The 57,671-nt window shown below is 67.9% G+C and carries 37 protein-coding genes and 3 pseudogenes (1 of these 40 running past the window's edge); 11 read left to right on the top strand and 29 right to left on the bottom strand.

Going from position 1 to position 57,671, the window contains the following annotated elements; genetic code table 11:
- Together ACFXHE_RS28590 and ACFXHE_RS28585 are read right to left on the bottom strand one after the other, a co-directional pair.
- Positions 1 to 308, bottom strand: partial view of a helix-turn-helix domain-containing protein gene (locus ACFXHE_RS28590; protein WP_379387543.1) — the 5' portion only. 565 nt of this gene lie to the left of the window's left edge; 308 of the gene's 873 nt are visible here — the first part of the coding sequence; the start codon lies at positions 306 to 308; its stop codon lies beyond the left edge, outside the window.
- Between the two features lie 129 nt (positions 309 to 437).
- Positions 438 to 1,025 carry a DUF4282 domain-containing protein gene (locus tag ACFXHE_RS28585; RefSeq protein WP_354838582.1) on the bottom strand — a complete coding sequence of 196 codons (588 nt, stop codon included), beginning with the start codon at positions 1,023 to 1,025 and terminating at the stop codon, positions 438 to 440.
- 350 nt (positions 1,026 to 1,375) lie between these two features.
- Between ACFXHE_RS28585 and ACFXHE_RS28580 the strand changes: the two genes are divergently transcribed.
- The 3 genes from ACFXHE_RS28580 (at position 1,376) to ACFXHE_RS28570 (ending at position 5,317) form a co-directional block, all read left to right on the top strand.
- Entirely contained in the window at positions 1,376 to 1,840 is a 465-nt protein-coding gene (locus ACFXHE_RS28580; protein ID WP_354838579.1) for a hypothetical protein, read from the top strand.
- A gap of 205 nt (positions 1,841 to 2,045) precedes the next feature.
- Entirely contained in the window at positions 2,046 to 4,259 is a 2,214-nt protein-coding gene (locus ACFXHE_RS28575; RefSeq protein WP_379387542.1) for a molybdopterin-dependent oxidoreductase, read from the top strand.
- A 440-nt stretch (positions 4,260 to 4,699) separates the two neighbouring features.
- Entirely contained in the window at positions 4,700 to 5,317 is a 618-nt protein-coding gene (locus tag ACFXHE_RS28570; RefSeq protein ID WP_364608660.1) for a pyridoxamine 5'-phosphate oxidase family protein, read from the top strand.
- Positions 5,318 to 5,329: 12 nt separating this feature from the next.
- On the opposite strand, the gene ACFXHE_RS28565 is transcribed toward ACFXHE_RS28570, so the two are convergent.
- The gene (locus tag ACFXHE_RS28565) at positions 5,330 to 5,785 is read right to left on the bottom strand and encodes a GtrA family protein (RefSeq protein WP_379387541.1); all 456 of its coding nucleotides are present in this window, start codon (positions 5,783 to 5,785) and stop codon (positions 5,330 to 5,332) included.
- A gap of 71 nt (positions 5,786 to 5,856) precedes the next feature.
- Between ACFXHE_RS28565 and ACFXHE_RS28560 the strand changes: the two genes are divergently transcribed.
- The 4 genes from ACFXHE_RS28560 (at position 5,857) to ACFXHE_RS28545 (ending at position 12,288) form a co-directional block, all read left to right on the top strand.
- Positions 5,857 to 7,356, top strand: coding sequence for an FAD-binding protein (locus ACFXHE_RS28560; RefSeq protein WP_379387540.1), 1,500 nt, complete (start codon positions 5,857 to 5,859; stop codon positions 7,354 to 7,356).
- On the top strand, positions 7,353 to 8,114 hold the full coding sequence (locus ACFXHE_RS28555; RefSeq protein WP_354838564.1) for a decaprenylphospho-beta-D-erythro-pentofuranosid-2-ulose 2-reductase: 762 nt from the start codon (positions 7,353 to 7,355) through the stop codon (positions 8,112 to 8,114). Before ACFXHE_RS28560 ends, ACFXHE_RS28555 begins: the two co-directional genes overlap by 4 nt.
- Positions 8,115 to 8,289: 175 nt before the next feature.
- Positions 8,290 to 10,224, top strand: a complete 1,935-nt coding sequence (locus ACFXHE_RS28550) for a galactan 5-O-arabinofuranosyltransferase (RefSeq protein WP_379387539.1) — start codon at positions 8,290 to 8,292, stop codon at positions 10,222 to 10,224.
- Positions 10,225 to 10,404: 180 nt separating this feature from the next.
- On the top strand, positions 10,405 to 12,288 hold the full coding sequence (locus tag ACFXHE_RS28545; protein ID WP_379387538.1) for a DUF6541 family protein: 1,884 nt from the start codon (positions 10,405 to 10,407) through the stop codon (positions 12,286 to 12,288).
- On the opposite strand, the gene ACFXHE_RS28540 is transcribed toward ACFXHE_RS28545, so the two are convergent.
- From ACFXHE_RS28540 to ACFXHE_RS28530, 3 genes and pseudogenes are all read right to left on the bottom strand, one after another.
- Positions 12,289 to 13,959: a protein kinase gene (locus ACFXHE_RS28540; RefSeq protein ID WP_379387537.1), complete on the bottom strand. Its 1,671-nt coding sequence runs from the start codon at positions 13,957 to 13,959 to the stop codon at positions 12,289 to 12,291.
- A gap of 14 nt (positions 13,960 to 13,973) precedes the next feature.
- Positions 13,974 to 15,002, bottom strand: coding sequence for a hypothetical protein (locus ACFXHE_RS28535; RefSeq protein ID WP_379387536.1), 1,029 nt, complete (start codon positions 15,000 to 15,002; stop codon positions 13,974 to 13,976).
- Between the two features lie 166 nt (positions 15,003 to 15,168).
- Positions 15,169 to 15,852: pseudogene (locus tag ACFXHE_RS28530) on the bottom strand (serine/threonine-protein kinase); the annotation flags it as partial.
- Between the two features lie 158 nt (positions 15,853 to 16,010).
- Here ACFXHE_RS28530 and ACFXHE_RS28525 point away from each other — a divergent pair.
- Entirely contained in the window at positions 16,011 to 19,262 is a 3,252-nt protein-coding gene (locus tag ACFXHE_RS28525) for an arabinosyltransferase domain-containing protein (RefSeq protein WP_379387535.1), read from the top strand.
- A 127-nt stretch (positions 19,263 to 19,389) separates the two neighbouring features.
- Positions 19,390 to 22,749, top strand: coding sequence for an arabinosyltransferase domain-containing protein (locus ACFXHE_RS28520; RefSeq protein ID WP_379387534.1), 3,360 nt, complete (start codon positions 19,390 to 19,392; stop codon positions 22,747 to 22,749).
- 81 nt (positions 22,750 to 22,830) lie between these two features.
- Here ACFXHE_RS28520 and ACFXHE_RS28515 read toward each other — a convergent pair whose 3' ends face one another.
- The 21 genes and pseudogenes from ACFXHE_RS28515 to glf all read right to left on the bottom strand — a co-directional run bounded on the left by ACFXHE_RS28515 (position 22,831) and on the right by glf (position 53,473).
- On the bottom strand, positions 22,831 to 23,037 hold the full coding sequence (locus ACFXHE_RS28515) for a DUF5988 family protein (RefSeq protein ID WP_379387533.1): 207 nt from the start codon (positions 23,035 to 23,037) through the stop codon (positions 22,831 to 22,833).
- Between the two features lie 117 nt (positions 23,038 to 23,154).
- On the bottom strand, positions 23,155 to 23,628 hold the full coding sequence (locus tag ACFXHE_RS28510) for a hypothetical protein (RefSeq protein WP_379387532.1): 474 nt from the start codon (positions 23,626 to 23,628) through the stop codon (positions 23,155 to 23,157).
- Positions 23,629 to 23,755: 127 nt separating this feature from the next.
- A complete protein-coding gene (locus ACFXHE_RS28505) occupies positions 23,756 to 25,300 on the bottom strand; it encodes an acyl-CoA carboxylase subunit beta (protein WP_379387531.1) in 1,545 nt (514 codons plus the stop codon).
- Between the two features lie 54 nt (positions 25,301 to 25,354).
- Positions 25,355 to 30,487 carry a polyketide synthase Pks13 gene (gene pks13, locus ACFXHE_RS28500; protein ID WP_379387530.1) on the bottom strand — a complete coding sequence of 1,711 codons (5,133 nt, stop codon included), beginning with the start codon at positions 30,485 to 30,487 and terminating at the stop codon, positions 25,355 to 25,357.
- A 167-nt stretch (positions 30,488 to 30,654) separates the two neighbouring features.
- Positions 30,655 to 32,577: a long-chain-fatty-acid--AMP ligase FadD32 gene (fadD32, locus tag ACFXHE_RS28495; protein WP_379387529.1), complete on the bottom strand. Its 1,923-nt coding sequence runs from the start codon at positions 32,575 to 32,577 to the stop codon at positions 30,655 to 30,657.
- A gap of 472 nt (positions 32,578 to 33,049) precedes the next feature.
- Positions 33,050 to 34,033 (bottom strand): cutinase family protein, encoded by a 984-nt coding sequence (locus ACFXHE_RS28490; protein ID WP_379387528.1) that lies wholly within the window; start codon positions 34,031 to 34,033, stop codon positions 33,050 to 33,052.
- Complete coding sequence (locus tag ACFXHE_RS28485) at positions 34,030 to 34,566, bottom strand: DUF732 domain-containing protein (protein WP_364608698.1); 537 nt, start codon at positions 34,564 to 34,566, stop codon at positions 34,030 to 34,032. Before ACFXHE_RS28485 ends, ACFXHE_RS28490 begins: the two co-directional genes overlap by 4 nt.
- Before the next feature lie 522 nt (positions 34,567 to 35,088).
- A pseudogene (locus ACFXHE_RS28480) lies at positions 35,089 to 36,876 on the bottom strand (alpha/beta hydrolase-fold protein); the annotation flags it as partial.
- 278 nt (positions 36,877 to 37,154) lie between these two features.
- Positions 37,155 to 38,132, bottom strand: coding sequence for an alpha/beta hydrolase (locus ACFXHE_RS28475; protein WP_379387527.1), 978 nt, complete (start codon positions 38,130 to 38,132; stop codon positions 37,155 to 37,157).
- 154 nt (positions 38,133 to 38,286) lie between these two features.
- Positions 38,287 to 39,492: an alpha/beta hydrolase-fold protein gene (locus ACFXHE_RS28470; protein WP_379387526.1), complete on the bottom strand. Its 1,206-nt coding sequence runs from the start codon at positions 39,490 to 39,492 to the stop codon at positions 38,287 to 38,289.
- A 304-nt stretch (positions 39,493 to 39,796) separates the two neighbouring features.
- Positions 39,797 to 40,840, bottom strand: a complete 1,044-nt coding sequence (locus tag ACFXHE_RS28465) for an alpha/beta hydrolase family protein (RefSeq protein ID WP_354851060.1) — start codon at positions 40,838 to 40,840, stop codon at positions 39,797 to 39,799.
- A gap of 354 nt (positions 40,841 to 41,194) precedes the next feature.
- Complete coding sequence (locus tag ACFXHE_RS28460; RefSeq protein ID WP_379387525.1) at positions 41,195 to 42,199, bottom strand: alpha/beta hydrolase; 1,005 nt, start codon at positions 42,197 to 42,199, stop codon at positions 41,195 to 41,197.
- Positions 42,200 to 42,402: 203 nt separating this feature from the next.
- The gene (locus ACFXHE_RS28455; protein WP_379387524.1) at positions 42,403 to 43,449 is read right to left on the bottom strand and encodes an alpha/beta hydrolase; all 1,047 of its coding nucleotides are present in this window, start codon (positions 43,447 to 43,449) and stop codon (positions 42,403 to 42,405) included.
- A gap of 149 nt (positions 43,450 to 43,598) precedes the next feature.
- Positions 43,599 to 43,973: pseudogene (locus ACFXHE_RS28450) on the bottom strand (alpha/beta hydrolase fold domain-containing protein); the annotation flags it as partial.
- 79 nt (positions 43,974 to 44,052) lie between these two features.
- Complete coding sequence (locus ACFXHE_RS28445; protein ID WP_379387523.1) at positions 44,053 to 45,141, bottom strand: alpha/beta hydrolase; 1,089 nt, start codon at positions 45,139 to 45,141, stop codon at positions 44,053 to 44,055.
- A 334-nt stretch (positions 45,142 to 45,475) separates the two neighbouring features.
- A complete protein-coding gene (locus ACFXHE_RS28440; protein ID WP_379387522.1) occupies positions 45,476 to 46,519 on the bottom strand; it encodes an alpha/beta hydrolase in 1,044 nt (347 codons plus the stop codon).
- Between the two features lie 272 nt (positions 46,520 to 46,791).
- A complete protein-coding gene (gene zomB, locus ACFXHE_RS28435; RefSeq protein ID WP_379387521.1) occupies positions 46,792 to 48,801 on the bottom strand; it encodes a flagellar motor control protein ZomB in 2,010 nt (669 codons plus the stop codon).
- Positions 48,779 to 49,726: a decaprenyl-phosphate phosphoribosyltransferase gene (locus ACFXHE_RS28430; protein WP_379387520.1), complete on the bottom strand. Its 948-nt coding sequence runs from the start codon at positions 49,724 to 49,726 to the stop codon at positions 48,779 to 48,781. The genes zomB and ACFXHE_RS28430 overlap by 23 nt, the downstream gene beginning before the upstream one ends.
- 26 nt (positions 49,727 to 49,752) lie before the next feature.
- Entirely contained in the window at positions 49,753 to 50,337 is a 585-nt protein-coding gene (locus ACFXHE_RS28425; protein ID WP_356996231.1) for a phosphatase PAP2 family protein, read from the bottom strand.
- The gene (locus ACFXHE_RS28420; protein WP_379387519.1) at positions 50,334 to 52,280 is read right to left on the bottom strand and encodes a glycosyltransferase; all 1,947 of its coding nucleotides are present in this window, start codon (positions 52,278 to 52,280) and stop codon (positions 50,334 to 50,336) included. Before ACFXHE_RS28420 ends, ACFXHE_RS28425 begins: the two co-directional genes overlap by 4 nt.
- On the bottom strand, positions 52,277 to 53,473 hold the full coding sequence (glf, locus tag ACFXHE_RS28415; RefSeq protein ID WP_379387518.1) for a UDP-galactopyranose mutase: 1,197 nt from the start codon (positions 53,471 to 53,473) through the stop codon (positions 52,277 to 52,279). The genes ACFXHE_RS28420 and glf overlap by 4 nt, the downstream gene beginning before the upstream one ends.
- A 313-nt stretch (positions 53,474 to 53,786) precedes the next feature.
- On the opposite strand from glf, the gene ACFXHE_RS28410 reads away from it, so the two are divergent.
- Complete coding sequence (locus tag ACFXHE_RS28410) at positions 53,787 to 55,019, top strand: hypothetical protein (RefSeq protein ID WP_379387517.1); 1,233 nt, start codon at positions 53,787 to 53,789, stop codon at positions 55,017 to 55,019.
- 219 nt (positions 55,020 to 55,238) lie between these two features.
- Here ACFXHE_RS28410 and ACFXHE_RS28405 read toward each other — a convergent pair whose 3' ends face one another.
- Together ACFXHE_RS28405 and ACFXHE_RS28400 are read right to left on the bottom strand one after the other, a co-directional pair.
- Positions 55,239 to 55,994: a MerR family transcriptional regulator gene (locus ACFXHE_RS28405; RefSeq protein WP_379387516.1), complete on the bottom strand. Its 756-nt coding sequence runs from the start codon at positions 55,992 to 55,994 to the stop codon at positions 55,239 to 55,241.
- Between the two features lie 74 nt (positions 55,995 to 56,068).
- Positions 56,069 to 56,521: a DUF4189 domain-containing protein gene (locus ACFXHE_RS28400; RefSeq protein WP_379387515.1), complete on the bottom strand. Its 453-nt coding sequence runs from the start codon at positions 56,519 to 56,521 to the stop codon at positions 56,069 to 56,071.
- Between the two features lie 285 nt (positions 56,522 to 56,806).
- Between ACFXHE_RS28400 and ACFXHE_RS28395 the strand changes: the two genes are divergently transcribed.
- Positions 56,807 to 57,538 carry a S1 family peptidase gene (locus ACFXHE_RS28395; protein ID WP_379387514.1) on the top strand — a complete coding sequence of 244 codons (732 nt, stop codon included), beginning with the start codon at positions 56,807 to 56,809 and terminating at the stop codon, positions 57,536 to 57,538.
- Positions 57,539 to 57,671: the final 133 nt, after the last annotated feature.

Below are 57,671 nucleotides of genomic sequence, written 5' to 3'. Positions count from 1 at the left end.
TCGTAGCCTTCGTCGATCACGTCACTGAACTCGGTCCACCAGCCGCGGGCCTTGGTCTCCCGGGCCAGCGTGGTGAGCGGTTCGATGGCGTCTTCCGGAGCCCCGTAGATGCGGCACATGGCCTCGACATCCAGACTGCGTAAAGACGTCTGTCCAGTTTCGATTCGCCAGATCTTGGCCTCGGACCATTCCAAGCGCTGCGCGGCCACCCGGGTCGTCATGCGCGCGCGATTGCGCAGGTCGCGCAGGTGCCGGCCGAGCTGGCGGCGCGGCACGGTCGATCCGGTAATCCCCTGCGGTAGAGCCATTCGTCCCCCTAAACCAGTGTTGCGATCGCATTGTTGCACAGGAAAACTCAGCGATCCATGGACGCGGGACGCGGCCTGGGGCGCAGATTTCGCACCGCCCCGTTGCAAGGATAGCGGCCGCTGGCCGGCCTACTTCCGGGACGAGCGCCGGCGGAAGCGCCAGAACTGAACTGCCTGAACATCTTTGGACAGCTGATTGACCGGTTCGGCCACATCCGAGAGGGCCTGGAACAGATCGTCGGCCATATCGGAGATGTGCGCGACCCGGGCCGCCAGCCGGGAGGCATTGAGCACGAACTCCAGCAGCAGGCGCACCACCGCGGCGATCACCAGGCCCAGCGGGACCGCGAACACCACCGCGAACACGATGCCCAGCCAGGCCGAGATTCGCCACAGCCCTATGGTTCCCACGATCGGGATGGCGACGGCGCTCGCCAGGCCGAGCAGATACGCCAGGGGCAGCAGCGTGCGGGTGGCGGCGCGCTGGAACTGCAGGTCCAGCAGGGCGCGGGCGGCGTCCACGCTCCAGGAGCCGAAAGCGCCTGGGCTGGCGAAGGGTTCGACCGGCTCCTCGGCCTCCTCGTCCGCGGCCAGCCGCCGGGACATGCGCCGGGTGGCGGACTCCTTGAAGGCGGCCCAGCGCCCCTCGGTGATGATCTCGTCGAACTCGTCGTATTCCTCGAGTTCGGCCGTGTTCCCGCCCGATTGATCGGTCATGCCGACGATCTCCTCTCCCGCAGACCTTTTCGGCCGACTCAGTGTCTCCGGTAACGCCGGGGTGCCGCAGGACGAGCCAGTGTGGTGTAGAACACGTCACGCTCGCGGGCGGGCGCTGGGCTCCGGATCCGACGACAGCCACCTTGACGGTGTTGTCGCAGGCAGGGCCGCTACCTCGAGGTCGTGTCGCAGCTGGGCCATGGTCACCATCCGGTCGGAACAAACCGGACGAATGCCCCTGCGGGACACAACCGGACCCGAGTTGAAAAAGAAGGTGTAACACCACGAACCCCCCGCTCCGATACGAGGCACAGAGCAGGAATCAGAACTACCGGGGAATGGAGAAACCAGTGCGTACGACGTTTTCGTCAGCCGTTGCGGAATCCGCGCAGGACTACATCCGGCGCGGCTGGACGGTCGCCGAAACCGCCAATGGCGTGTGCCTGGTCACCGACGAGAACATCGCGGGCATCGAGGTCACCGGCGACACCGCCGCCTTCGTGCGCCGCTACCTGCGGGCCAATGACCTGACCGGCCCGGTCATCGAGATCCCGGGCGCCGAGCGCCGCGAGATCCATCTCGTCACCGGCCTGCGCAAGGCCGAACGCGCCATCGAGGCCCTGCGCGAGTCCGGCGTGGTCGTCTACGCCGACGGCGCGGGCATCCCGTTGCCGCCGACCAAGCTGTCCGCCGGTGCGGCCTGCTGGGGCGTCGCCCCGCACGAGGCCCGCTGGATCCCGCCGGTGGTCGCCATCGCCGCCGGTGTCCGTGCCGCCGCCAAGGGAGCGCCGCAGGCGGCTCGTATCGCCTCCTGACGCCACCGGCTCTCACAACTACACAAAACCCGCGAGTGCACCCCGGCGCTCGCGGGTTTTGCCGTATCCGCATCCGAACGTTGCAAATTAAGCGATAACGGACATAATCCGAGGCTCCGGCATTGGCGGCCGCCGGGAGCCCGCGTCCGGCATTCCCGGCGGCCAGAGGTGTTCCGCCCGGTACGTTTCCGGGCGATCATGAGGTATGACCCACGTCACGGACAGCCCCCGGACATTGCTACGCACCTGCCCGCTCTGTGAAGCGGTGTGCGGCCTCGAGCTCACCCTGGACAGCACCGATCACATCGTCTCGGTGCGCGGTGACCACGCCGATCCCTTCAGCCGCGGCTTCATCTGCCCCAAGGGCGCCACCCTCGGACATCTCGACGCCGATCCGGATCGGCTGACCGCGCCCATGATTCGCGACCGCGCCACCGACACCTGGCGAGAGGCGAGCTGGGACGAGGCATTCGGGGTGATCCGGGAGCGCCTGCCGCAGGTGACGGCCGCGCACGGCAATCAGGCGGTGGGGCTGTACCTGGGCAATCCCAATGCCCACACCGTGGCCGGGGCGCTGTACGTGCCGCTGCTGATCCGGGCGCTGGGCACTCGGAACCTGTTCTCCGCCAGCACCGCCGACCAGATGCCCAAGCAGGTGTCGAGCGGGCTCATGTTCGGTGATCCGCTCACCGTGGCGGTGCCGGACCTGGACCGCACCGGCTATCTGCTGATGCTGGGCGCGAATCCGCTGGAGTCCAATGGATCGCTGTGCACCGCACCGGATTTCCCGGGCCGGCTGAAGGCGCTGCGGCAGCGCGGCGGGCGGCTGGTGGTGGTGGATCCGCGGCGCACGCGCACCGCCAAGCTGGCCGACGAGCACGTGTTCGTGCGGCCGGGCAGTGATGCCTACCTGCTGTTCGGGATCGTCCACACGTTGTTCGCGGAGGGTCTTACCGACGTCCGGGTCGAGGTGAACGGACTGGACGAGGTGCGGGCCGCGGCAGCCGAATTCACGCCGGAGCTGGTGTCCGGGCGCACCGGGGTGCCCGCCGAGACCATCGTGCGGATCGCGCGCGAGCTGGCCGCCGCGCCGACGGCCGCCGTTTACGCCCGGATCGGCACCTGCACGGCCGAATTCGGCACGCTCACGCAGTGGCTGGTGGATGTCGTCAATGTGCTCACCGGCAATTTCGACTCGCCCGGCGGGGCCATGTTCGCGACGGGGGCGGCGCTGGGCATCGTGCGGTCGCGGCCGTTCCGCCTCGCGCGCTGGGCCAGCCGGGTACGCGAGTTGCCGGAGGCCATGGGCGAACTGCCGGTGGCCACGCTGGCGGACGAGATCCGCACGCCCGGCGACGGGCAGATCCGGGCCATGGTGACGGTGGCGGGCAATCCGGTGCTGTCCGCACCCAGCGGCGCGCGCCTCGACACCGCCTTCGCCGGACTGGAATTCATGGTGAGTGTGGACCGCTACCTCAACGAGACCACCCGCCACGCGGATGTCATCCTGCCGCCCCCGCGCATCCTGCAATCGCCGCACTACGATTTCGCGCTGCTCAATTTCGCGGTCCACAACTACGCCCGCTACTCGCGGCCGCTGGTGCCGCTCGGCGCGAACGAGCTGTCCGAGGCCGAGGTGCTGGCCCGGCTGGCCCTGGCCGTTTCGGGTCAGGAAGCCCAACCCGGGCTGGATCCGCTCGGTGCGGTCGACGAGATCGTCATCGCCGGGACCCTGCACAAGGCCGGCCTGGCCGACCGCGGCAGCGAACTGCTCGGCACCGACACCACCGAACAGCGGCTGGACCTGATGCTGCGCCTGGGCCCCTTCGGCGAATGGTCCACCACGCCGGACGACGAGCACGAATGGCGCGGCAAGCTGAATCTGCAAGTGCTGCTGGACAATCCGCACGGCATCGATCTGGGGCCGCTGGAGCCCCGGCTGCCGGGTGTGCTGCGGACGGCCTCTCGCCGGGTCGAGCTGGCGCCCGCCGAACTGCTGGCCGACCTGGACCGGCTGCGGGCCCGGCTGGGGGTCGAGCGGCCGGAGATGGTGCTGGTGGGGCGGCGGCAGCTGCGATCCAACAACAGCTGGCTGCACAATGTGCCGCCACTGGTGGGCGGGTCGAATCGGTGCACGCTGCACATTCATCCGGAGGACGCGGCGCGGCTGGGGTTGAACGGGCAGGCCGTGGTGAAATCGGCGGCGGGCACGCTGACCGTGGACGTCGAGCCGACCGAGGACATCATGCCCGGTGTGGTCAGCCTGCCACACGGCTGGGGACACGGGGACAGCACGCAGACCGTCGCGCGGGAGCACGCCGGGGTGAATGCCAATGTGCTGACCGATGATTCGCTGGTGGACGCCCCGTCCGGGAACGCCGTGTTCAATGGCGTGCCGGTGACGCTGACCCGGGTGTGAGGCGGAGCCGGACCACACCGTGCGTTGCGACCGGAGCCGGTGCGCCCTGAAAGACCTCTCGGTATTTATGTTTCGAGCACCGAAGATCGACACCACCCAGGGGGATGACGGCCGCACGACACCACGGAAGCTCTGCGAAATGGACAAATCAGGAATGCGAAATCCCCGTGCCCCCTGGGGATCTCGCATTCCTGCGGTCCGAAACCACGAGCAGCATCCCCGCAGCTAAGGGCCGAAGGTCCCTTGTGGGTCCTTTCATCCGGGAGGATCCTCCCTCGGGAAGGTTTGTCCGGCAACAGTCGAGGAAGCCCCACCAGGGCAGATACGCCGGTTCACGCATTTGCCACACGAAAATAGTTAAACCGTATAGGATTTCGGATGGCCGAAGTTCGTGGCCGAGCCTCTTCCATCCGGTATTCAGCTACCAAAGGGGGCGCACGATGCCCGGTATCAGAAACGGCAGCGACGGCGAACGGGAACTGCAGGAGCGATACGGTACCGAGGAACGGGCACAACGCTTCTACTCCGATCAGGTGCGAGATCGGCTCAATACCCACATGATCGATTTCATCCGGCGCATGGACATGGCCTTCATCGCCACCTCCGACAAGCACGGTGAATGCGATGCCAGCTTCCGCGCCGGCAAAGCGGGCTTCCTGCACGTGATCGACGAGCGCACCGTCGCCTATCCCGAATACCGCGGCAACGGCGTCATGGCCAGCCTCGGCAATATTCTCGAGAACCCCCACGTCGGCATTCTCATGATCGATTTCGTGCACGACCTGATCGGCCTGCACCTCAATGGCACCGCGCGCATCGTGGACGACGCGCTCATGCGCCGCTGCGTCCCCGACCTGCCGGCCGATACCCGGGGGCGCATTCCGGAGCGCTGGGTGGTGGTGGATGTGGAGGAGGCCTACATCCACTGCCGCAAGCACATTCCGCACCTGGTCCCGGCCCAGCGCGAGCAGCGCCAGTGGGGTACCGACAATGTGCGCGCCAAGGGCGGCGACTACTTCCGGGCGAAGGAAGAAACCAACGCCCTGGTCGAGTCTTGACTTCAGCGCCGCCTAGTCGATCTTGAAGATCACCGCGCGCTGGACAATGAAGTTGATCACGGTGGCGGTGCCCTGCGCGACGCAGAAGGCGAGCCAGATCCGCCACCACGCATCGGGCAGCGCGTAGTAGCAGAGCTGGTTGATGCCGACCTGCAGCGCGAAGGTCACCGCGTACAGCAGCACCACCGCGATGAAGCGCCTGCGGCTCGGCTCGGCCTGGAAGGTCCAGCGCCGGTTGATCAGGTAGGCCGTGGTCGTGCCCGCGATGAAGCTGATGGACTTGGCCACCGGCAGCGGCAGTCCGACGAGCTTGAACAGCAGCGTGTACAGGCCGAAGTCGACGATGGCGGACAGGCCACCGGTGACCGCGAATCGGATGATCTGCGTCTTGAGATCAACGTCCGTACCACCCGGTTCATCGACGAGGGGCAGCTCGGGCGGCAGGGGCAGATGGGGTTCCGCGGTCACAACGCAGAAGAGTAATGCCCGGGACAAAGGACACAAGCCTCGAGACGGTTATGCCTGTAGCCTCTATGCCGATGTCCACGAAAGCTCAGACCACCACCGCGGCCGCCACCGAGCCCAGCTCGGCAGGCGAGGGCCCCGTCGTAGGCAAAGACACAGCGTTCACGGCGTCATCGGGTTCGTTCGACCTGCCGACGCAGACCCGGCGCCTGACCGGGTGGGGTCGCACCGCAGCCACCACCTCGGAAGTGCTCTCCACCGATGACCCGGAACTGATCGCCAAGGCGGTCGCCATGGTCGCGGAGGACAACGACTCCAAGCCCGCACACCTGCGTCGCGGCGTCATCGCCCGCGGCCTCGGCCGTTCGTACGGCGATCACGCCCAGAACGCGGGTGGCCTGGTCGTCGACATGACCGCACTCAACCGCATCCACCGCATCGACCGGGACTCCCGGCTGGTGGACGTGGACGCGGGCGTCAGCCTCGACCAGCTGATGAAGGCGGCGCTGCCGTTCGGCCTGTGGGTTCCGGTGCTGCCGGGCACCCGCCAGGTGACCGTGGGCGGGGCCATCGGCTCGGACATCCACGGCAAGAACCACCACAGCGCGGGCAGCTTCGGCAATCACGTGCGGTCCATCGATCTGCTCACCGCCGACGGCAAGGTGCAGACCATCGGGCCGAAGAAGAACGCCAAGCTGTTCTGGGCCACCGTCGGCGGCAATGGCCTGACCGGTATCGTGCTGCGCGCCACCATCGAGATGACGCCGACCGAGACCGCCTATTTCATCTCCGACGGCATCAAGACCGTCGACTTGGACGAGACGATCGCGGTCCACAAGGACGGGTCCGAGGCCAACTACACCTACTCCTCCACCTGGTTCGATGTGATCTCCGGGCCGCCGAAACTGGGACGCGCCAATGTGTCTCGCGGACGGCTGGCGAAGCTCGATGAGCTGCCGAAGAAGCTGCGCAAGAATCCGCTGAAGTTCGATGCGCCGAATCTGCTGACGGTGCCGGATATCTTCCCGAGTTTCGCGGTCAACAAGTTCACGCTGGGCATGGTCGGCGAGGCGTATTACGCTCTCGGCGGCAACTACACCGGCAAACTGATGAACTTGACGCAGTTCTACCACATGCTGGACGTGGTGTCGGAGTGGAATCGGGCCTACGGGTCCAAGGGATTCATCCAGTACCAGTTCGTGCTGCCGCCCGAGGCGCTCGATGAATTCACCAAGATCATCGTGGATATCCAGCGCTCGGGTCACCATTCGGCGCTCAATGTGCTGAAGTTCTTCGGCCCGGGCAACCCGGCGCCGCTGAGCTTCCCCATGGAGGGCTGGAACATCTGCGTCGACTTCCCGGTCCGCCCCGGTCTCAATGACTTCGTGCGCGAACTGGACCGGCGCGTCCTGGAATTCGGCGGTCGCCTCTACACTGCCAAGGATTCGCGGACCGACGCGGAGACCTTCCACAAGATGTACCCGCGGATCGACGAGTGGATCAAGATCCGCCGAAGTGTGGATCCCACAGGCGTTTTCATGTCCGATATGGCGAGAAGGCTGGAGCTTCAGTGATCAATGCGGTAGGGAACCCGCAATCCATTCTGCTGCTGGGCGGCACCTCGGAGATCGGCTTGGCGATCTGCGCCGAGTACCTGAAGAAGGGTCCCGCGCGCATCATCCTGGCCGCCCTGCCCGGTGACCCGCTGCGCGAGGACGCCGTGTCGCAGATGAAGGCCGCCGGCGCCTCCGAGGTGCAGGTCATCGACTTCGACGCGCTCGACACCGACAGCCACCCGGCCGTGATCGACGCGGCATGGGCGGACGGTGACGTCGACGTGGCCATCGTCGCGTTCGGCATCGACGGTGACGGCGAGATCTTCTGGCAGGACCAGCGCAAGGCCGTCATGATGGCCGAGATCAACTACACCGCGGCGGTTTCCGTCGGCGTGCTGCTCGGCGAGAAGATGAAGGCGCAGGGCTTCGGCCGCATCCTGGCCATGTCCTCGGTCGCCGGTGAGCGCGTGCGCCGGTTCAACTTCGTCTACGGCTCCACCAAGGCCGGCCTGGACGGCTTCTACCTGGGTCTCGGCGAGGCGGTCGCGAAGTTCGGTCCGCGCGTCACGGTCATCCGCCCCGGCATGGTGCGCACCCGGCTCTCCGCGCACGCCAAGGAGAACGGGCTCACCGTGAACAAGGAGGACGTCGCCCTCCTCGCGGTCGCCGCCTCCGAGAAGGGCAAGGAAATCGTCTGGGCCCCCGGCGTTTTCCGCTACGTCATGATGATCCTGCGCCACGTGCCGCGCCCGATCTTCCGCCGCCTCCCCATCTAGGCGACACGTTCTCGCACCGATACGCATGCCGCGTCCGGCACCCGGGCGCGGCATGCGCCGTTCCGGCCCGAAGACCCCGGACATCGGTGGTTGGGCCCGGCGGTCGGGTTCGCGTGCACCGCACTGGCTAGGCTGGCGCGCGGTCCATGGACACGAATGCGGAGGCAGGGTGCGGATGAGCGAGCGGGCGAGCGGACGGATGGGGGTGCTGGCGCGGCAGGCCGGTGGGGCTGTCGGGGAGGCGGTGCTCGCCGCGGTGCTGGCGGGCGTGGTGGCGGCGGTCGGGCTCGAGGCGTTCGCGACCGTGCACTGGCCGGCCTTCAACTCCTCCAATGTGACTCGCGCGCTCACCACCGTGGGGCAGGTGGCCGCCCTGGCCGTACTGGTGGTCGCAGTGGTGCTGCTCCGGTTGCACAGGTGGCCCCGGCTGGCGAAAGTGCTGTCCTGGGGCGGGCTTTCGGCCTTCGTGACCGTGACGCTGGGCATGCCGCTGGCCGCGACGAAGCTGTACCTCTTCGGGATGTCCGTGGACCAGGAGTTCCGGACGCAGTATCTGACGCGGCTGACCGACAGTGCGGCACTGCACGACATGAACTACATCGACCTGCCGCCGTTCTACCCCGCGGGCTGGTTCTGGATCGGGGGCCGGTTCGCCAGTCTGACCGGGATGGCCGGGTGGGAGGCGTTCAAGCCCTTCGCGATCATCGGCCTGGCAGTGGCGGCGGTTATCGCTCTTGTGCTGTGGTCCAACCTGATCCGGGCGGACTGGGCGGTGGCTGTCGCCGCCGCGACCACGGCGGTGACCCTCGCCTACGGCTCGCCCGAGGCGTACAGCGCGGTGCTCACCTTGCTGCTCGGACCCGCGCTGGTGCTGGCCTGGGGTGCGCTGCACCGGCCCGCCGAGGTCGGCGGCGATGCGGCGGAACCGACCGCGGGCGGGTGGGGAGCGGTGCTGGGTACCGGCCTGTTCCTCGGGCTCGCCGCCAGCTTCTACAGCCTGTACTTCGGTGTCGCGGTATTCGCGGTGTGCCTCATGGCGGTGATCGCCGCGGGACTCTCGATCCGGGCACGGCACACCTGGCGGGCGATCGGGCCGATCCTGGTGCGGCTCATCGGAATCGGTGCGGTCGCGGGTCTGCTGGCGCTCACCGTGTGGACGCCGTTCCTGCTGAAGTTCCTGTCCGGCAAAGCATCTCTCGGCTCGGGCTCCGCCTTCCACTACTTGCCCGAGACGGGCTCACGGCTGCCGCTACCGATGACCGAATTCAATCTGCTCGGCGTCTTCTGTCTCGCCGGGACCATCTGGCTGGTGCTGCGCGCGGCGAGTTCGCGTCGTGCGCAGGCGCTCGGCATCGGCGTCGTCGCCATCTATCTGTGGTGTCTGCTGTCCATGGCCGCCACTGCGGCCGGGACCACGCTGCTGTCGTTCCGGCTCGAATCCCCGCTCATGGCACTGCTGTCGGCCGCCGGCGTGTTCGCCTTCGCCGAGGGCGCGCGGGCGATCTACCAGGCGCTGAACGAGCCCGGGCGGTTCCGGATCGCCGCGGCGGCGGTCGCGGTGGCCGGTGCGATCGGGTTCAGCCAGGGCATTCCGACGGTGCTGGCAGCGGAGATCACCACCGCCTACACCGATACCGACGGCAATGGTTTCCGCGCCGACACGCGGCCGCCGTCGGCGGTGTCGAACTACCGCGAGGTCGATGCGACGCTGCTGGAGCAGACCGGCCGGCCACGTGACGCCAGCGTGGTGCTCACCGCGGACACCAGCTTCCTGGCCATCTACCCGTACTACGGATTCCAGGCTCTCACTTCGCATTACGCGAACCCGCTGGCCGACTTCGCGGCGCGCACCGCCGAAATCCAGCGCTGGAGCACGCTGAAGACGCCGCAGGAGCTGACCGACGCGCTGAACCACTGCCGCTGGCGTGCGCCGGACGCCTTCCTGTTCCGGCGTTCGGGCGACGACTACACGCTGCGGCTCTCGCAGGACGTGTACCCGAACGACCCGAATGTGAAGCGTTTCACAGTGTCCTTCCCCAAGGCGCTGTTCGATGACGCGCACTATCGGATCACCAATATCGGACCGTTCACCCTGGTTGTGCGTGTCTGAACACCTGTGCGAGACCAGGATCACTTATCCCCAGAAATCCTCCGGTTTCTGTGGATAAACACCGGTTTCTGTGGATAACTGCATGACTTGCCCGTGCGATCTCAGTCGAACCCGGTAGCGTGGGCCGCTGATTGCAAGGCACCCAAGAGTTTGCGTTGCAAGGCACCGAGGAGTTTGCGCGTGACACAGGGGTGGGCATCCAGCCCGGGGGACGACGGCGGTTCGGCGGTAGCGGTTCTCGACCACGCCGCCCCGGAAACGGCTCTCCCCAGGCTTTCTCGGCCACAGCGCGTCGCCCGCCGCATCCGGCTGGCCCGCGCCGATCTGATCGTCGCCGCGGCCTATCTCTCGCTGGCGGTGCTGGTGCTGTCGGGTCAGTGGCTGCACACCGATCGCGGCTACCTGATCAAGAGCGGCCAGGATCAGACCATGTGGGAGTGGTTCTTCGCGGTCACCGCCCACAATGTCGCGCATCTGGAGAACCCGCTGGGCTCCCTGCTGCAGAACTATCCCGACGGCGTGAACATGATGGCCAATACCGCCATGTTCGGCGTCGGCGTGCCGCTCACCCCGGTCACCCTGATGTTCGGGCCGACCGTCACCTTCGTGCTGGTGCTCACCGTGGGCCTGTTCGGGACCGCGTTCGCCTGGTACTGGCTGTTCTCACGGGAACTGGTGGCGTCGAAATTCGCGGCGGCCGTGGGCGGTCTGTTCTGCGGCTTCGCCCCGGCCATGATCTCGCATGCCAACGCACACCCGAATTTCGTGGTGCTGGCGCTGCTTCCGCTGATCGTGCTGCAGCTGATCCGGATGGCCCGGCGCGCGGAGCTCACGCGCGAGGTGCGCAAGGCGCGGCGCAACCGTGACGCCTTCGTGCTGGGGCTGCTGGTGGCCCTGCAGATCGCGCTCGGCGAGGAGCCGCTGCTCATCTTCGCGCTGTCCTTCGGCGTTTTCGCGCTCGTCTACCACCTGCACATTCCGCGCACCGGGTGGCGCGCGCTGCGTGCCATCACCCCGACGGTGCTGCTGGCCGCGCTGATCACGGTGGCGCTCACCGAGATTCCGCTGTGGTGGCAGTTCTTCGGCCCGCAGTCCTACCGGTCCATCGAGCACGGGCCGATGAACAACGACCTCGAGGCGCTGTTCCAGTTCCCGTCCGAGTCGCTGGGCGGGATGTTCTCGCACGGGCAGAACGTGGCCATCAATCCCACCGAGGAGAATTCGTACTTCGGCTGGCCGCTGTGGATCGTGGTCACGGTGGCCGTGGCGCTCATGTGGCGGGAGCGGGCGGTGCGCGCGGCCGCCGCGGTGATCGTGGCGTTCACCGTGCTGTCGCTGGGCGCGACCCTGATGATCGGCCACCACAACACCGGCATCACCCTGCCGTGGCAGCGGCTCGAGGATGTGCCGCTGCTGAATTCGGTGCTGGAGTCGCGCTTCACCATGGCCGCGATTCCGGCCATCGGCCTGATCCTGGCGCTGGCCACCCAGCGTGCCCTGGACTACTGGAAGGTCTCGGCGACCGACTGGCGACCGCTGGCCCTGTTCGGCGCACTGGCCTTCGCCCTGCTGCCGCTCACCCCGACCATCCTGCCCGCGGTGCAGCGCCCGCCCACCCCGGACTTCTTCGCGGACGGCACGGTGCGCCAATACGTTTCGCACGGTTCGGTGGTGGTCGCGCCGCCGCCGACCCCGCCGGATGCCCGCGCGCTGCACTGGCAGGCCGACTCCGGCTTCGAATTCCCGCTCGCGGGAGGCTATTTCGTCGGCCCGACCGGCACCTCCAAGAAGGGCCGGTACGGCCCGGACGACCGGCCCACCGCGAGCCTGCTGATGAAGGCGCAGCGGTCCAACACGATTCCGGTGGTGGACGACGCCACCCGGGCGCAGGCGCTGGCCGATCTGCGCTACTGGCGGGCCGACGTGGTGGTGCTGCCGCCCACCGACAACAGCGACACGCTGCGCCTGACCGTCGACCAGCTGATCGGCTTCCCCGCCCGATACGTCGACGGCGTCTGGCTCTGGGACGTGCGCGACCTGGTGGGCGCGAGCGCTCCGGCGTAGTCAGCCGACGCGGGTGTAGGTGACGTAGCCGCTGGTCGAGAGCGCGCGCGTGATCCTGCCATTGCTCAGCAGCAATTCGTGGGTGCTCTGCGGGTTGCAGCCGGAGCCGCCGGAGACGAGGGTGCCGGCGCCGACCGTGATGTCGCCGGCGCCGGGAACGCCCAGCAGGCGATAGTCGAAGACGCAGATCGGCCGGTTGTCGCGCAGCACCGTGGAGGTCACCACATCGTCGTTCAGGTTGCCCTGCCGGATGACCAGGCGGTAGTCGTCGGCATTGGCGTCGCTGGTGCCCGCCCATTGACCGATGAAGTCGCCCGGCACCCGGCCCGCGAGAGTCGAGGGCGGCACGGCGGCGATCGGGGTCTGCCCGCCGGTGGACACCGCGGTCGCCACGGTCGGCACCGACGCGGACACCGGTGCGCCACTTGTTCTTCCGTGGCTTTCCAGATCCGCCGTCACCAGGATCGCGCCGCCCGCGATCACAGTCGCGGCCAGCACCGCCAGCAGCCCGGTGAGCACGCCGCGGCCCACTCCGGACCCGGCCCGCGCCGGTTCCGGGACCCGATGCCGGTGCGGCGCAGCGTCTTCGAACGATCCGCTGCTCGAACCATAGGCCACGCCGTACGCGGGCGCGCCGGGCTCGGTGTAGTAGCGCCCGGGACCGAGCACGGTCGGATCGGTGCGGGGTGAGCGCAGCAGGGCCGGATCGGTGTGCGGGGAACGCAGCACCGTGGGATCCGTGCGGGGCGAACGCAGCGCGGCCGGATCGGTGACGAAGCCGATCGGCGGCGTGGTGTGCACGGTCGGGGGTGCGCTCAGCACGGTTGGGGTGGTCGCCACTCGCCACGCCGCCCAGGCGGCCTCGGCGAAATCCGTACAGCTGGGGAACCTTTCGTCCGGATGCTTGGCCAGCGCACGGTCGAAGACAGCGTCGAAGCCCGCGGACAGATCGGGGCGCACCTGTGTGACGTGCAGGGGCGGCGTGCTGGTGTGCGCGTAGATCAGCCCCGCCAGATCGGTGGCCAGGAAGGGCCGGGATCCGGTGAGCAGCACGAAAAGCGTGCAGGCCAGCGAGTATTGATCGGTGCGCGGATCCAGGAAGCGGCCGGACACCTGCTCCGGCGAGGCGAAGGCGAAGGTCGCGGAGATGTCCCCGGTCTTGGTGACGTGGGTGGTCTCGTCACGCAGCCGGGCAATGCCGAAGTCGGTCAGCAGGGCCCGTTCCGGACGGCCGTCCTCGGCCGGGGAGAGCATGATGTTCGACGGCTTCACATCCCGGTGCAGCACGCCCTTGCCGTGCGCGTAGTCGAGGGCGGAGGCGATGCCGCCGCCGACGCGCAGCGCCCGTTCGGGGGCCAGGCCCGAAGGACTGTCCGCGTCAGGGCCTTCCACGAACTGCATGGCGATCCACAGGCGTCCGTCGTCGAGGCCGCGGTCGTACACCGACACGATGTTCGGATGGTCGAAGCGGGCGGTGATGTCGGCCTCCCGCTCGAAGCGCCGCCAGCCCTCGGCGTCGGCGGTCACCTCGTCCCGGTTGAAGACCTTGAGGGCGGCCAGGCGCGGTAGCCGGGGATGCCGCGCGGCATAGACGGTGCCCGAACCCCCGGCCCCGATCCAGCGTTCGATGACGTATCCGGCGATCTCCTCGCCCGGCTTCAGATCGGCCATGGTCGCGCACCTACCTACTTCAGGGGAGCCCTTTCGAGCCAGTCGGTCAGGAGGCTGTTCACCGTGTGCCCGGGCCAGCGCAGCACCATGACGAAGCGCGATCGCGGATCACCGTCGGGGAAGGAGACGGCGGCGAGCGCCCGATGGGCCTCGGTGTCCTGGGTGGCGGCCGGGTCCACGCCGGCAGCCGTGGTGACGGTCAAGGCGCCCGCCACGTCCTCGTGGGTGCGGGTGGTGACCCGGGCGTTGTTGCCGAAGAAGACCGCGGCGACGGAACTGCCCGGGCGGGTGTCGAAGTCGAAGACGTCGAAGTGCACCTGGCCGGTGCCGTCGTCGCCATTGCACAGCACGCGATGCGCGCCCTGGGCCACCTCGCCCGGACCCGGATCCCGGGGCCGGCAGGACCCGCCCTGCCAGCCCACCGCGGTGCCGGTGGAGGCGAGCTGCCCGACCAGGCTGGGGAAGGCGCGGGCGATGGCGACGTCGTCGCGCCCCCAGGACGAGACCAGCGCATCCGCGCTGCTGTACGTGATCAGTCCGCTCACATCGGTTTTGCGGCTGATCCGCCCGTCGGGCAGCAGGGTGAGGGTGGTGGGACCGTTGGCGCGGCAGGCATTGGCCGGCTCCCGGACCACGATCTCGGAGGTGCCGATGATGAGGCGGTCGCCCTCGTGGGGCACCCGGTCCAGTGGCGCGGAGAATTCGCAGTGGAACGGAGAGCCGTCGGGCAGCACACCGTCCACGCGATTGGACAGCACCGGATCGCCGATCTTGGCCTGCTGCACGGTCAGCCGGTAGTTGGTCTGCCCCTCGGTGGCCAGCCAGGTGCCCACGAACGTGTCCGGCACCAGGCCGGGCCCGGATCGGGCCGGTGGCGAATCGCCCTGGTGCAGTGCGAAACCCACGCCCGCGGCCGTCACCGCGGCCACCGCCACCGGGACCAGGACGCGCCGGTGTAAGACGCGCTGCCACAGCGGTTTCCGGCCCCAGCCCCGGAGCTGCCGCGACGGCTGCTGCGGCAGCAGACCGGCCGCGGCGGTCACCGCCAGGGCCGGATCGGAGTAGTACGCCTGGGTGGCGGCATAAGCGAAATCCGTACAGCTGTCGAAGCGGTCCCCCCGGATCCTTGGCCAGGGCCCGGTCGAAGACCTCGTCCAGGGCCGCCGGGAGCTCCGGATTCACCTCGCTCGGGCGCTGCGGCCGCTCCCGGGTGTGGGCGTGCACCCAGCCCAGCGGATTGTCGGCGCTGAAGGGCCGGCGGTCGGTGAGCAGCACGAAAAGCGTGCAGGCCAGCGAGTATTGGTCCGAGCGCGGGCCCACCGGCCGACCGCTCACCTGCTCCGGTGATGCGAAAGCGAAAGTGGCGGAGATATTTCCGGTATGGGTGTGTTTGGTGGTCTCGTCGCGCAGCCGGGCGATGCCGAAGTCGGTGAGCAGGGCGCGCTCGGGGCGGCCGCTGTCGGGATCGGCGATGAGGATGTTGGAGGGCTTCACATCCCGGTGCAGGACGCCCTTGCCGTGCGCGTAATCCAGTGCGGCCGCGATCTCGGTGCCGATGCGCAGGCCCCGGTCGGGCGAAACACGGTGCAGTTCAGCGGCATCCACGCCGTCGATGTACTGCATGGAGATCCAGAACTGGTTCTCGGCGACGCCGCGGTCGTAGACCTGCACGATATTGGGGTGGTCGAAGTGGGCGGCGATATCGGCCTCGCGCTCGAAACGCCGCCAGACCTCGTCGGCCTCGGCGACGTCGTCGCGTTTCAAGATCTTGAGGGCCGTGAGCCGGGGTAGCCGCGGATGCCGCGCGGCGTAGACGACGCCCGAACCCCCGGCCCCGATTCGCCGCGCGATCACATACCCGGCGATGATTTCGCCAGGTCGCAGCTCGGTCATGCTTCCTCTTCGTCTTCCGGCCCGGCCCCACGCCCAGTTCGGATAACAACCATCCTGACGGACATCCGCCGATTCGGCTACAGGTCAGCCGGTTCGAGGCGGCCGGAACGCCGGGAGATGTGCAGCCGCCGCGGGCGCGATGGTTAGAGTCGGTGCTCGTGCGCGCAGACTCCCGAGCGTTCCACCGCATCCGCTTCCTCGCCCTGGTGTCCGGGTTACTCGGATTCCTGCTGGCGGTGATCACGCCGATCCTGCCGGTGAACCAGGACCGGCCGACACTGCGTTGGCCGCAAGGGGATACGGCCGACGTCGCGGCGCCGCTGGTGTCGTACGTGCCATTGAGCCTGGACGTGAGCCTGCCGTGCCAGGTGCTGCGGGAACTGCCGACCGGCACGCTGTTCTCGACCGTGCCCGCGGCCTCGGGGCAGGCCGAGTCGAAGGGCCTGGTCGTCAAGGTCACCGACGAGCCCGGCAAGGGACGCACGATATCGGTGCTGGTGCGGCTGATTCCGCTGCTCAGTGCGCCGGCGGCGGAGATCCAGGACTGCACGGCGATCACCGTGCACTCGGACGCCGCCGAAACCCGGGTCGAATTCGCCGGCGTGCACCGCCAGGACGGCACGCCCTTCGCCGGCCGGGTCGGCGGGGACACCCGGCCGCAGGTGGTGGGCCTGTTCACCGATCTGAAGCGGGATCAGCTCGGGAACGCCTCCGCCACCGTGGATATCGACGCGCGCTTCACCTCCAGCCCGACCTGGCTCAAGCGCAGCGCGACGCTCGGGGCGGTGCTGTTCACCCTGCTCGCCCTCTACGCGCTGCACCTGCTGGACACCTCCGACGGCCGTAAGCCACGCCGATTCCTGCCCGCGCACTGGTGGCGGGTGCGGCTCGCCGACGTCGCGGTGCTGGGCACGCTGGTGGTGTGGCACCTCATCGGCGCCAACACCTCCGATGACGGCTACATCCTGAATATGGCTCGGGCCTCGAAGGTTTCGGGCTACATGGCCAACTACTACCGCTGGTTCGGGGTGGCCGAGGCGCCCTTCGGCTGGCCGTACGAGGTGCTGGCCTGGATGACCCGGATCAGCGATTCCAGCCCGTGGATGCGCCTGCCCGCACTGCTGGCCGGCATCGTGTGCTGGCTGGTCATCAGCCGGGAAGTACTGCCGCGCCTGGGATCGCGGGTACGACGCGACACCATCGCCATCTGGACCGCGGGACTGGTGTTCCTGGCCGCCTGGATGCCCTACGACAACGGCCTGCGCCCGGAGCCGCTCATCGCCGCGGGCGCGCTGCTGACCTGGTGCTCCATCGAAAGGGCCGTTGCCACCGGGCGTTTGCTGCCCGCCGCCGTGGGCGTGCTGATCGCGGCCTTCTCGCTGGCCGCCGGGCCGACCGGGCTCATCTGCATCGCGGCGCTCATCGCGGGCGCGCGGCCGGTGCTCATGGTCGTCATCAAGCGCGCCAAGGGCCCGGGATCGTGGCTGCTGCGTTACGGCGGGCTGCTGGCGCCCGGCGTGGCCGCCGGAACCCTGGTGCTGGTGGTGGTTTTCGGCGATCAGACCCTCGCCTCGGTCATGGAGGCGACCCGGGTGCGCAAGCTCATCGGCCCCAATGTGGCCTGGTTCGACGAGCGCACGCGCTGGGACGCGCTGCTCATGCTCTCCCCCGACGGCTCGCTGGCCCGCCGCTTCGGCATCCTGGCCATGCTGCTGTGCCTGGGCGTGTGCGTGATGGTGATGCTGCGCAAGAACGGCCGCATCCCCGGGACCTCGCGCGGGCCGTCGGCGCGGATCCTGGGCATCATCTTCATGTCGCTGTTCCTGATGATGTTCACGCCCACCAAGTGGACCCACCACTTCGGCGTGTATGCCGGACTGGCCGGATCGGTGGCGGCGCTGGCCGCGGTCGCGGTGGGGCTCAACGGGATTCGCTCGCCGCGCAACCGGACGCTGTTCAGCGCCGCGGTGTTCTTCCTGCTGGCCATGACCTTCACCGGGCCCAACGGCTGGTGGTACGTGTCCAGCTACGGCGTGCCGTGGTTCGACAAGGCGCCGCTCATCGCCGGCAAGGGCTTCTCCACGCTGTTCCTGGGCCTGGCGGTGCTGTGCCTGCTCATCGCCGCATACCAGCACTTCCGCGAGCCGTACACGCAGCCGAAACCGGTGCGCGGCTTCGACAAGTTCGCCAGCATGCCGCTCACCATCGCGGCGGCCGTACTGGTGCTGTTCGAGGTGCTGTCGCTGGCCAAGGCGGCCGTCGGCCAGTACCCGGCCTACTCCATCGCGGAGTCGAATCTGCGTTCGCTGCACGGTGATTCGTGCGCGCTGGCCAACGAGGTGCTGGTGGAGACCGATACCGCCGATTCGCTGCTGCACCCGTGGACCGGATCCGACGCCGACGGCCTGTCCGCCGAGAGCACCGGATTCACGCCCAATGGCGTCGCCTCCGACCTCACCGCGGACGCGGAGGAGACCGTCACCGGCGGGGCCAACTCGGTGAACGAGAAGTCCGGCAACAAGACGTCCAAGACCACCGGCGCGGGCACCGGCGGCGGCAAGAGCGAAGAGGCCGGCATCAACGGCAGCTCCGTCGCCCTGCCCTTCGGCCTGGACCCGGCCAAGACTCCGGTCGAGGGCAGTTACACCGATGGCGAGCAGCAGGTTTCGAAGCTCACCACCCAGTGGTACAACGCGGAGAAGCTGACCACTCTCCGCGCCGATCCCGCCTACCAGGTGCTGGTCGTGACGGCCGCGGGCCGCATCCGCTCCTTCAACAAGGACGGTGTGGAGACCTACGGGCAGGACCTGTTCGTCGAGTACGGCACCCGCGACGCCCAGGGCACTGTCACGAACACCGGGCGGATCCGGCCGATCGATATCGGCCCGAGCCCGTCCTGGCGCAACCTGCGCGTGCCGCTGGACCAGATTCCCGCGGGCGCCAATGCGATTCGCCTGGCGCTCGATGACGCCGACATCACCCCGCGCCAGTGGCTGGCCGTCACCCCGCCCCGGCTGCCCCGGCTGCAGACCCTGAATTCCCTTGTCGGCGACAGCGCTCCGGTGCTGGAGGACTGGCACGTCGGCCTCGCCTTCCCGTGCCAGCGCCCCTTCGATCACCACGACGGCGTGGCCGAGGTGCCCGAATGGCGCATTCTGCCGGACCGCGTCGGCCAGGACGCCTCCAATGCCTGGCAGGACGATATAGGTGGCGGCCCACTGGGCTGGACGGGATTGCTGCTCAAGTCCGAGACCCGGCCGTCGTACCTGAATCACGACTGGAGCCGGGACTGGGGCTCGCTCGAGAAGTTCACCCCCTATGTCCCGAATGCGAACGTCGAGCCGACCCTGGACGTCACCGTCCAGTCCCGCTCCGGCCTGGCCAAGGATTCGCCGATCAAGGTCAAGTAAGCGACCACCGGAAATGCCCGCTCGAAGCACTGCTTCGGGCGGGCATTTCCGATGATCTCGAGTATGCGTGCGGCACTGCCGCAGTGAACAGCGCCACTCTCAGCGGGGACAGATACCATCAGCAACCGTGCCAGACGCCTCCGCTGTACTGACAAAGCCGAATCCCCCGGCGACCGCCCCCGCGACACCGCGCGACTATCGCTTCGCGAAGCTCATAGCGATCGTCGCGGGCGTGCTCGGGGCGCTGTTCGCGCTGGCGACACCGTTCCTGCCGGTACAGCAGACCCAGGCGGAGGTGAGCTGGCCACAGGGCGGCTCGCTCGATCCGGTGCAGGCGGCACTGATGTCGCAGGTGCCCATCGACGCGAACGCCACCATCCCATGTTCCGCGGTCCAGCAACTGGATCCGCGCGGCGGCATCCTGCTGGCAACGGCACCACCGCAGGGCAAGGGCGCGGACCTGGAGGCCCTGTTCGTCCGCGTCTCCGGCGAGAGCGTGGACGTACTGGACCGGAATGCCGTGGTGGCCAGCGCCACCCGCGCCGAGATGAGCCAGTGCTCGCAGCTGGTCATCACCTCCGACAGCACCCAGACCTACGCGAGTTTCGAGGGCGTCACCCGCACCGTCGAGAAGCCCACCGCCGACGGCGGACGGGAACTGGTCACCGTGCCCGTGGACGGCCGCCTGCTCGGCGATCTGCGCCCCCAGGTGGTGGGCGTGTTCACCGATATGAAAGGCGGCGTGCCGGCGGGCCTTTCGTTCCACATGACCGTGGACTCCCGGTTCTCCTCCTCGCCGACGGTCATCAAGCTGGTGGCCATCATCGCCGCGGTCCTGCTCACCCTGCTGGCCATGGGCGCGCTCGCGGTACTGGACACCAGTGACGGCCGCGGGCACCGGCGCATCCTGCCGGCGCACTGGCTGAAGCCGACCTGGGCGGACGGCGGCATCATCGGCACCCTGCTGCTGTGGCACTTCGTGGGCGCCAACACCTCCGACGACGGCTACATCCTGACCATGGTGCGGGCGGCCCCGCACGCGGGCTACCTGGCCAACTACTTCCGCTGGTTCGGCGTGCCCGAAGCGCCGTTCGGCTGGTACTACTACGTCATCCAGGCCTTCGCCGAGGTCTCCACCGCCAGCCCGTGGGTGCGAATTCCCGCGCTGCTCTGCGGAATCCTGTGCTGGCTGGTGATCAGCCGCGAGGTCGTGCCGCGACTGGGCAACGCCGTGGCGAAGTCCCAGGTCGCGCTGTGGACCGGCGGCCTGGTGTTCCTGGCCTTCTGGCTGCCCTACGACAACGGCCTGCGCTCGGAGCCGATCGTGGCCCTCGGCGCGCTGCTGACCTGGGTGTCCATCGAGCGGGCCATCGCCACCTCGCGCCTGCTGCCCGCCGCGGTCGCGGTGCTGGTGGCGGCGTTCACGCTGGCGGCGGCGCCGACCGGTCTGATGTGTGTGGCGGCGCTGCTCGCGGGCATCCGGCCGCTGGTGCGGATCGTGGTGCGGCGGCGCAAGCAGTTCGGCGATCTGGCCCTGCTCGCCCCCATCGCGGCGGCCGGATTCCTGGTGCTGGTGGCGGTTTTCGCCGATCAGACCTTCGCCGGAATCATGGAGGCGAACCGGGTGCGGCAGGTGACCGGGCCGAATCTGGCCTGGTACGAGGACTATCTGCGCTACTACTACCTGTTCGTCGAGACCGTGGACGGCTCGCTGGCGCGGCGCTTCGCGTTCCTGCTCATGATCCTGTGCCTGATCACCACCATGCTGGTGCTGCTGCGCCGGCGGCAGGTGACGGGCATCGCGAGCGCGCCGACCTGGCGGCTCATGGGCGTGGTCTTCGGAACCATCTTCTTCATGATGTTCAACCCGACCAAGTGGACCCACCACTTCGGTTCGTACGCGGGCATCGCGGGTTCGCTGGCGGCGGTGACGGCGGTCGCCGTGTCCGCCACCGCGCTTCGCTCCCGGAAGAACCGGTCGGTGTTCCTGGCCGGGCTGCTCTTCACCCTCGCCGTCGCCTTCTCCGGTATCAACGGCTACTGGTACGTCTCCAGCTACGGCGTGCCGTGGTTCGACAAGACCGTCTCCCTGCACGGCTTCCAGTCCAACACCCTGATGCTGGTGCTGTTCGGGCTGGCGCTGGCCGTGGTGGCCTGGCAGTCGCTGCGCGAGGGCTACGCCAAGCCGATGGCGAACGGGAAGACCAAGCGCGGCCGGCGGATCCGCAAGTTCGCCGCCATCCCGCTCACCGTGGTCGCCGCGCTCATGGTGCTCTTCGAGGTGGTGTCGCTCCTCAAGGGCGCGGTGCAGCAGTACCCCGCGTACTCGCTGGCGCGCTCGAACATCGACGCGGTCACCGGCAACACCTGCGGGCTCGCCAATGACGTGCTGGTCGAGGGAAATGTCAACAGCGGCAACCTGACCCCCATCATCGATCCGGCCCACCCGCCGCAGAACGGCGACCCGCTGGCCGGTGAGAGCCCGGTCGGCTTCTCCCCCAACGGCGTCGCCGACAAGCTGGACGCCGACGGCGTCGAGGTGAAGCCGGGCACCGGCAACACCTCCACCCAGACCGTCGGCCCGGCCTTCGAGAAGGGCCAGAACGCGGGCACCGGCGGCGGCAAGGGCGCGCAGGGCGTGAACGGGTCCACCGTGGCCCTGCCCTTCGGCCTGGACCCGGCCACCACCCCGGTCATGGGCAGCTACCAGGACGGAGTGCAGCAGCCCGCCGAGCTCACCTCCAGCTGGTACCAGCTGCCGCCGCGCTCGGACGACTCACCGCTGATCGTGATTTCGGCGGCCGGGCGCGTGATGTCGTTCGACGACACCGGCAATATGACCTATGGCCAGGACATCTTCCTGGAGTACGGCCACCACAACCCGGACGGCACCGTCACCTTCCTCGACAAGTACCGCCCGCTCGACGTCGGCCCGGCCCCGTCCTGGCGCAACCTGCGCATTCCGCGCTCGGCGCTGCCCGACAATGCCGACGCGGTCCGCATCTATGCCCGCGACCCGATCCTGATCGGCGATCAGTGGCTGGCCTTCACCCCGCCGCGGGTGCCGAAGCTGGTGTCGCTCAACAGCTATCTGGGCTCCACCCAGCCCATCCTGCTGGACTGGGCCGTGGGCCTGCAGTTCCCGTGCCAGCACCAGTTCGATCACCGCAACGGCGTGGTGGACGCGGCGCCCAAGTACCGCATCCTGCCCGACCGGCCGCTGGCCATCAGCTCCACCAATACCTGGCAGGCCGAGGAATTCGGCGGTCCGCTGGGCTGGGCGGAGATGCTGTCGGCCTCCAAGACGGTGCCGACCTATCTGAAGGACAACTACGCCCGCGACTGGGGCTCCCTGGAGCAGTACGAGCCGTTCTATCCGGATCCGTCCGACCCGGCCAAGGCCAAGTTCCCCAAGCCCGCGCAGGTCGACACCCACGTGGTGACCCGCTCCGGGTTCTGGTCGCCGGGGAAGATGCGCGTCTTCTGACCCGGGACACGTGACAATCGGTGGCCGCCCGCGACGTCGCGGGCGGCCACTGCTGTTTCGGGTCCTATCGAATTCCAGCCGCTATTTCTTGACGTCCACGTGGGCTACCCACTCGTAGACGGGCAAACTCCCCTCCGGAGTGTCCTGCCAGCGTGACGTCACTCTGTAGCGCTCGTACCCGCCCCCGAACGCGACTCGCAGTTCGACGCCCGGTGGCGTGATCGGGACGATCCGCGTTTCGAGGCCATCCGGCCCGCCTTCGAGTAGCGCCAAAGGTGAGGTACTCATAGCTGAAGGCTCTCACATCTGTACGGGTCACCCGATAGATTCAGCGCAATCGGCGAGCCGCCTGAACAAGCCGCCCGTGAGCGGGGCGAGGCGGGTTTCAGACGGAGCGAATCGGTGTCAGACGAGGCCGAACTGGCTCAGCAGGCCGCTCAGCAGGCCGCCGATGATCGGAATCTTCGAGGCGCTGCCGGTGCCCATGCCGCCCACCGGAACCGCGGTGACGCTGACGCCGATGGTCTGGGCGTTGTTGCTGGTGCTGCTGCCGTCGTCACTCGCGATGAGCGTGTACGTACCCGCCGTCGTCGGGGTCCACTGGTAGGTCGCGTGACCGGTGGAATCCACCGGAGAGGCGCCCATGTACGTGGCCGCGCCGCCGGACGGGCTTCCGATCCAGAAGCCCACCTGGCTGCCCGCGTTCGAGCCGCCGACCGACGCCGTCAGGGTGTAGGTGGTATTGACATGCGCCAGCCCGGTCCCGGCCGACAGCCCGGTGACCTGTGCGGAGGCGGCCGGTGCGGCGGACAGGACGGCCAGGGCGGTCGCGGCGGTGGCCGCGCCGATGATCGTGTGCCGAATTCGAAGGGTAGCCATTACTGCTTCGCTCCCAAGCTCTCATTTTCAAAATTGAAATGAGATGTTTTCACACACGAGGTCGGGTCGCAATGGCCGGCGCCGAATTCCGCAATGGCGCGCGCCGAACCCGCCGAAACAGGCGCGGCTACAACGGCAGCAGATGGTGTTTGCGGGGATTGCCCGGAGCCTTCTTGTCGCGCAACAGGTGCAGGGCGCGCCGAATTTCCAGGCGGGTGGTGGCGGGCTCGATGACCGCGTCGATATAGCCGCGTTCGGCCGCCACCCACGGCGTCGCGACGGTGGCGTTGTAGAACTCGATCATCTGCTTGCGCATGGCCGCGCGCTCCGGCTCCGGGGCCGCCGCCAGGGTCTTGGCGCCGATGAGCGACACCGCGCTCTCCGCGCCCATGACCGCGATCCGGGCGGTGGGCCAGGCCAGATTCACGTCCGCGCCCAGCTGTTTGGACCCCATGACGGCATAGCCGCCGCCGTAGGACTTGCGGATGACCACGGTGACCTTCGGGACCGTGGCCTCCACGAAGGAGAAGATGAACCGGCCGCCACGCTTGATGACGCCGATCTTCTCCTGCTCCACCCCGGGCAGGAAGCCCGGGGTGTCGACGACGAAGACCAGCGGGATTTCGAAGGCGTCGCAGAGCCGCACGAAATGGGCGGCCTTGTCCGAGGCGCGGGCATCCAGCGCACCGGCGTAGACCAGGGGCTGATTGGCCACCACGCCGACCGTGCGGCCGTCCACGCGACTGAAGCCGCAGATGACGTTCTTGCCCGCGGCCTCACCGAATTCGTGGAACGCGCCGTCGTCGAAGATCCGGAGCAGGATCTCGTGCATGTCGTAGCCGGCATTGTCGGCATCGGGCACGATGCCGTTGAGTTCCAGGTCGGTGTCGGTGATCTCCGGTTCCAGCCCGGGATTCACCACCGGCGGCAGCTCCGTGCAGCTCGACGGCAGATAGCCGAGGTACTCGCGCACCCACTCGAAGGCGGCGGCCTCGTCCGGGGCCACGTGGTGGATATTGCCGTACTGGGCTTGGGATTTCGCGCCGCCGAGCTCCTCGAGGCTGACGTCCTCACCGGTGACCTCGCGAATCACCTTGGGCCCGGTGACGAACATGTAGGCCGCTTCGGTGGCCACCACCACGTCGGTATTGATGGGCGCGTAGACCGCGCCGCCCGCGCAGCTGCCCAGGATCATGGAGATCTGAGGCACCAAGCCGGACAACGGTTCCTGACGCCGGCCCAGCTCGGCGTACCAGGCCAGCGAGGTCACCGCCTCCTGCACGCGGGCGCCGCCGGAGTCGTTGATGCCGACCACCGGGCAGCCCATCTTGGCCGCGAATTCCAGGATGCCCGCGACCTTGCGGCCGAACATCTCGCCGACCGAACCGCCGTAGACGGTCTGGTCGTGCGAGAAGACGGCCACCGGGCGGCCCTCCACCAGGCCGTGGCCGGTGACCACGCCATCCCCGAAGAGAGCGGCCTTGTCGCCCGGATTGCGCACCAGCGCACCGACTTCCACGAAAGTACCGGGATCCAGCAGCATCTCGATGCGGTCGCGGGCCGAGGGAATTCCCTTCCTGGCCCGCTTGGCGATTCCCGCATCTCCCGCCGGTTCCCTCGCGATGTCGAGCTTGTGTCGAAGGTCGGCGAGTTTGTCGGCGGTGGTGCTCACTGGACACTCCTCTCGGCAAAAATCTACTTTCGCAGAACTCGTGCCGCGGTGGTGCTATTTCGTTGTGGTGTCGATCTCCGACAGTTTTTTGGTGAGATCGGCGCCGATGGTGGCGATCCGCGGCTCGTCGATGATCTGGATGTGATCGCCCGGAATGTGGATGATCTCCAGATTCGGAATGTGTTCCTGCCAGCCGCCGTTCGGCCGCCGGTCCGCGAAACGCGGTTCCAGCTCGATCATTCCGTCGTGGTAGCGATCGGCGAGGTAGAGGGCGACGGCGCCGTCGTACTTCGACGGCTCGATCTTCTGCAGCTCCTTGCTGTCGATCCACGATGTGCGCTGATGCTCGACCACGCCGCCCGGGATGTCGACCCCGGCGAACTTCAGCAGCTCCATGATGATGTCGATCTGCTCCGCGTCGGACGCCGCGGCCAGCTCCTCGAGCTGCTCCTGATCGAGTTCGCCATTGAAGCCGTAGGTCTTCTGCGCGAACGCCTGGTAGCGGCGGATCCGCTCCACCCGCTCCTCGGGGGCGTCACTGAAGGGCTCGACCGGAATGGCCAGGTCGATCAGGCCGACGTGCCGGACGTCCGCACCCTCGGCGCGCATGATCTCGCCGACCTTCAACGCGAACACCGCGCCCAGCGACCAGCCGTAGAAAATGTACGGGCCCTCCGGCTGCCGCTTGCGGATCTCCGAAATGTACTGGTGCGCACGCTCTTCGATGGTGCCCTCGACCCGCTCCAGGCCGTACATCGGAGTCCCGGCCGGGAGCCGGTTCAGCAGCGGCTCGTACACCAGGGTGTTGCCGCCCGAAGCGTGGAACACGAAGACCGGCACCGCATTCGAACCGGCCTCCTTCGCGCGCAGCGTGCGCACGAAGCCCTCCAGATCGGAGCTCTTGCCCTGATAGCGGACAACGACCTCGGACAGCTGCTCGATGGTCTTGCAGGCACGCACCTCGGCCGGATCGACCTCGGCCTTGACCCTCTCGGACAGCCGGGCCACCAGCTTCTCCAGCGTGGTGTCGTCGATCTCGGGCAGCGGGTTGAAGATGCCGCCCGCCGTCTTGCCGGTCACCAATGCCCAGGTGGCGAAGGCGAGTCGCTCCTCGCCATTGCGCGGGGGCACATTGTCGGCGTCGGTCTCGGCGATCGGCGCGGCGGACTCGTGCTCCGCGACGATCTCCTCGGCCTCGGCCACCACATCGGTGGTCTCGGTCTTGGGCAGCAGCGCGGCCGGATCCTCGCCGGCGGCCATGGCGGCCCGCGCGGCGGAGATGAAGTCGGCGTCGACGGCAATGTCCTCACCGGCGGCCTGGCGCGCGGCGATGTCGGCGAGCTGATCGCGGTGCTCGATGGCGTAGCGCAGCACCTTGCCGACCTCGAGCAGGCTGGCGTCGCGCACGGCCTGGATCTGCAGCTGCGGAATGTCGAACTCGTATTCCACCCGGTTCTTGATCCGCATGGCCATCAGCGAATCCAGGCCCAGCTCCATCAGCGGGATCTCCATCGGGAGGTCCTCGACCGCGTAGCCCATGGACTCGGCCACGATGATGGCCAGGCGCTGCTCGATGGTCTGCGTGCCCTTGGGATCCCAGCGCTCGCCGGGGGCCGCCTCGACCGCCGGAGCCGCCTGGACGGCCGCGACCGGCTGTGCCACAGCCGATTCCGGCAGCGGCGCGGCCAGGGGTGCGTAGGTGGGGAGAGACGCAGTGACGACGGCGTCGAAGAGCGGGCGGAAGGCATTGCCCTCCTTGGCGTGCACCGACACCGACGCGCCGCCCGGGTGGGGGGTGAGCGTGGTGGTCAGCGTGCCCGTGGCAGGGACCGCGCCGTGCGCGATGGAGGCGCCGACGGTGACATCCGAGAGCACCTGCGCGGCAGCGGCATTCACCAGTGCGGCCAGGTCGGTGACGGCCGGGGCCTGCACCTCCCAGACGTGGCGGCCGTCCGGCAGCGCCACGTGCGCGCCCGGGACACGAGCATTGCCCGCACCGCCTCCGAAGCCGCCGGTCACCTTGGGCCAGTACTGCTTGCGCAGGAACGCGGTGCGCGGCGCGGCGGCGTAGTCACCGGCGGGCAGCAGCGAGGGCAGGTCCACCTTGTGGCCGTGCACGTACAGCTGCGCCAGCGCGGAGATGACGCCCGCGGCCTCGTCCTCCTTGCGCTTGAGGGTCGGGATGAGTGCCGCATTGTGCACGCCCGCCGCGAAGGTGGTGCCCAGGACCTGCATGAGCGCAACGGAATTCGGCGCCAGTTCCAGGAAGGTGGTGATACCGGTGTCGACGGCCTGCCGGATCGCGTTGGTGAAGTACACCGAGCCGCGCATGTTCATGACCCAGTAGTCCACGTCCTGCACGGGCGCGTGCCCGGCGCGGTAGACGGTGTCCTTGTGGACGGTCGAGTAGAGGTCGCGCTTGAGCTTGGTGGGCTCGATGCCGGCCAGCTCGGCGGCGAGTTCGCCCAGCAGCATGTCCATCTGCGAGGTGTGGCCCGCGCCGCGGGTCTGCAGCACGCGGGCGAACTTGCCCTCGGCCTCGGCGCGCGCCACGATCGCGTGCACCTGGTCCGGCATGCCGCCGATCACCGTGTTGTTGGGCGCGGCGTAGACCGCGACCTCGATCTCGGGGAACTCGGTCTCGACCAGCTTGGCGATCTCCTCGGCGGAGTACTCCAGCAGCGCCATATTGCGGACCTGGTCGTCGGTGAGCATGGCCTCGCCCTCGGCCATCAGCCGCGAGCGCGCGCAGATCACCCGGACCGCGTCCTCGAGCGGCAGACCGCCCGAAATGTACGCTCCCGCAACCTCACCCTGGGAGTGGCCGACCACGCCCTCGGGCTCGGCGCCGTGCGCGCGCAGGATCGAGGCCAGACCCACCTGGATGGTGAAGGTACCGACCTGGCCGGTGCCGATGTCCCAGTCCATGGAGTCGTCGAGGATCATCTCCTTGACCGAGTACCCGGCCTCGTCCATGACCAGCTCGTCGACCTGATCGACGGCCTTACGGAAGATCGAGTTCTCGGTGTAGAGCTGCTTGCCCATCTTGCGGTGCTGCGCACCGAAACCGGCCATCACCCACAGCGCGCCCTTGGCGGCGGGGGAATCGGCGGTCCAGACGCCATTGCCCGGCTTGCCCTCGGCGATGGCCCGCAGGCCCGCGATGGCCTCGTCATGGGTCTTGGCCACGACCACGCCGCGCGAACGGCCGTGATTGCGCTTGGCCAGCGTCCGGGCCACATCCGCCAGCGGAGTCGCCTGTCCCGCTTCGGATTCCAGCCAGTCGGCCAGATCCTTGGCGGCGCGCTTGCGCCGCGACGGCAGGTAACCCGACACCGGGAGGATCAGCGGCATCGGCTCTTCGCGATTGCCCCACTCCGGTTCCGGCGCAACGGTTTCGGTGATGGCCTCGGCCTCGGCGACCACGTCGGTGGTCTCGTTGTCGAGGCCGGTGGTCTCGGAAACCTCCGCTGCGGCGAGGGCCGGCACGTACTCCTGGATGACCACGTGCGCATTGGTGCCACCGAAGCCGAAGCCGGAGACACCGATGGTGGCCTTGCCGCTGTAGCGCGGGAATTCGGTGGGCTGGTCGATGACCTTCAGGTGCGCCTGGTCGAACGGAATGAAGGGGCTGGGACCCGCGTAGTTGAGGTGCGGCGGAATGACGTTGTGCTGCAACGCCATGATGACCTTCGCGAGAGCCGCGGCGCCGGCCGCGGCCTCCAGGTGACCGAAATTGGTCTTGGCCGAACCCAGCAGGGCGGGCTTGTCGGCCTCACGGCCCCGGCCGATGACGCGGCCTAGCGCATCCGCCTCGATCGGGTCGCCGATGGGGGTGCCGGTGCCGTGCGCCTCGATGTAGTCGACCTGGGACGGCGGGATTCCGGCGTCCCGGTAGGCGCTGCGCAGCACATCGGCCTGCGCGTCCGGGTTCGGGGCCAGCAGGCCGTTGGACCGGCCGTCGCTGTTGACCGCGGAGCCCTTGACGACCGCGTAGATGGTGTCGCCGTCGCGCTCGGCGTCGGCCAGCCGCTTGAGCACGACGAGACCGCCGCCCTCGGAGCGGACCATGCCGTCGGCGTCCGACGAGAACGCCTTGATGTGACCGTCCTTCGACACACCGCCATTGGCGTCGAAGGCCAGCGTCGCGGCCGGGGACAGCAGCACGTTCGTGCCACCGGCCAACGCCAGATCGGCCTCGCCGTTGCGCAGTGCCCGAACGGCCTGGTGCACCGCTACCAGCGAGGACGAGCACGCGGTGTCGACGGCCACCGACGGGCCGCGGAAGTCGTAGAAGTACGAGACCCGGTTGGGGATGATGGCCGAAACGCTGCCCATGATGCCGTAGCCCTCGGCCGAGAGCGGCGTGCCCGGATCGGTGTTCCCGACCGCCATGCCCGCGATGATCATGAACTCGGTGCTGGTCGAACCGATGAAGACGCCGACCTGCTCACCCTTGAGGGTGTTGGCGGGAATCCTGGCGTGCTCCAGCGCTTCCCAGGTCAGCTCGAGCGCCATCCGCTGCTGCGGGTCCATGCGCTCCACCTCGACCGGGGAGATGGCGAAGAACTCGGCGTCGAAGTTCTTGAGGACGTCCTGGTCGAGGTAGCCGCCCTTGGTGTTGGACTTGGCGATCTGCTCCACGAGGCGCGGATCGTCGAGGAACTCCGCCCAGCGGCCCTCGGGTAGGTCGCGAATCGCGTCACCGCGGTTGATCAGGAAGTCCCAGGTGGATTCGGGCGTTTCGCCCGCACCCGGCAGCCGGGTGGACAGACCGACGATGGCGACATCGTGCGCCTCGCCCGGCTGGAAGCCCCGGGTGTAGAACGAGTCGTCGGCCGCCTCGGCGGGAAGGTCGGGCTCCCCATTGATGATTCGCTCCGCCAGCGAGGCGATGGTCGGGTGCTGGTAGACGATGGTCGCGTTCAGCAGGACCCCCGTCAGCTCCTCGATATCGCCACCCAGTGCGAGGGCATCGCGCGAGGCCAGGCCGAACTCCTCCATCGGCCGGTCCACGGTGATGTTCTCGATCGGCTGCCCGGTCGCGTCGGCGACCCAGCGGCGCAGCCATTCCCGCAGGTCGGCCACCGACATGTCGGCCGCGGCAGGTTTCTGCGTGGCCGCGCCTTCGGCCGCCGGTGCGTTCTCGGTCGTCTGGGTGGGGTCCGTGCCCTCGTTCTCAGCCATCAGTTCCTCAAGCTACCTGTCTGCTCACGGTGCGCGGCGTTGTTATCGAGACTCTCGCCGTTCCTGCCCGAACGGCTCTGTCTTCGCGTGCCGGAATGGCACTGCCTTTCATGCATGAATGGCGCGAACCGAACGGGCTCGCGCCATCCAACTTCGAGACGGTCGTCTCACTCCTCGTCTGGTGCATCGGGGAAGGCCTGCTGCGTGTAACCACCACGCAGCGTGCCGCCGATGTACTCCGCCTTGCAGGCACGACGGGCGATCTTGCCGCTGGAGGTACGCGGGATCGAACCGGCCGGAACGAGGAGGATGTCACGCGCGGTGACACCGTGCCGGGACGAGATGGCCGCGCGGACCGCATCCGCGATGGGCCCCGGGTCGGCCTTGCCCGCGCCCGGGCCGCGCTCGGCCACGATGACCAGCTGCTCGCTGGCGTCGTCGGCGTCGTACTTCAGGCCCGAATGGCTGTCCTGCGCAAAGACTTCGGCGGGCAGCTGGTTGGCGGGCACCGCGAAGGCGGCGATGAAACCGGGGCGCAGCATGGTCGAGGCCTCCTGGGCGGAGTACTCGAGATCCTGCGGGTAGTGGTTGCGGCCGTCCACGATGACCAGGTCCTTGACGCGGCCGGTGATGTAGAGCTCGCCGTCCACGTAGACGCCGTAGTCACCGGTGCGCAGCCAGATGCCGTCGGCGGGCACGCCCTCCGCGTGGCTGTCCTCGGGCAGTCGATGCGCGAGCTGGTTACGGAAGGTCTTCTGGGTCTCCTCGGCGCGGCCCCAGTAGCCGATGCCGATGTTGTTGCCGTGCAGCCAGATCTCGCCGACCTGCCCGTCGGGCAGCTCACGCGCGCCCTCGGGAGCGTCGATGGAGTCGCCGTCCACGATGGTCGCCCACTGCGACAGCGCGATGTAACCGCAGGACACCTGGGCGATGGAGTTCTCCGCGCCCTGCTCGACCTTCTTCACGCGACCGGCATTGAGCTCGAGCCGGTCCACGTAGATGACCTTGGCCTCGTCCTCGTGCCGGGTGGCCGACACGAACAGGGTGGCCTCGGCCATGCCGTAGCACGGCTTGATGGCGGTCTTGGGCAGGCCGTACGGGGCGAACGCCTCGTTGAACTTCTTCATCGAGGTGGTGGTCACCGGCTCGGAGCCGTTGATCAGGCCGAGCACGTTCGACAGGTCCAGCGACTCGCCCGGCTTGGGCAGGCCGCGCACGGCGGCGTGCTCGAAGGCGAAGTTCGGTGCGGCGGCGAAGGTTCCGGCGCCGTCGGACACCGCGGCCAGCTCGTTGATCCAGCGCGAGGGCCGGCGTACGAACGAGGCCGGGGACATGATGGTGATGTACTTGCCGCCCACGGCGGGCAGGATCACCGTCAGCAGACCCATGTCGTGGTACAGCGGCAGCCAGGTCACGCCGCGCGAATTCTCGTTCAGATCAAGCGCGTTCACCATCTGCAGCACATTGGTGCCGACACCGCGGTGGGTGATCTCGACACCGGCGGGCACCCGGGTGGAGCCGGAGGTGTACTGCAGGTAGGCGATGTCGTCGACCACGATGTCGGGGCGGATCCAGGACTCCCCGACGCTGTCGGGAATCGCGTCGACGGCGATGATGCGCGGGCGCTGGGCCGCGGGCAGGGACCGGAAGAACTGGCGGACACCGGCGGCGGAGGAGCTCGCCGTCAGGATCGCGGAGGGCGTGCAGTCACCGAGGACCGCGTGCAGGCGATCGGTGTGGCCCGGCTCGTCCGGATCGAACAGCGGCACGGAGATGGTGCCCGCGTAGATGGCGGCGAAGAAGGAGATGACGTAATCCAGGCCCTGCGGAGCCAGGATCGCGACCCGATCGCCCCGCTTGGTCACCTGCTGCAGTCGGGCGGCCACCGCGCGCAGCCGCGTACCGAACTGACTCCAAGTGAGGTCCTGGTACTCACCGTCGCGCTCGCGTGAGTAGTCGATGTATCGGTAGGCCAAGTCATTGGCGTCGTTACCGTGAGTGTGCTTCTCGACGTAGTCGACGAGGGTGCGTCCCTCGGGAATCGTGATGTTCCCCGTTTCGTCGAGGTAATCGTCGAAAGTCTCGTCCATTCCTTCTTCTCCTCCGAGGCACACGCGGCATGAGACGGCATGCATTGCCGCTGTTACCTGTGAGGCCCCGACTCTCTTCGCCCGCGGGAGCTCCATGCGAGAGCCAACCTGCAGAATTGTGTTGCGGTCTGCGCGGTGACCGTCTAATGGCTAGATGTTCTCAAACCAGGGACATGTTACAGAGGAGCCGCCCGGCCATGCTTCGGAGCGGCCGAACATCTCCCAGCTCACACCTCTGGACTAGTGCTTCACCGGCGCGAATGCCTCCAAATGGGTGGGGAGCGCCCCACATAGGACACAACTAGGACTGGATGTGAGTTGCCGCACGCACCGGGTCTCGGCAGTGCCGCAACCCGGAGCACTTTACCGGGTGACCCCGAAACTGGGGGGTCGGTCGGTGGGGGTCACACCGCCGGTGAAGTACCCAGCGACCAGGGTGCGCCCGAACGCATGAGGTTCGCTGCGCAACGGCTTACGTATGCGCAGGGTGCGGAGCGTTTTCGATGAGACCCGACGCCCAGTTCACCGTCCACTCGGTGGCGGTGGTGCCGTTGTCGTCCACCTGGTAGCCGTTGTAGAGGCTGTGCACCGGATTGCCCGCGGCGCGGACCAGGATGTTCAGGCTGCCGAGGATATTGTTCGGGCTCAGCGCCTGCCGAGGGGAATCACAGATCAAATCGCCTGCGGCGCAGATGGTGAAGGTGCGGCCGGTGAGCTTGCCGTAGCCGCCGCGCGGTCCGGTCATGGTGATACCGGGGACGTTCAGGCCCTTGAGCGCCACCTCCGCGCCCACGCCGGGCGGGGTCGGGCCGATCTCGACGGCCTCGCCCGGATCGCCGACATCGCGGCGCCCGTCGGCGATGGTGGTCACGCCCAGCACCAGGTCCTCGGCCACCGGGCCCTTGCCCGCGCCGATCTGCGCGGCGATATCACCGACGATCACCGCACCCTGCGAGAAACCCGCCAGAACGTAAGTGGTGAGCGGACATTGGGCGGCGGTCTGCGCGAGCTTGTCGGTGGCCCGCTCGGCGCCCTCGGAACGGCTGTTGTTGTAGGAGGATTGCCCGTCCGGCGGAATGGCGACCGGATTGGAGAACTGCGCGACGTACGGGACGGTGTAGACCTCGACCCGCTCGTCGGGGAACTTGGCCCGAATCGGGTTGGAGATGTTCAACATCAGCGACGCCGGGTTCGCGGCCGGGCTGTAGGGGTCGTCGTTGCTGTTCGACTCCCAGGTGCCCGGCACGGACAGCATGAACACGTCCGGGCAGGTGGCCGGCTGCGAACTCGGACGGGGCGGGGCCGGCGGCTTGGGACCGGGCAGCCGCAACCGCCCGGCCAGCAGGTACCACAGCAGCAGCGCCACCACGACCACGATCACGATCGCGGCGATGGCGAGCAGCAGGCAACCCACCGGGCGCGACCCGGTTTGTCCGATTCGGCGTCGCGTCGTCACTTGTTGCAGTAGCTCTTCGAGGCGACGTCGTAGTAGATCTTGCCCGCCTGCTCGACCGTCATCTTGGACGGATCGAAGGACGGATCGGAACCGGCGATCGCGGTCACGTAGGTGATGATCTGATCCTGCGGGGCGTTCTCCGACTTACCCTGGCACACCAGATTGGCCGCGGTGACGGCGATGTCCGGGGAACCCGGGGTGATACCGGCCTTCTTCAGGTCGTCGAGGAAGCTCTTCTCCTTGTCCGACAGCGCCGGGGAGCCGTTCGGGGTGGTGATGAACTGGCTCGGCACCGGAGCCGGGCGCTCGGCCGTGGAGCTGGGGGTCCCGGCATCCGGCGCGGCCTGCGGAGCCTGCTGATCCGTGGACGGCGCGGCGTCGCCCGGGGTGGCGGGCGCGGCGGCCGTGGTCTTGGTTGTTGTCAGCGTGGGCGTGCTCTTGGCGGTCGAGTCGTTGCTACCGCAGGCGGCGAGCAGTCCAGCGGCGGCGATGGCGGCCACCACGCCGAATACCTTTCCACGGGTACCGTGCATCAATTTGCTTCCTATATCTGTCAGGGGCAAGAGGTCGCCCCCAGGCTAGCCGCAACCCGGGACGGAGTCCCGGGCCACAACGGAACCACATCCACTTCTTAGGGCCGATTAGGGCTGTTTGGCCGGAAAGTCTCAGTTGGGACGGACCTCCGGACCCAGCGCCGGAATGGGCGCGGGCTGCGCGGGATCGGCAGGTGGGGGCTCGGGCGCCGGGGCCGGAGCCGGGGCGGGTGTGGGGGCTGGAGCCACGGCAGGTGCGGGTGCCGGAGCAGGCGCGGGGGTCGCGGGCGGAGCCGGCGCGGCCGGGACGGCCGGAGCAGCGGGGGCGGCGGCCGGGGTGGCCGGCACGGGGACCGGAGCCTCGGGAACGGGGGCCGGCGGCACGAGCTGCGGCAGAGCGGGCAGCGGGAGTGCGGGCTGCGGCGCGGCGGCGGGCTGCTGGGCAGCCGGCTGGGCCGGGCCCGGCTTGGGCTGCTCGGCGCCGGGGATGGCGATCGGTCGGCCGTCGAAGGTGGCCGCGGCGGCCCGGCCGTCGCGGATGGTGATGGTGCCGCCCTGGAAGGTCTGCTGGGTGCCGCCCGGGGTCGGGCTGTCGTCGGAGATCGGGTAGCCGAGCGGTCCGTTCTCGAACCCGGTTGCGCCCCAGGCGTCCATGATCGGACCGCTTCGCACACCCCAGGCGCCCGAGAGCGGGCTCCAGTAGATATTGCCGCCCTCGAAGCCGGACCAGCGGCCGAAGTCGCGCACCGGCTGCTCACTCGAGGTCGGGAATCCGTAAGGGCTGTTCTCGAATCCGAGCTGCGCGTACTTGCCCAGGATCAGGCCCTGCACCAGGTGCGCGCCGGTCCTGGCGCTGAAGTACATGGGCCCGTTCTCGAAACCCTGTACCGCGCCGTCCTTCTGGGGCGTCCGGGCCTCCTGGCCGGTGGGGTACCCGGCCGGGCCGCGCTCGTAGCCCTGCCTGGCCCATTCGTCGAGGATGGCCCCGCGCACGGCCTGCGCACCGGTCTGCGGGGTCCAATAGATCGACCCGTGCTGGAACGGCTGCAGTCGGCCGCGGCCGTCGGGCAGGCCGCCCTCGCCCGCGATCGGGAAGCCCAGAGCGCTTGCCGCCGTGCCCAGTCCGCCGTAGCTGCCGCCGATCGCACCCGCGACCGGCTGGGCGCCGCTGGCCGGCGAGAAGAACACCTTGCCGCCGCGGAAGTCCTGGGCCACGCCGCCGGGCAGCGGGTACTCCGCGGTGAGGCAGTCACCGAGCCAGGAGTTGCCCTGCGCCACCGGCGCGATCGCGCCACCGGTCCTGCAGTCGACGGGGGTCGCGTCCACGCCCAGCGCGGTGGCCGTCTGCGGCCAGGCCTGGCGCATCTCGAAATCCCAGTACGGCCAGGTGTGGGTGCCGGACTGGCGGTAGTTCACCGAGACGGGGATGTTCAGCTTGTTGAGCTTGGCCACGAAGTTCTGGGTGCTCAGCCGGGACAGCACCTCGAGGCCCAGGCCCGCGTAATTGCTGGTGATGCCCGGAATGTCGGAGAGCGGGTCGGTCGTGCCCGCGACGCCGTTGCCGCTGGAGACGTAGAGGGCCACGCCCTTGAGCTTGTCGGCCAGCTCGTAGGGGTCGTGTTCCTTCCAGGCCGGGCTGCCCGGCGGGCCGAACATCTTCGACGAGTCGAAGCCGCCCGCGTCGTGCATGGCGAAATCGACCGCCTGCGGCATACCGAGCGAGGTCAGGGTGAGAAAGCCGGAGTAGGAGGCGGCCGAGCGCACCCAGCCGGGATTGCGGGCGGCCAGCGTCATGGCCGCGGTGCCGCCCATCGAGAGTCCCTCCACCGCGCGCACATCGGTGGCGCGGAACTGGCTCTCCAGCAACGGCGGGAGCTCCTTCACCAGGAAGGTCTCCCACTGGTAGTTGTGGCCGTTGTCGGGGGCCAGCCAGTCGGCGTAGAAGCTGGACTGGCCGCCGATCGGCAGCACCACCAGGGAATTCTTGTCGGCGTAGAAGCCGGCCGCGCCCGCGTCCTTGGTCCAGCCGTTCTCGTTGTCGGTGGCCCGCAGACCGTCGAGCATGTAGACGACGGGGAACCTGGCGTCCGGCTTGGCATTCCAGTCACGCGGCAGCAGCAACTGGACTTCGACGGGTGCGCCGGTGGCCGGCGAATTCACCCACAGGGCGACCCGGTGGTCGTTGAGCCACGACATCTTCTGGATGGACGCCGCGGGAGCGGCGGGCGCATCCGGTGCGGCGCTTGCCGGTCCGCACTGCGCGAAAGTGCCCGCGGCCAGCGGAAACAGCGCCGCTACAGCACATGCCATCCAGCGCACGCGCCTGCTCTTGATCCCACGGACAACTCTAGCCACACAAGTGTTGTACCTCCGCAAGCCCGTCAGTCCCGGCAGGACACACGGAAACCACCCATTCCACAGCAAACGTCCAGTTGCCAGCCCGCCTCCCCGCGCGTTCAGCGCACAGCTGAGATCCGTCGGCGTCCCACACGGGTGCCGGCGGTCAGGTGGCAAACCGATTTCGGGCGTACCCCCGGAGTTACTCCGACCGCCACGAAATCAGCTGCCGCGTTGGCATACGTCCAGAATCAAACCCCCAGTGCGGCGAGGATGTCGGGGCGGGCGGTGGCCAGCTGGTCCTGCCAGTAGGGCCATGAGTGGGTGCCCTCGACCTGGAGGTTGTAGTGGGCGCCGATGCCGAGCTGGGTCATCCGGCCCACGAACGAGAGTGTGTTCACCATCGACAGGGCCTCCAGCGCAACGGCATTCGTGGTGTTGAAGATGCCGACGGGCGAGTCCGGGTGGTCGTGCGGGCCGAGCACGCCCCAGGACGCGGAGATGAACATGGGCAGGTTGCGGAGCTGCGGTGCGAAGACGAACGGGTCCATGCGCAGCCACTGCGGGCTCCACGGCCAGGCCATCGAATCCACATTGAAACGGCCGGCGTCGAGCATCGCGATGCGGATGGCCTCGCGCATGCCGGGCGCGGAGATGTTCAGGTAGCCCGAGAACGAGGAGGCGTGCTTGAACTGGTCGCGGTGATAAGCGGCCAGCGCCAGTGCCGCCGACCCGCCCATGGACAGTCCGGCCACCGCATTGTTGGTCCGGGAGACGCCGTAGCCCTCGAGGAAGGCGGGCAGCTCGTCGGTCAGGAAGGTCTCCCACCGGTAGGTGAACTTCTGCCCGTTGGTGTTCGAGGGCGATCGCCAGTCGGCATAGAAGCTGGACTGCCCGCCGACCGGCATCACCAGGGTGACATTGTCATTGGCGAATTGCTGCAGGGCATTGGTCTCGAAGCTCCAGGCGTTGAAGTCGTCGCGGGCCCGCAGGCCGTCGAGCAGGTACAGCGCCGCGTCACCGCCGTGCGCGGCCCACTGCACCTGCACCTTGATCGGGCCCATGCTGGAGGGCACCATCAGCTCCTCGAAGCCGCCCTCGCGGGCGCGGTGCTGAGGATGCGCGGGCATGGCGAGGGCGGGCGCCGCCAGCGCCGGGAGCGCCAGCACGGCCGCGACGACCGCGAGGGCGCGCCGCCAGCCGCGTCTGACGCGGGCGCGTCCGGACATCCGAATCGAACCGTGCTGCGGGCATGACGAAGCGCCCTGTACTGCCATAGAGATCGATCTCCTGAACCGCAGGGGGAACCACACCGACGTGACGGGAGTCACGGACAACGGTGCACTCTACCGTCGACCCGGAGATAATCGGCGGGTATCCGGTTCAGCTGGCGTGTATCTCGGCCCTGCCGTCGTGGAAAACGATGGTGCCGTGCTGGAAAGCCTGCTGCGCTCCGCCCGGAATGGGCGTTTCATCGGAGGTGGGAAAGCCGAGTGCGCCAGCGGGTCCCGCCGCGCCCGCGTACGCGCCGCCGATCATGCCGCCCACCGGATGCGCGCCGGTGGCCGCCGACCACACCACCCGCCCGCCCCGGAAGTCCTGCGCCGCACCACCGGCCACCGGATACTCCGCGGTCAGGCAGTCACCCAGCCACGACTTCGCCAGCGCCACAGGCTGAATCGCGCCCGCGGCGGCGCAGTCCGGCTTGGTCGCCTCCACGCCCAGCGCGGCCGCCGCCTGCGGCCAGGACTGCCGCATCTCGAAATCCCAGTACGGCCAGGAATGCGTGCCGGAGGGCCGGTAGTTCACCTGCACCGGAATGCTGAGCTTGTCCAGCTTGGCCACGAACTGCTGAGAAGAGAAGCGCGACAACACTTCCAGCGCCATGCCGACCCAGTTGGTGCTCACGCCCGGAACCCCGGCCGGAATGTCGTGGATGCCCGCCAGGCCGCTGCCGCTGGATACATAGAGGCTGAGGCCCTTCAGTTTTTCCGCGAGCGCGTAGGGATCGTGCGACTCCCATTCCGCGTCGGTGGGCGGGCCGTACATGGCGTCGGCGTTGTAGCCGCCCGCGTCCCGCATGGCGTACGCGATCGCCTGCGGCATACCGAGACTCGTCAGCGTGAGGAAGCCGGAGAAGGAGGCGGCGTAGCGCACGAATCCGGGGTTACGGGATGCCAGCGTCATGGCCGCGGTGCCGCCCATGGAGAGCCCGGTCAGGCCGCGCACATTCGTGGTGCGCCAGTCGCGGTCCAGCAGCGGCGGCAATTCCCTGGTGAGGAAGGTTTCCCACTTGTAGGTCTTGCCGTTGTCGGGCTGCTTCCAATCGGAATAGAAGCTGGCCGCGCCGCCGACGGGCAGCACCACGGTGATGTTCTTGTCGGCGTAGAAGCCTTCCGCCCCAGCGTCTTTGGTCCACCCGCTCTGCTCGTCGCCCGCGCGCAGACCGTCGAGCAGGTAGAGCACGGGAAATTTGCTGTCCGGCTTGGCTTTCCAGTCTCTGGCCAGCAGCAGTTGCACCTGGATCTGGGTGCCCATGGCGGGGGAATCCACCCAGAGAGCGACGCGTCTGTCGCTCAGCCACACCACATTTCGAATATCGGGTTTGGTGGGTTTCGCGGGTTCACCCGCTGGTGGAGCACCCCCCGGTTCCGCGAATGCCGTTGCGCCCCCGCCGGCAACCCCACCCGTCAGCAAGGCTGTCGTGGCTACCGCGAGCGCGACCAGCCCTCTGCGGCCGCCTCTCCCCCATCTACCAATTGCCACAGCTGTCACAGTAGGTTTCTACCGCGTCGCGGCGAATGATGGGGAGGCATAAAAGAACCGGCCACCCTGTCGGATGGCCGGTTCATTCGTTCACGCTGTCGCCCGGGGCGAGCAGCGGTCGTTCCTACTAGGCGAGACCCAGCGCGCTCAGCATCTGCGGGCGGGCCTTCACCAGCTCGTCGTGCCAGTAGCGCCACTTGTGGGTACCGGTCGCGGTGAAGTCGAACTGGGCCGGAATGTTGATCTGCCCCAGCCGCGCCTGGAAGGCACGGGTGTTCACGCTCGCCAGCGCCTCCAGCGCGATGGCGTTACCGGTGTTGAAAACGTCTGCGGCGGAACCGACGCCGTCGTACGGGCCGGGGATGCCGTTACCGGACGAGATGTACATCGGCAGACCCTTGAGCTGCGGCGCGAACACGAACGGGTCCATGCGCAGCCAGGCCGGGCTCCACGGCGCGGCCATCGAGTCGACATTGAAGCGGCCGGCGTCCAGCATGGCCAGGCGGATGGCCTCACGCATGCCCGGCGCGGACAGGTTCAGGTAGCCCGACATCGAGGTGGCCTGCTTGAACATGTCGCGGTGGTAGGCGGCCATCATGAGGGCGGCCGAACCACCCATGGACAGCCCCGCGATGGCGGTGTTGTTGCGCGAGACACCGTAGCCGGAAAGGAAATCGGGGAGTTCCCTGGTCAGGAAGGTCTCCCACTTGTAGGTGTACTTCTGACCGTTGGTGTTGGACGGCGACACCCAGTCGGCGTAGAAGCTGGACTGACCGCCGACCGGCATGATGACGTTCACGTCGTCGTTCGCGAAGATGCCGGGGGCGTCGCCCTCATCGGCATTGGCCCACGCATTGCGATCATCGCGGGCGCGCATGCCGTCGAGCATGTAGACCGCGGAGCTGCCACCGTTCTTGGCCCACTGCACCTGGACCTTGATCGGGCCCATGCTGGACGGCACCATCAGCTCTTCGAAGCTGCCCGGAATACCGCGGTGCATCGGGCCGAACGCCGGGGCGGCCGAGGCGATGGACGGGACGGCCAGCGAAGCGGTCGGGACCGCGAGCGCCGCCGCGGTGACGGTGGCCGCGACAAGCCGTGTGCGCCAAGCACTCTGCGCACGGCGTCGCGACGAAACTCCTCCCGGCACGGCAGACCTGCCGAAACGCATGGATATTGCTCCTTCTCTACCGCAGCACTGCGCTGCTGCGGTGTCTTAAGTTGTCAATCGCGTACCCCCGGCATGACATAGCCATGCGCGGACATGCGCAATCACCGCTCACAGCGAATCCCGACACTTCCCTGTGAGTGAAGCGCTACCACGGGTTGGTCACACTTGCTCGCTGGAGGGTATTCGACGCTCCGAGCGGTTGGCAAGGCCACGCTAATGAGTGGCTGGTTCAGTGAATCAACTCAGTCACTATCGCATACGACCGTAATGGTGCGGTGACCATATCGCGAATCCCTCGTGATGTCGCGGCAACGTGCAAATCCCTTACGCCGCAAGCAACCTTGGCGGTTTCGCTCAGCCGAGGTTGGCGCTCAGGTCGGGCAGCATCTTGTAGACCTGATCCGACCAGTAGGGCCAGGCGTGCACACCCTCGGCGGTGTAGTCGAACACCGCATTGCTGGGGCCCAGGGAGTCCATGCGCGCCTGGAACGCGCGAGTATTCGTAAGCGCTATGGATTCCAGACCCATCCCAACCGTCACGTTGTACGCGTCCAGCGGGGTTTCCACGACATCCCGCGGACCCGGAACACCGCTGCCGCTGGAGATCCACATCCTGGTGCCGTTGTCCCGCAACATCGGCGCGATTACGAAAGGATCGTTGCGCAGCCACAATTCGCTCCAGGGCGGCCCCCACATGTCGTCGATGTTGAAGCCGCCCGCGTCCAGCAGCGCCGCCCGCAGGGCTTCCCGCATACCCGGGCCCGAAATGTTCAGATAGCCGGAATACGATCCGGCATAACGGAACTGATCCGGATGATAGGCCGCCAGCACCAGAGCCGCACTGCCGCCCATGGACAGCCCGAACACCCCGTTCCCGCGCGGATTGAAGCCCAGCCGGGCGGCGAGCGCTCGGCGCAGGTCCCGGGTCAGGAAGGTCTCCCAGGCATACGGCACGGTCTGGCCATTGGTATCGGACGGGGCCACCCAATCCGAATAGAAGCTGGACTGGCCGCCCACGGGCATCACCACATTGATGTTCGACGCGGTGAGCGCCCGCTCGATATCGGTGTTGATCTCCCAGCCGGAAAGGTCGTTGCGGGCGCGCAATCCGTCCAGCGCGTACACCACGCGGCGGGTATTGCCGTCATGGGCGCGGAAGATGCGCGACTTGATCGGGCCCATGTCGGAATCGACCCAGAAGTCGTAACCGCCCGGATCGAATGACGCATGCGCAGGCGCCATCCCCCCGATTGTCCCAGCCAGCGGAACCGTCACCGCCACAGCCAAAACCACCAAAACCGCCCGGACCGAACCGGCCATTGACCGCTGCACCCACTCGCGTACCCGAACAGACCGCATCGACTCGCCTTTCACGAGCGTGGTCTCCGATGACCACATCCGAAATGCAGAAACTGTTGTCGCAGGATCTTCTTAGGCGCATATTCGGAGTCGGCAGGCGTCGAAACACCGGCCGCGACCAAACCGTGATGGATCACCGCCCCGGTGCGAAACACACGACGGCCGCCGTCCGCGAGGACGGCGGCCGCATCCGGGAGTCGGGTCTATCCGATGTGCGCGGACATATCCGGGATCATTCGATAGGCGTCGTCCTGCCAGTTCGTCCAGGCGTGCAGCCCGGCGGCCGGAAAGTCCCAGACAATGTTCTGCGCGCCCAGGGAGAACATGCGGACCTGGAAGGCGCGAGTATTGGCCAGCGCCAACGTTTCCAGCGGCGCGCCGCGGATCAGCCGGTCGGCCGCCACACCGAGCGGGATGTTCAGATCGTCGGGCCTGGGCGCGCCACTGCCGGCGGAGATCCACAGCCGGGTGTTGTTGGCGATCAGGGTGGGCGCGAAGACGAACGGGTCCATGCGCAGCCACTGCGGCCCCCACGGCGGAGCCATGGAGTCCACGTTGTAGCCGCCCGCGTCGAGCATGGCGGACCGGATCGCCTCGCGCATACCGGGTGCCGAGATGTTCAGGTAGCCGGAGTACGAACCGGCGTAGCTGAAGAAGTCGGGGTGGTACGCGGCCAGGGTGAGTGCGGCGCTGCCGCCCATGGACAACCCGAACACGCCGTTGCGATACGGGTTGAAGCCCAGGCGGTTCTGCAGCTCCCAGCGCAGGTGGTTGGTGAGGAAGTCCTCCCAGGCGTAACGGTAGCTCTTGCCCGGGCCGCCGCCCATGGACTCGGTGACGCCCGACCCGGTGCCGTAGGTCGCGGATCCGGTGCCCGGCGTGGCGCCGAAGAACGAGCTCGGCGCATCCCAGTCGGCGTAGAAGCTGGACTCGCCGCCGATCGGCATCACCACATTGATGTTCTGGTCCGCCATCACCTCGGCGACATTGGTGTTGATCTCCCAGCCGCTCAGATCCTGCTGGGCACGCATCCCGTCCAGGACGTAGGCGACGCGCTGGGTATTGCCGTCGCGAGCGCGCAGGACGCGGGTCTTGATCGGGCCCATGACCGGGGAATCGGCCCAGAAATCGAAGATGGCCGGGTCGAACGCCGCGGTGGCCGGTGGCGATTCGATCACCGCCATCAGGGGAACCAGCAGGGCGGCAGCGGCGACGCCCAATACCTTCCGTGTGAAGCCTCGAACCCGCATCGACCCAGCCCTTCTCGGTTTGAGCAGAACATTGATCACGCAGAACAGATCTTCGGTACAACCTGAGTATCGGATGCCCACCTGGGCGTGTCCCGTGCGGTCGCTGCGGCGAGTCGCGAATCGATCCTCAACGATTCGGTACCGCGCCCTCAGCGATCCAGCGCCACGCGCAGGTCTCCCAGCCATTTCCGCTGCGTATCCCTGGCGAGCGCGGAATCGGGCGCCGAAAGTTCGAACATGTGCCAGGCGCCCGGCACATTGCACACCGTAACCGAAGTGCCGGAATCCATGAGCCGGCGGGCATATTCCAGGGCCTCGTCGCGGAGCGGATCCAGGTCGCAGACCAGGACGAAGGTGGACGGAAGACCGGACAGATCGGTCGCTTGCGCCGGGCTGGCGTAGACCGGGACCGCGTCGGCGACCGGCTGCGGCAGGTAATGCGCGTAGGTCTGGGTCATATCGGTGTTGTTGAGGAACCGGCGGTCGGTGATCGCCCGGGCCGACTCGGTGTCGTGCCGGTGGTCGACAAGAGGGTGTCAAGACATGCGAAAAGCCCCCGCCCGAGAAGGCGGGGGCTTTCTGCAGCGTGGCGAGCCGGCGCTGTCAGCCGATATTGGCCGAGAGATCCGGCAGCATCCGGTAGACCTCGGCGTTCCAGTTGTTCCAGTTGTGGACACCGGTCGCCGGGAAGTCGTAGGTGACGTTGCCGGCGCCCAGGGACGCCATCCGAGCCTGGAAGGCACGGGTGTTCGCCAGCGCGAGAGCCTCGAGCGGCATGCCCTGGATCACCGACATCACGCCCGAGACATCACCCGCGCCGGGAATCGCGCTCGCGGCCGAGATCCACAGGCGAGTGTTGTTGTTCTTCAGGCGCGGCGCGAAGACGAACGGGTCCATGTGCAGCCACTGCGGGCCCCACGGCGGAGCCATGGAGTCGACGTTGTAGCCGCCGGCGTCGATCATGGCCAGGCGGATGGCCTCACGCATGCCGGGCGCGGAGATGTTCAGGTAGCCGGAGTACGAGCCCGCGAAGCTGAACTGATCCGGGTGGTACGCGGCCAGGGTCAGCGCGCCGGAACCACCCATGGAGAGACCGAAGACGCCGTTGCGGGTGCGGCTGAAGCCGAGCCGGCTCTGCAGCGCGCTGGGCAGGTCCTGGGACAGGAAGGTCTCCCAGGTGTAGCGGTAGCTCTTGCCGGGGCCACCGCCCAGGATCTGGAAGGCGCCCGAGCCGGAGGACGAGCCCGAGGCCGAGCCGGAGCCCAGCTTGGAGGAGCCGGAGGACGAGCCGGCGCCGTCACCCACGCCGAGCACGCTGCTGGGCGCGTTCCAGTCGGCGTAGAAGCTGGACTGGCCGCCGATCGGCATCACCACATTGATGTTCGCCGCGGTCAGCGCGTGCGCGATGTCGGTGTTGATTTCCCAGCCGCTCAGATCCTGCTGGGCGCGCATGCCGTCGAGGGCATAGACGACGCGGGAGGTATTGCCGTCGGCCGCGCGGAAGACGCGCGACTTGACCGGGCCCATGGACGCCGAGTCGACGTAGAAGTCGAACCCGTCGGGGTCCAGTGCCGCGTTCGCTGTACCGACGCCGACCGCCGACACCCCGAACGGCAGTGCAATCGCCAGCGCCAATCCGACCACGGAATTCTTGAGCCAACCGCGGGATCTGTGACGTCTATCGCCTCGCATTTATTTGTCCGGCCTTTCCGGTCGTTCGGTCTCACCGTGTGCTCGTAACCACGTTTGAGGTCTCGGCGACCCTATCGCGCCGGGGCCAACGAGACGTTATCGGATCGTGACAAAAGTGACGAGCGCCACTGTCGGCGAGGAATGTGGCGCACATCAGCGCCAGCTTGCGACTCGAGAGTCGAATTCCGCCCCCACAGACTCATGCACATCAACTATCACTCCATACTGCGCGAACCACACTGCGCGACTTCAGCATCCCCGATAACGCAAGGCGAATACCGAAGGCGCGCTGCGACTCTCGAAACTCTCGGAGAATTCACCGCCGGGGCCCGGCTCAGCCGATGTTCGCGGACAGGTCCGGGAGCATCCGATTCAGCTCGGCTTCCCAGTTCCGCCAGTTGTGCACGCCGACGGCCGGGAAGTCGTACACGACATTGCCGCCACCCAGTGCCGCCCAGCGGGCCTGGAAGGCCTTGGTGCCGACCAGGGCCACCGCCTCGATCCCCATGGCCTCGATGGTCGAGGCATTGATGGCGTCGGTGGACGCGGGCAGGCCGCTGCCCGCCGAGATGAACATCTTGGTGCCGTTGGCCTTCAGCTTGGGCGCGAACTGGAACGGATCCAGGTGCTGCCACTTGAGGTCCTTCGGCCCGGCCAGCGCGTCGATGTTGTAGCCGCCGGCGTCCACCATGGCCAGCCGGACGGCGGTGCGCATTTCGGGCAGCGACAGGTCCAGCGCGCCGGACAGCGAACCGGCGTAAGCGAATTGGTTCGGGTGGAAGGCCGCCATCATCAGCGCGGAACCGCCACTCATGGACAGGCCGAAGATGCCGTTGCGAGTCGTGCTGAAGCCCAGGCGATCCCGCAGCGCGTTGGGCAGATCGGTGGTGAGGAAGGATTCCCACCTGTAGGTGTAGGACTTGCCGGGACCGCCGGAAAGTACCTGGGTGGCACCGGATCCGGACTGCACGGAGGCGGTGCCGGCCGGCACGCCGAGGAAGGTGCTCGGCGAGTTCCAGTCGGCGTACCAGCTGGATTGGCCGCCGACCGGCATGACGACATTGATATTGGCGGCCGTCAGCGCATGGGCGACATCGGTATTGATCTCCCAGCCGTTGTCGTCCTCGCGCGCGCGTTCACCGTCCAGCGCGTAGACCACCCGGTTGGTATTGCCGTCTGCCGCACGGAAGACACGTGACTTGATCGGGCCCATGCTGGAGTCGACGTAGAAGTCCATTCCGTCCGGACTGAACGCGGCCTGCGCGGCGGGCGCGCCCAGGACCGACACCCCCATCGGCACCATGGTCGCCAATGCCAAGGCCAGCACCGACTTCCGCAACCAGCTCCGCGCCCCACCCTGAACTGTCGCTTCCCGCATATTCGGCCTTCCGTCCGTGCGCCCCGGGCCTCACTGTCCACCCGCCCGGGTTTCGTATTGCGACAACCGTTGCCGCACAGCGGGTTTCTGGTCGGCGTCGGGAGTACTCGCGGAGCTTATCGCGAAACCCACGCCGGGGTGTTACCAAATCGAGATAGCTAACCACAACTGGCACCCCTGAACGTGACGTTTCGGTCAAACCCCCTCACAGACAAGCGAAGACCCCGCATCCGGACAGGATGCGGGGTCTTTTCACACGTGCGGCGCGCGGATCACCTCGGCGGCGCGGGCGGCGCCGGCTGGGTCGGATCCTCCAGATGGCAGCGCTGGATCTCGTACTTCGGCACCCGGTCGATGCGGTACTTGGCGAAGTCGAACGCCTGCATCAGGTTGTGCCGCCAGCGGTCGAAGGTCAGCGGCCCCCGCCAGGAGGCCAGCATCGCCTGAGTATCCGGGCAGGACAGCGCCGTTCGGGCCTGGTCGCTCCACTTCTCGTCCAGGAACCACGGCATCCACGGGTGCCGGTCCACCATGCCGGTGTCCACGACCACCCAGTCGGGGTAGAGGTTCTTGTCGTGCCCGATGCGGCCGTCGGTGAGCCGATCGGTATGCGAGGCAAGCGGATACGCCAGACCCATCTGGTCGATGACACGCACGTCCAGCGGGACGTTCATGCTGGTCATGCCCAGGTTCAGGAAGAAGACCACGTGCTCGCCATTGCCCTCCGGCACCGGCGCGGGCACCAGATACCAGTTCATGAACGACGGCGAGTTGAGCAGCAGCGCACCGTCCGGCGAGTTCGCGATGTCCCGGACCATGGCGCGCATGCGCGGATAGTCCAGGTAGTCCTCGGCGCGGATCGGGTGGTCGTGCCCGGTATTGAGCACGTAGTAGATGCGCTCGTCCACAATGCCGTTGGCGCGGATCTTGGTCCCCGTGGTGATGGCGGTGGTGTTCGCCGCGAACAGCGCCCAGCCCGCCGTGCCCACGAAGGCGGCCGCCACCAGTACGAAAGCCCAGTCCAGGCCGCGCATTCCGGACTCACCCCGGCCGAAGCCACGCGCGGGCCGCAGCGGCAGCACCGACACCGGCAGGAGCAGCAGGAACAGCTGCGGCAGCAGCATGCGGCCGTGCATGAAGTCGCCGCCGACGCGAACCTCGTAGACGGTGAGCAGTACACCGCTGCCGACCATGAGTGTCACGATCGCGGCGGGAGTGCGCAGCCACACGCTGAAATGGTGAATCCGCGTGCGCCAGTTCTTGTCTCCGGCGCCGGCGGTCGCGTCTGCGGCGGCCGGATGCTCGGCCCGGCGCTGCCGAACCAGCACGATCGCGGCGATCGCCAGCACCAGCAGCGGCAGCCACAACCAGTACGGGCCCACCAGGTCCCACATGTAGATGACGCCCTGGTGCCACTTCGCGCCACCGGCGTCCTTGGCCACGGCGGTATTCGGATAGGGCAGGCCGTAGTAGCCCATCCGCCAGATCTGGTATCCGAGCGGCACCAGACCGGCCACCGCCACCACCAGGCAGCGGAAAACCCAGGGCCGCAGCCGGGTTTGCGGCACCGGCGCGCAGAACAGGATCAGCAGCGCCGGGGCGCCGACCACCGTCATCTCCGGCCGCACCAGCGGCGCCAGCCCGGCGAAGAACACCAGGCCGAAAAAGCCTGCGGGACGCACCTGTTCGGCCTGACTCCAGCGAATCAGCCCCCACCACAGCACCGCCAGCCAGAAGATGACCAGGCAGTTCTCCAGTCCGGAGGTGGCGTAGTCGCGGGCCGGGGGCAGCGCGATGTAGACCAGCGCGCCCGCTGGCACCAGCAGCGCGGACCGGGTGCCGCCCCACAGCCGGGCCGCGCCCAGCATGGCGAACACCATGGCCAGCACCGAGAGCGTGAGCGTGATGCCGAGCACCACATACTCCAGCCGCATGTCCGTCAGCCAGCTGAAGAACCAGACGACGTAGGTCCAGGCGGCGCTGGTATTGGTCTCGACGCGTTCGCCCGCGTTGAAGACCGGACCGTTGCCCGCCATCAGGTTTCGCACCGTGCGCAGGACGATCAGGCCGTCGTCGGCGATCCAGCGCCGCTGCCACGCGCCGGCCGCGAACAGTGTCGCGGTCAGCACGATCCCACCGATGAACGTGGCGCGGGATAGTCGCGAGAAGCGTGCGGAGACGTCCGCACGCCGACGGGCGCGACCGACCGGCAATTGTGCCGTCGGCGCGCCCGTCTCTCGCTCTTCTCCCTCTACCACGTCAGGTGAGATAGACAGCGACACCCAGGGCTCCGATCAAGGCGACTGCGAGGAACTGGAGGACACGGTCCCCCAGGGCGATCTCTTCCGGCTCACCCGCTTCGCCGCCGTCGACGTCCACCGCGTACCGCATGATGGCGATGACGAACGGAATCATGGAGATGGCGAACCAGATGGTGTCCTTGGCGCGATCCTGCTCGAACGCCCACAGACCGTAGAACACGACGACCGCGGTGGCCGACAGGGTCCAGACGAAACGCAGGTAGGTCGGCGTGTAGTACTCCAGCGACTTCCGGATCTTGGCGCCGGTGTCGAGCGCGATCTTCAGCTCGGCGTAGCGCTTTCCGGCCGCCATGAACAGCGAGCCGAACGCCATGATCAGCAGGAACCACTGGGACAGACGGATATCCGAGGAGACGCCACCGGCGACCGCGCGCAGCAGGAAGCCCGAGGACACGATGCAGATGTCCAGCACCGCCTGGTGCTTGAGACCGAAACAGTAGGCCAGCTGGATGCCGATGTACACCGCCATCACCACGGCCAGATGCCAGTTCGCGGTGAAGGACAACAGGATCGAGCCGAGCAGCAGCACCGCCGACAGCCCGTAGGCCAGGTTCACCGGCACCACGCCGGCCGCGATGGGCCGGAAACGCTTGGTCGGGTGCGCCCGGTCGGCCTCCACGTCGAGCGCGTCATTGACCAGGTAGATGCCCGAGGCGGCCATGCAGAACACCACGAAGGCGATGGCGACGTGCCCGAGCACCGACAGGTCGGTGATCACGAGCGTGCCGCCGGCGGTCTTCCCGGCGGCCAGCGGCGCGGCGAGCACCAGCACGTTCTTGATCCACTGCCGGGGGCGCATGGCCTTGATCAAGCCGCCGCCCAACGTCTTCGGCGGTCCCTTGATGACCGCCTCTGCCAGGTCGGTGGTGGTCGGCTCTTCGCTCATGTCAACGGTGGCTCTTTCCTGGGCTGTCACTTGGCGAGTCTCTTTTCGGCGGCGAGCACGGCTGCGGCTGATGCTGCGCCCAGCGCGGAACCCGCGAGCACGTCGGAGGGGTAATGCACGCCGAGGACGACCCGGGAGAGCAGCATCGGCGGGACGAGCACCGCAGGCAAGGGTAGCCCGGTGAGCCTGCCCAGCAACACAGCCGCCGCCGTGGTGGAGGTGGCGTGCGAGGACGGGAAGCTGAGCTTCGACGGCGTCGACACGTTGACCTGCACGGACGGATCGTGCGGGCGGGGGCGGCGGACGATGCGCTTGATGACCACCGAGGCCGCGTGCGCGCCGAACGCGCCGACGGCCACGCCCGCCCACTGGCGGCGGCGCGGCTTGTCCAGCAGCGCTCCGGCCGCGGCGATGCCCAGCCAGCCCAGCGAGTGCTCACCGAAATGCGACATACCGCGCGCGGCCTTGACGACCGCCGGATTCTGCCCGATGGTGCCCTGCACCAGGTTGATGATCTTGACCTCGGCCGGGGACGCGACCGGGGCCGCCGGCGCGTCCGGGACCACGTGCAGGCCGCGGTCCGGGCCGGAAGCAGTATGAGCAGCGGTCATTTGGGTTCGTTTCCTGATTCAGTATCGATACCGAAGACGTTCTCCCACGCGGCCTTGCTCGTGAGCTGCGCGTGCGCGCGACGATACTGCTCGCGCACCTCCGGGAAGCGCTCGGCCAGCTCCTTGCGCAGGCGCATCGCTTCCTTGAACAGCTCCATGGCCTTTCGCGGATCCCGCTTACGGTAGACGACGCCGCGGCCGTCGGCGGTGGTAACGGTGACACCGTCCACCTGCGAGAGCAGGAACCAGCGCGCGTCAAGCGTGGGCACATTCAGCTGCGGGGTCTCGTGGTGCTTCGGGTTGGCCTTGCGGAAGTTGTGCAGCACGCCCTTGCCGAGCCGGGCCACCTTGGCGATCGGATTGCCCGGCTCGCCGACCGCGCCCACCTCGGCGTGCGAGGCCAGCGGCAGTTCGGTGGAGGACGGCACGATCACCGCGTCCGGGTACTCCTTGCGCATGGCGTGCACCTTGCCCAGCGCGGTCGGCAGCAGCTCGAACAGCTTGTCCGGTCCGGCCAGGTAGTCGCGGATCGCCTCGTTCTGGATGGCGACGGTCGAATACTCCAGGCACAGCAGGTGTTTCAGCGTGGCCTTGATGGTGTTGACCACCATCGGCCGGCCGTCGTTGGGCAGGTGCAGCGACGCCACCACCAGGCGGTTGCGCAGGTGGAAGTAGGCCTGCCAGTCGATGGCGTCGTCCTTGTCGGACCAGGCCATGTGCCACACCGCCGCACCCGGCAGGGTGACGGTCGGGTAGCCGTGTTCGCGTGCGCGCAAACCGTATTCGGCGTCGTCCCACTTGAGGAACAGCGGCAGCGGCTGCCCGATCTCCTCGGCCACCTGCCGCGGGATGACGCAGGTCCACCAGCCGTTGAAGTCGACGTCGATGCGCCGGTGCAGCAGCTTGGAGTTGTCGCGGTCGCGCAGCGGGTTCTTGGCGAAGTCGTGGTCGTACTCCACGTTCGGGGCCGCGGTCCACATGAAGATGGAGCGGTCCACCACCTCGCCCATGACGTGCAGGTGCGAACGCTCCTGCAGGTTGAGCATCTGGCCACCGGTCAGGATGGGCGACTTGGCGAATCGCGAGAAGGCCAGCGCGCGCAGAATGCAGTCCGGCTCGATCTCGATGTCGTCGTCCATGTAGACGATGTACTCGGCGTCGGTGGTCTTGAGCGCCTCGTACATGACCCGGCTGTATCCGCCGGAACCGCCCAGGTTGGGCTGGTCGTGGATGGCCAGCCGGCCGGCCAGGCGGGCCGCGGCCTCGGTGAAGCCGGGCTCGTCGACCACCTTGCGGGTGCCCTGGTCGGGAATGATGACGGCCTTGATCTTCTCCAGCACCAGCGGGTCGGAGCCGAGGGCGGTCAGGGTTTTCACCGCGTCGGTGGGGCGGTTGAAGGTCGGCATGCCGACGGCGATGCTGCCCTCACCCGGCGCCTCGATCGGCGCGTACCAACCGCCGCTGCGCATTTCGACATGGCTGTCGGTGGTGATGTCGAACCAGATCCAGCCGCCGTCCTCGAACGGGCCCAGATCCACCTCGAACTCCACGAAGGCGGCGGCCGCCGCGCCCTCACCGGGCGTGCTGAACTCGTTGCCCTGCACGTGGATTCGCGAACCGTCGGCCTTGGAGCGGTACACGTCCACGCGACCGTGGCCGGACAGCTCCAGCTTCAGCACCACCGACTTCAGCACGCTCCAGCGCCGCCAGTAGCTGGCCGGAACCGCATTGAAGTAGGTGCAGAAGGAGACCTCCGACTCCGCGCCGATGGCCAGCGCGGTGCGGGTAATGGCATGCGCGCGACGGGAATTGGTCTCGGATTCCTCGAGGTACAGCTTGCGTACGTCCAGCGGTTCACCCGGCCGGGGCAGGATGATGCGCTGGAGCAGGGATACGGCGCGAGTCTCGGTGATCATGTCTTCCCGCGTGAGTTGGGCGGTCATTCGGCGACGTCCACCAGCGGCGCACCGGATTCCAGGTGCGGGCGCAGCACATTGTCGAACATGCTGAGCGCGGCGCCGATGGCCATGTGCATGTCCAGATACTGGTAGGTGCCCAGGCGGCCACCGAACAGCACCTTGGCCTCGGCGGTCTCGGTCTTGGCGCGCTCCCGGTAGGCCAGCAGCTTGTCGCGGTCGTCGGGGGTGTTGATCGGGTAGTACGGTTCGTCGCCGGTCTGGGCGAAGCGCGAGAACTCGCGCATGATGACCGTCTTGTCGGTCGGGTAGTCGCGCTCGGGGTGGAAGTGGCGCGGCTCGATGATGCGGGTGAACGGGACGTCCGCATCGTTGTAGTTCATGACCGAGGTGCCCTGGAAATCACCGGTTTCCAGCACTTCGGTCTCGAAATCGATGGTGCGCCAGCCGAGCTCGCCCTCGGCGTAGTCGAAGTAGCGGTCCAGCGGGCCGGTGTAGACGACCGGGGCGTCCGGGTTCTGGGCGCGGATCTCGTCACGCACCTCGAACCAGTCGGTGTCCACGCGGACCTCGATGAGGTCGTTCTCGGCCATCTTCGACAGCCACGCGGTGTAGCCGTTCTTCGGCAGGCCCTCGTAGGTGTCGTTGAAGTAGCGGTTGTCGAAGGTGTAGCGGACCGGCAGGCGGGTGATGATCCCGGCGGGCAGCTCCTTCGGGTCGGTCTGCCACTGCTTGGCGGTGTAGTCGCGGATGAACGCCTCGTAGAGCGGGCGGCCGATCAGCGAGACGGCCTTCTCCTCGACATTGGTGGCGTCCTGGGTCTCGATCTCGGCGGACTGCTCCGAGATCAGCGCGCGTGCCTCGTCCGGGGTGAAGTAGCGGCCGAAGAACTGCGACAGCAGGCCCAGTCCCATCGGGAACTGGAACGCCTGGCCCTTGTGCATGGCGAAGACGCGGTGCTGATAGCCGGTGAACTCGGTGAACTGGTTGACGTAATCCCACACGCGCTTGTTCGAGGTGTGGAACAGGTGGGCGCCGTACTTGTGGATTTCGATGCCGGTTTCCGGGTCCGCCTCTGAGTACGCATTGCCACCCAGGTGATAGCGGCGTTCCACCACCAGAACTCGCTTGCCGAGCAGGTTGGCGGTGCGTTCTGCGATGGTCAGCCCGAAGAAGCCGGAGCCGACGACGATGAGATCGAACGGGGATGCGACGGTCACGGGTGCCCAGACTACCGGCAGTACCCAGGGGCGCGCTGAGGCTACGTCGCGCTGGGCCGACGGGGTGGGTGCGGCGCGGATGCCACGGTGTTGCGGGACCGGCGGGCCGACCCGGCGTGGGTGGGCCGGGGAGTGGCGCAGGTCATCCCGGCGGTGCGGATTGGTCGCAAGGTTTTCGCGCAGCGTTCACGAAAGCGCAGACAGCGGCGTCACGGGAGCTGTATTACATATCGACTCGAAATTGAACGTCCGACCAGTTTCCTGCCGTGTGCTTCGCGCGCGTGCCGTTCGCTCGACCCGGAAGACCACGTACATGCGCCTCGCATGCCTCGCCCCGCTCGCGGGCGCGCTGACCATCACCGCTCTGCTGGGCACCGCCGCCCTGATCCCCGCCGCCGCCCCCGCGCGCGCCGACGAGGGCGACACCACCCTCGCCGCCGCCGAGATCGCCGACGCCGGCGACGTCTGCGGCAAGCCCGGCGCGGCCACCTTCGACGACGTCATCACCGCGGCGGCCACCGCCATCCGCACGGTGGTCCCGGCCGAGCAGCAGACCGCCTACGACCGGTCCGTCGACGACTTCCGGCAGAACGTCGCCACGATCCACGTGCACCGCCACGGCTTCCTGCCGCTGAGCCCCGACGAGGTGAACGATCGCACCCAGTTCCTCGACGACCCGATCGTCACCTACATCGTCAACAACCTCGACGCCATCCGGACCGGGCAGCTGCACCAGACCATCGCGGTCTCACAGCTGAAGGTGCGCGACGTGGTCGAGGTGTTCATCCTGGCCACCCGGATCGTGAAGATTCCGGCGCAGTTCGCCGCCAGCCTGGTGCCGACCGTGGGCTTCGTGCTCAAGCCCATCGTGGGCGCCATGTTCAACGGCGTGAAGTCGCTGGCACGCGCGGTGCAGTCGCAGCTGTCGGTGGGCTGCGGAGCCAACGGCGTCTACCAGAAGCTGCAACTCGATCTGCCCGATGAGCACGTGGACGTGCCGCAGCCGCTCATCGACCTGGCCAACCAGCTGGTCAAGGCCGACGGCAGCTGCACCCCGCTGGCCGAGCTGAAGACCTCCGAACTGGTCGAGCGCACCCGCAACTTCCTCACCACCGCCGCCGGGCTGCCCGTCGACCCGGCCGCCGTGAACGCCAATGCCGATGCGCTGCAAGGCTTCCTGCAGAGCAACCGGGCCGCCGACGTGATGATGCTGCGCCGTACCGAGCAGCTCGGGCCGATCGTGGACGCGCTGGACTACGGCCCGCTCACCTTTCTGGCCAACCTGGGCTTCGACATCTACGAGGGCCGCGCCCTCAACACCGTGCCCCTGGCGGATGTGAAGGTGGAGAACGTCTTCGCGCTCATCACCTTCGCGCTCGACACCACCAGCCTGCTGCTCACCGTCGGCAATACGATCGCCGGATTCACCGGCGTGGCCTCGACCATCACGACCCCGCTGGGCATCGCCCAGACCATCGCCTTCGCGCCCGCCACCTACGGTGCGCCGATCCTGCGCGGTGTCATGCAGTCCATGTGCGCGGCCTGATCCACCGACAGCGCGAACAGCCCTCCGGCCGAAAGACCGTGCGGCTGTTCGCTTTCCGAGTCGGTCGCCGGGTTGTACGCCGGCACATGCCGGCGCGTCGGCTGACCGCCCGCATTCGGCGTGGGGCGTAGACACGCGCATGACGTCGGAGAGGCGCGCGGGCACGACCGGCGCGATGCTGCACCGCGATTCGCGGAGCTGCGGCGGCGGGTTTTCCAGCTACAGCCGAGTGTCGGCGTACACGCGCATCGCGTCGCGGACGTACTCGGCGGTTCCCTCGCCGTGCTTGTCGTAGTTCTTCGCGAATCGCGGGTCGGCCACGTACATGTCACCGAGACCGTTGAAGTACTGGGCGTTGACGGGTCCGCCCGTCGGGGTCGTACCGAGCCAGTCGTAGTGGCGCTGCACGATCGCCTGTACCTCGTCGCTGTCGACCGGGACTCCGTCCGCGTGGGCGCGGCCGTAGTCGGCGGCGATATCCACGTGGGTCTGGAGGTGGGCCTTCTTCTCGGCCTCGCTCATGGAGTTCCACCAGCGGTTGCCGCTGTCCCAGGCATCCTTGCCCCAGCGTTCGATGACTTCGTCCCGGTACTGGGCGTGGTCGAATCCGTCGAATACCTCGTTCGCCATCAGTTGCTCACCTGCTTCCGTTTTGCGCAATGTTGTTTGCACCGAGGTGATCTGGCGCGCGATCCGGTCCTGCTCGTGTTTCAGCAATTCCAAATGGGTGCGCAGGGCGGCAGCGGTGTCCTTTTGCCCGGCGAGGACTTCGGCGATGGCCGGCAGGCCCAGGCCGAGTTCCCGGAGCAAAAGGATGCGCTGCAACCGCACGAGGGATTCCTGGTCGTAATAGCGATAGCCGTTGGATCCGATCCGGCTGGGCGGCAGCAGCCCGAGGTCACCGTAATGCCGCAGGGTGCGGCTGGTGGTTCGGGCCACTTTGGCCAATTCCTGGATGGACCATTCGGCTGCCACGTTCGGGCCTTTCGTTTCCCCTCGTTCTCCTCGACGAATTCAGGATGCAAGTTGACGTTGCGTCAAGGTCAAGCCTAGGCGCCGTCGGTGCACTGGGAGTAGCGGATGTGCACGCCCTGCTTCGCCGGGGCCGAGCTGCCGAACATGGCCGGCGGCGACGGCATCCAGTTGGTCAGCCGGGTCATGGCGTCCTGCTCGGCGTCGGCGCGGTTGCTGCCCGAACCGCCGTAGTAGTAGGTGTGGTCGTCGCTCTCGGCGATGGCGCCGCAGCCGTCCCGGAACTGCACCATGATCTTGCAGCCGCGGTGCCCGCACTGGCCCAGCGCGTCGGCGTCGGAGCGGCCCCAGCTCGGGTAGTTCCAGGCCGCGCCGTAGAAGGTGCCGCCGTCGGTGCTCATCGCGAGCGAGCCGTACAGCGAGCCGTCCGGTCCGCGCTCGGCGCTCGCGGTGCCGGCCCCCACCGTCGAAACCAGCACCGCGGCAGCGGAAACGAACATGGTCAGGGCGAGTTTGCCCGAAAAAGCCATTGGAAATTCTCCCCATTCGGCAGCGGCGAAAATGGCCGCTCCGGTTGCACTCCCGTGGTGCGATCACCACTGCCGGAGTTCTATCACGGGCCACCGACACGGCCAAGTCGGTTTCGCGCCGGAACCGGCTGCCGCGCAAAGCGTTCCGAATAGGCCATCGAATCGGTCGGTCCGGACGTGACTTGCGCCGGGTAGGCGGGCGTGAGAGGCTCCACGCGCGCGCTACCGGACTCCCGATTTCCGCGCGCGCACGAATTTCGATATTCGGGGGATGAGGAACACCCAATGTTGTCTGCGGGCCGCGCCCGAGTTCTGTCCTGGGCGGCCGTGGCCGCCACCGCCGTGAGCTCCACGCTCCTGTTCGCCGGGCCCGCGGACGCGGCCGCACCGGTGGTGCTCGGCGGTGGTTCCGGCGTCTATGTCGAGGACCTCACCGACTCCAGCTCGGTCAACGACTGCACCATCACCGCCATCGGCTACGACAACAAGAACCAGCTCGTGGGCCTGACCGCCGGCCACTGCGGCGAGATCGGCGCGCGCGTCGCGGCCGAGTACACCCGCTCCGGGGGCATCGGCGTCATCGCCGCGAAGGGCGAGGAGATGGACTGGGGCATCATCGTGTTCAACCCGGACCGGGTGAACCCGACCCGCCAGGTCGCGCAGTCGGTCATCAACTCGGTCGGCGCACCGCCGCAGATCGGTGAGAACGTCTGCAAGAACGGCCGCACCACGGGCTTCACCTGCGGCCCGGTCTGGGAGACCAGGTCCACCTACTTCCGCAGCCAGGTGTGCGCCAACCACGGTGACTCCGGCGCGCCGGTGCTGCGCGGCGACCAGCTGATCGGCATGGTGGTGGCGGGCACCGACTTCAACGCCGGGCCGGTCAGCGTCGAGCTGCCGCTGTGCACCGGCGGCGGCAACCTGATCCACGAGCCGGAGCTGGCCACCAATATCAGCAGCGTGCTGGCCGATATCGACAGCCAGGGCGGCGCGGGCGCGGGCTTCCACGTCGCCTGATCTCCGAGACAGTTCTACGCCGCGGGGGGGGGGGGGGGGGGGGGGCGCCCCCCCCCCCCCCCCCGGGGGGGGGTTGTGTGTGTGGGTGGGGGGTTTTATTATTGAGGGGGGTGTATTAATATAAAGAGAGGGG

Source organism: Nocardia sp. NPDC059229 (assembly GCF_042754165.1).
In the GTDB taxonomy this organism is placed as follows: Bacteria; Actinomycetota; Actinomycetes; order Mycobacteriales; family Mycobacteriaceae; genus Nocardia.
This window is presented reverse-complemented; position numbering and strand designations above follow the sequence as displayed.

Bases quoted from the DNA above. Each gene is read 5' to 3' on its own strand.
- ACFXHE_RS28585 (WP_354838582.1), bottom strand. From the start codon at position 1,025: ATGACCGATCAATCGGGCGGGAACACGGCCGAACTCGAGGAATACGAC.
- ACFXHE_RS28575 (WP_379387542.1), top strand. From the start codon at position 2,046: ATGACCCACGTCACGGACAGCCCCCGGACATTGCTACGCACCTGCCCG.
- ACFXHE_RS28570 (WP_364608660.1), top strand. From the start codon at position 4,700: ATGCCCGGTATCAGAAACGGCAGCGACGGCGAACGGGAACTGCAGGAG.
- ACFXHE_RS28560 (WP_379387540.1), top strand. From the start codon at position 5,857: ATGTCCACGAAAGCTCAGACCACCACCGCGGCCGCCACCGAGCCCAGC.
- ACFXHE_RS28550 (WP_379387539.1), top strand. From the start codon at position 8,290: ATGAGCGAGCGGGCGAGCGGACGGATGGGGGTGCTGGCGCGGCAGGCC.
- ACFXHE_RS28540 (WP_379387537.1), bottom strand. From the start codon at position 13,959: ATGGCCGATCTGAAGCCGGGCGAGGAGATCGCCGGATACGTCATCGAA.
- ACFXHE_RS28515 (WP_379387533.1), bottom strand. From the start codon at position 23,037: ATGAGTACCTCACCTTTGGCGCTACTCGAAGGCGGGCCGGATGGCCTC.
- ACFXHE_RS28510 (WP_379387532.1), bottom strand. From the start codon at position 23,628: ATGGCTACCCTTCGAATTCGGCACACGATCATCGGCGCGGCCACCGCC.
- pks13 (WP_379387530.1), bottom strand. From the start codon at position 30,487: ATGGCTGAGAACGAGGGCACGGACCCCACCCAGACGACCGAGAACGCA.
- fadD32 (WP_379387529.1), bottom strand. From the start codon at position 32,577: ATGGACGAGACTTTCGACGATTACCTCGACGAAACGGGGAACATCACG.
- ACFXHE_RS28485 (WP_364608698.1), bottom strand. From the start codon at position 34,566: ATGCACGGTACCCGTGGAAAGGTATTCGGCGTGGTGGCCGCCATCGCC.
- ACFXHE_RS28475 (WP_379387527.1), bottom strand. From the start codon at position 38,132: ATGTCCGGACGCGCCCGCGTCAGACGCGGCTGGCGGCGCGCCCTCGCG.
- ACFXHE_RS28465 (WP_354851060.1), bottom strand. From the start codon at position 40,840: ATGCGTTTCGGCAGGTCTGCCGTGCCGGGAGGAGTTTCGTCGCGACGC.
- ACFXHE_RS28460 (WP_379387525.1), bottom strand. From the start codon at position 42,199: ATGCGGTCTGTTCGGGTACGCGAGTGGGTGCAGCGGTCAATGGCCGGT.
- ACFXHE_RS28455 (WP_379387524.1), bottom strand. From the start codon at position 43,449: ATGCGGGTTCGAGGCTTCACACGGAAGGTATTGGGCGTCGCCGCTGCC.
- ACFXHE_RS28445 (WP_379387523.1), bottom strand. From the start codon at position 45,141: ATGCGAGGCGATAGACGTCACAGATCCCGCGGTTGGCTCAAGAATTCC.
- ACFXHE_RS28440 (WP_379387522.1), bottom strand. From the start codon at position 46,519: ATGCGGGAAGCGACAGTTCAGGGTGGGGCGCGGAGCTGGTTGCGGAAG.
- ACFXHE_RS28430 (WP_379387520.1), bottom strand. From the start codon at position 49,726: ATGAGCGAAGAGCCGACCACCACCGACCTGGCAGAGGCGGTCATCAAG.
- ACFXHE_RS28425 (WP_356996231.1), bottom strand. From the start codon at position 50,337: ATGACCGCTGCTCATACTGCTTCCGGCCCGGACCGCGGCCTGCACGTG.
- ACFXHE_RS28420 (WP_379387519.1), bottom strand. From the start codon at position 52,280: ATGACCGCCCAACTCACGCGGGAAGACATGATCACCGAGACTCGCGCC.
- ACFXHE_RS28410 (WP_379387517.1), top strand. From the start codon at position 53,787: ATGCGCCTCGCATGCCTCGCCCCGCTCGCGGGCGCGCTGACCATCACC.
- ACFXHE_RS28400 (WP_379387515.1), bottom strand. From the start codon at position 56,521: ATGGCTTTTTCGGGCAAACTCGCCCTGACCATGTTCGTTTCCGCTGCC.
- ACFXHE_RS28395 (WP_379387514.1), top strand. From the start codon at position 56,807: ATGTTGTCTGCGGGCCGCGCCCGAGTTCTGTCCTGGGCGGCCGTGGCC.